The following is a 42591-nucleotide window of genomic DNA, read 5'->3' as shown; positions in this document are numbered from 1 at the left end:
GTGGTGCCCGGCGACGGGCGTACCCCTGCACCCGTCGCCGGGCACCACACCCCGCACCCACCCCCGAAAGAGGTGTAGCGACCCCATGTCCAGAAACGGCACCAGACGAGGCACGCCGCCAAGCGCCGCGCCCACACCCGTCCCCCGAACCACCCGCAGCGGCCACCGACGGCTGCTCGCCGGCCTGCTCGCCGGAATGCTCGTCGCCACCGCCCCGGTCGTCACCCCCGCGGCCGGCGCGGCGCCGGTCGCCGACCCGTCCGCGGCCGCCGCGCGCGTGGCCATGCTCGCCGGGCTCTCCGCCACCATGACCGCCAGCAGCCACAACCAGAACTACGTGCCCGGCAACGCCAACGACGGCAACGCGGACACCTACTGGGAGAGCGCCAACAACGCGTTCCCGCAGTGGATCCAGGCCGACCTCGGCGCCACGGTCAGCGTGGACCGGGTCGTGCTGAAGCTGCCGCCCGCGTCGGCCTGGCAGACCCGCACCCAGACGCTGTCGGTGCTCGGCTCCACCAACGGGTCGTCGTTCACCACCCTGAAGGCGTCCGGCGGCTACACCTTCAACCCGGCCACCGGTAACACCGCGACCGTCACCTTCACGGCGGCCAGCACCCGTTACGTGCGGGTGCAGGTCACCGGCAACACCGGCTGGCCGGCCGCCCAGTTCTCCGAGGTCGAGGTCTACGGCGCAGTCGGCAGCCCCGACACGCAGGCCCCCAGCGTCCCCGGCAACCTGGCGTACACCCAGCCCGCCAGCGGGCAGATCCGGCTCACCTGGTCCGCGTCCACCGACAACGTCGGGGTGACCGGGTACGACGTCTACGCCAACGGCGCGCTGCGCGGCAGCGTCAACGGCTCGACCCTCACGTACACCGACAGTCAGCCGACCAGCGCCACGGTCTCGTACCACGTCCGGGCCAGGGACGCGGCCGGCAACCAGTCGGCGAACAGCAACACCGTGACCCGGACCGGCACCGGCAACCCGCCGGTCGGCACCAACCTGGCGCTCGGCAAGCCGATCACCGCCTCCGGGTACGTGCACACGTTCGTGGCCACCAACGCCAACGACAACAACGTGGCCACCTACTGGGAGGGCAACGGCAACCCGAGCACGCTGACCGTGCAGCTCGGCGCGAACGCCAGCCTCAGCCAGATCGTGGTGAAGCTGAACCCGGACGCGGCCTGGGGTGCGCGTACCCAGAACATCACCGTGCTGGGCCGCGACCAGGGCTCGTCGACCTTCACCACCCTGGTCGGCGCGGCGAACTACACCTTCAACCCGGGCAGCGGCAACACGGTGACCATCCCGGTCTCCGGCGCGGCGGCCGACGTACGGCTCTCGATCGCCTCGAACACCGGCGCCCCGGCCGGCCAGGTGGCCGAGTTCCAGGTCATCGGCACCCCGGCGCCGAACCCGGATCTGACCGTGACCGGCATGTCGTTCACCCCGTCCGCGCCGGTCGAGACGAGCACCATCACGCTCTCGGCCACCGTGCGTAACGCCGGCTCGGCGTCCTCCGGCGCCACCAACGTCAACTTCTACCTGGGCGCCACCCGGGTCGGCACCGCGTCGGTCGGCGGCCTGGCGGCCGGCGCCTCGACCACGGTCACCGCCAACATCGGCACCCGTGACTCGGGCAGCTACCCGCTCAGCGCGAAGGTCGACGAGTCGAACACCGTCGTCGAGCAGGACGACACCAACAACAGCTACACCAACCCCAGCCCGCTGGTGGTCAGCGCGGTCGCCAGCTCCGACCTGGTGGCCTCCGCGGTCGACTGGTCACCGGGCAACCCGCCCCCCGGCAGCACGGTCACGTTCTCCGTGTCGATCCGCAACGCCGGCAACCAGGCGTCCGCGTCCGGCTCGCACGGCATCACCCTGACCGTGCTCAACGAGTCCGGCGCCGTGGTCCGTACCCTGACCGGCTCGTACTCCGGCGTGATCAACGCCGGCGCGACGGTCAGCCCGATCAACCTGGGCACCTGGACCTCCGCGAATGGCAAGTACACCGTCCGGGTGGTGCTCGCCGTCGACGGCAACGAGCTGCCGGTCAAGCAGGCCAACAACACCAGTGACCGCCCGCTCTTCGTCGGGCGTGGCGCCAACCTGGGCTACGACATGTACGAGGCCGAGGACGGCACCACCGGCGGCGGCGCCGGGCAGGTCGGTCCCAACCGGGACATCGGCAACCTCGGCGGCGAGGCGTCCGGACGTCGGGCGGTGACCCTGAACAGCACCGGCTCATACGTCGAGTGGACCACCCGGGCGGCGACCAACACCCTGGTCACCCGCTTCTCCATCCCCGACGCGCCGGGCGGTGGAGGCATCAACTCGACGCTGAACATCTACGTCAACGGCACCCTGCACAAGCCGATCAACCTGACCTCCAAGCACATCTGGCTCTACGGCGCGGAGGCCAGCCCGAGTGACTCGCCCAGCGCCGGCCCGCCTCGCCACCTGTACGACGAGGCGAACGTGATGTTGAACTCGACCATCCCGGCCGGCAGCAGGATCCGTCTGCAGAAGGACCCGGCCAACACCACCACGTACGCGATCGACTTCATCAACCTGGAGCTGGTCGCACCGCGCGCCAACCCCGACCCGGCCCGGTACCGCGTGCCGACCGGCTTCAGCCACCAGGACGTCCAGAACGCGCTGGACGCGGTCCGGATGGACACCACCGGCAACCTGATCGGTGTCTACCTGCCGGCCGGCACCTACGAGACCGCGCAGAAGCTCCAGGTGTACGGCAAGCCGATCACGGTGGTCGGCGCGGGCATGTGGTACACCCGCTTCCAGACGCCCACCGGCCAGCAGAACACCGACGCGGGCTTCCGGGTGGAGTCCTCGGCCAGCGGGTCGACCTTCTCCCACCTGGCCTTCTTCGGCAACTACACCATCCGTCAGGACGGGCCGGGCAAGGTCTGGGGTGAGCTGAAGGACGTCGACAACATGACGCTGGACAGCGTCTGGGTCGAGCACACCGTCTGCGCGTACTGGGGCGTGAGCGTCAGCGGGTTGACCATCCGCAACAGCCGCTTCCGGAACACCTTCGCCGACGGTGTGAACCTGACCAACGGCAGCACCAACAACCTGATCACCAACACCGAGGGGCGGTCGAACGGCGATGACGCGTTCGCTCTCTTCTCGGCCACCGACCAGGGTGCGTCGACCGGCAACAACGGCAACGTCTTCGAGAACCTCTCGGCCACGCTGACCTGGCGGGCGGCCGGGCTGGCGGTCTACGGCGGCTACAACAACATCTTCCGTAACCTGTACATCGCGGACATGTTGACGTACTCCGGGATCACCATCAGCTCGCTGGACTTCGGCTATCCGTTCATCGGGTTCGGCGCCAGCCCACCGACCCAGTTCCAGAACATCTCGCTGATCCGGGCGGGTGGGCACTTCTGGGGATCCCAGACATTCCCCGCGATCTGGGTGTTCTCCGCCTCGAAGGAGTTCCGCGGCATCCGGGTGTCCGACGTGGACATCGTCGATCCGACGTACACCGGCATCATGTTCCAGACCAAGTACAACGGGTCGCAGCCGGAGAACCCGATCACCGACACGGTCTTCACCAACGTCTCGATCAGTGGCGTCCGTAAGAGCGGTGACGCGTTCGACGCGAAGTCCGGCTACGCGATCTGGGCCAACGAGATGCCGGAACCCGGCCAGGGTCCGGCGGTCGGCTCGGTCACCTTCAACAACCTGCGGCTGACCAACAACTACCAGGACATCCGCAACACCACGACGACCTTCACCATCAACCGCAACTGATCTCACCGGTAGCCGATGCCGCCGGGAGGCTCACTCTCCCGGCGGCATCGCGCCGTGCCGACCCGCACCGGCGGCGAACCGGGCCGCGCCGGCCGCCGCGTCGGTGGCCAGCGAATCCATCCCGTACGCCAGTTCGGTCGCCATGGCCTCCGGCTCGGGCGTGCGGGCGCCGGCCAGCACCGACGCCCGGTCGTTGCGCAGGCAGGTCTGCGGATGCCGGGCGATCCCCGCCGCCAGTTCCTCTGCCGCGGCTCGCGCCTGGCCGGGTGGCACCAACCGGTTGACCAACCCCATCGTGTACGCCTCGTCGGCCGGCACCGGCCGGCCGGTGAGGATCAGGTCCATCGCGCGGCTCTCACCGATCAGCCGGGGCAGCCGGACGGTGCCACCGTCGATCAGCGGCACTCCCCAGCGGCGGCAGAAGACCCCGAGCGTCGCGTCGGACTCGGCGACGCGCAGGTCGCACCAGAGCGCCAACTCCAGACCGCCCGCCACCGCGTACCCGGAGATCGCCGCGATCACCGGCTTGCTCAGCGCCATCCGGGTCGGACCCATCGGGCCGTCCCCCTCCGGCTCGACCCGGTTGCCGCTGGGCGTGCCGATCGCCTTGAGGTCGGCGCCGGCACAGAACGTGCCGCCGGCTCCCCAGAGCACGGCCACCGCCGCGTCCGGGTCGGCGTCGAAGGCCCGAAAGGCGTCGGCCAGCGCCCGCGCGGTCGGCCCGTCGACAGCGTTCCGGGCCGCTGGCCGGTCCAGCACCACTGTCGTCACCGGCCCGGCGCGCTCCACCCGTACACCCATCGGCCCAGCATGCCCGCCGGACCGCAGCCGCCGCAGCCCCGCATCCCCCGCAGCCCGGCAGCCCTCGCAGGCGATCATGCGACGCGCCGGGCCCGGGCCGAAAGAGCTGTCGACACGCCGTGCTACAGGTCTGTCACCGCCGACCGGTTTGCGACCGCGTTCGCCGGGAAGTCGGTACGGGTGCGAGCACTGTTGACGAAAGTTGAGCAAGCATCGCGGCTGGACCGAACAGGTGACCGGCTGCAGCGGGCGGTCCTCGCCACGCTGCGTCCCCGGCGACTGCGGGACCTGCTGCACGGAGTGACGCTGGGGCATCCACTGCATCCGGCGATGGTGCAGGTGCCGGTGGGCGCCTGGATCAGCGCCGCGGTGCTGGACCTGATGCCCGGGCAGCGCCGTCCCGCCACCGTGCTGGTCGGTCTGGGCACCGTGAGCGCGCTGCCCGCTGCCGTCGCCGGGCTGAACGACTGGGCGGCGCTCTCCCGGGACCAGCGCCGGGTCGGCCTGGTGCACGCCGCCGCGAACACGGTCGGCGTGACGCTCTATGCCGGCTCGCTGGCGGCGCGGCTCTCCGGCCGCCACGGCGTCGGTCGTACCCTCGGGTTTATCGGGCTTACCGCCGTGAGCCTCGGGGCGTACATCGGTGGCCACCTGGCGTACAAGCAGGGGGCCCAGGTCAACCAGAGCATCTCCGAGCTGCACCGGATGAGCGACGGCTGGCACTCGCTGGCCGAGATGGCGGCGCTCCCGCAACGCACGCTGGTCACCCGGGAGGTGGACGACGTCTCGGTGATCCTCTACCGGCACGGTGACGAGGTCACCGTGATGCTGGAGCGTTGCCCGCACCAGAGCGGGCCGCTCGGCGAGGGCGAGGTACAGGAGATCGACGGACACGCCTGTGTGGTCTGCCCGTGGCACGGCAGCGCCTTCCGCCTGAACGGTGGCGAGGTCGTGCAGGGGCCGTCCGGCAACGACCAGCAGATCCTGCCCACCCGGGTCCAGGACGGCGTGCTGCAGACCCGCCTGCCCTGACAGCCGGCGAACGGATATCCGCCCGCTGCCCGGCCGCCCGCTGCCCGGCCGCCGGCTGCCCGGCGTCCGGCGCTCGGGCCAGGCTGCCGGGGTTGCCACCGCTCATCCGGCGCCGAGCCGCTGAGCGCCGCTCATCCTGCGGCAGGCTGCCGTGCGCCGTTCACCCGGTGCTGGGCTGCTGAGCGCGCCGCTCCTGCGCCGGGCCGCTGAGCGCCGCTCCACCCCTGAGCGGGATTGCGTGCGCGCTGCTCATTTTGCGCCGGGCTGGCGTTTGCGCCGCTGATCCTGCGCGGGCTGCCGCGCGCCGCTTGACTCTGTGTCCGAGACGCAGGGGGCCGGTGCTACTTCCAAGCGCGATACCTCAGAGTCATATTTATACCTGTGAGGTATCGCGCTCTCCGGACCCATGCCGCCAGCCGGGGCGAGTCCGCTGCTGTGCTGCCGCCGGGGTCGCCGCAATGAGCGGGAAGCCGGCGCGGCTGTCGATCGGCGGTGAGCTGAGTCGGAAGCTCAGTGCGGCCCGGTCGACCGGCGAGGAGCTGAGCTGGAAGCCCAGTGCGGCCCGGTTGATCGGCGCTGAGTTGAGCTGGAGGCGCGGTGCGGCCTGTTGGCCGGCGCTGAGTTGAGCTGGAAGCCGGTTGCGGTTGTCGACCGGCGGGAAGTTGAGCTGGAAAGGTGGTGCGGCCTGTCGACCGGGAGCGAGCAGGGCAGGAAGCCCGGCGTGACCGCCAACCGACGGACCTGCGTCCGAGGTCGGCCGCTTGACCGCCCAAACGGCGGCGACCTCGTGCGGACTCACCGGAGGGGCGAGCGCCGGGTCAGCTGCGCCGGTGCCTACCGACCTCCGGTCCGTCCGGCACGGAGTCCAATCCGTGTCCGCCGGCCAGCGGGCCACCGTGTTCGTCGTAGCCGCCCCATCCCTCACCGTCACCCCAGGAGGCGTTCCCCCTCCGGCCCTCGTCGCCGGACCGCCCGGGGGCAGCGGTCGCTGCTCCGCCGCTCGGCCCGGTGGTGATGCCAGGCGCCCGGGTCGTACCGCTGCTGGTCCGGGTCGTACCGCCGGTCCGGGTCGTACCGCTGCTGGTCCGGGCTGCGCTGCCGATGCTTTTGCGCGCGCCGCCGCGGGGCGTGCGGGTGGACGCGGCTGACCGAGGGGACGCGCCGGCGGTGGCCGGGCGGCGGCGCAGTCCGAGCACCGCGCCGATCTGGGCGCCGACGATGCTCGCCACGGCCAGCACGGCGGAGACCGCCAGCGGTCGGTTGACCCGGTCGGTCGCGCCGGCCCGGGCGGCGCCGACCGTCATCGCGGGCGGCTGACCCGTGGACTCCGTACCGGTGGGTGGTGTCGGTGCCACACGTTCCGGCGCGGCCCGCTCGGGTGCCGGTCGGGGGGCCGGCGGCTTGGGCGCGGGTCGGGCGACCAGGCGGCCGGTGGCATGGGAGCGGGCGCCCTGGTCGGTGGCCTCGGCGGGCAGTCGGAGCAGCTGGCCAGGGCGGATCCGGTCCGGGTCGTCGAGCCGGTTCAGCTCGGCCAGCCGTCGGTAGTCGGCGAACTCGTCCAGGTAACGCTCGGCCACATCGCCGAGGTAGTCGCCCCGCGCCACCCGGTACACCGGAGCCGCCTCGTCACTCGCGCCCGCGCGCGAAGGCGCGGCCAGGGCCGACGCGTCGCTGACCGTGGCGCCCGCGACGCGGGGCGCGGCGGTCCCGTGGGCCGTACCCAGCGCCGACGTGGACGCCGGCCCAGCCAGGGTGGCGGCGCCCGGGCCGGCCAGGGTGGCGACGGCCGGTGTGCCCGGGTGGGCGTACGCCGAACCGCCGTAGACGGCGGCGGCGCTGGCGGCGGCCGGGCTGGCGGCGAGGATCAGCGCGACCGAACCGACCAGGGCGGCGGCGGCCTTCTGCTGGCGGCTCATCCCCGGCAGCTTCGGCGCCGGCCGGCGCAGGCTCTGCGCGCCCAACTCGACGAGGACCGAGAAGGCGAACGTGGCCCAGCCGAACCAGCCGGCCAGTGCCAACGCCCGCAGGAAGAGCTGGCCGTCGTCCCGGCTGGTCAGCGCGGTGCCCACCTCGGCGATGGTGGGCAGGTGGTCGGGCAGAGGGTTGCCGGCGAAGGCGAGCAGTGCCACCGGCGCGCCGGCCAGCAGTGTGCAGAGCACGACCAGCGCTCCGAGGCCGGTGAGGATTCGTCCGGTCCGCCGTACGACGGACCGACCCGATGCGGGCATGGCTGCCTTCCTTCCTACGGTTCCGGCGGTGCTGGCGCTCGGGTGATGGCCCGCGCGGTCGCCTCGCCGGTGACGGTGACCGTGCTGGCGAAGCCGAACAGCCCGAGCATCGATCGGCGGTAGGTGATCGTGACGCGTACCCGGACTAGGGTCTCCCCGGCGACCTGCGGGAAGCTCACGGTGTGGCCGGTGGTGCCGGCGGCGGCCAGGTAGTTGGCGACCGCGACGCGGGCCTGCCGCCGGTTGATCCGCGTCGGCCCGCCCTCGATCGCGGTGGCCCGGTCGATGGCCTGACCGCCGGCCCGGGCCGCCTCGGCGGCCAGGTTGTCGGCGCGTTGCAGGGTGCGCAGCTGCCCGGCGCCGTCGAAGGAGAGGCCCACGATGGCCAGTACGCCGGTCATCGCCACCGCCAGGAAGATGCTGACCCGGCCGTGGTCACCGGCGCGTGGACGCCGGGAGGCGATGGCGGTCATCGTCGGCTCCGGTAGCGGTCCAGGGGCGAGGTGAAACTCGCCGTGATCCGGTTGTCAGTCGGCATCCCGGGCACGACGTTCAAGGAGATGTCCTTGAAGGACACCAGGCAGCTGATCTCCACCGTCACCGTGGCGTCCGTACCGACCGGGCTGCGGAAGGCGGCGTTGAAGCTGGTGGCCTTGCCGGCCACCGATCCGGAGAAGGTCGGGTGGAGGTCATTGGCGCAGGCCAGCCCGTGCCAGTCCAGCTGTTTGCGGGCGGCCTCCCGCGCCGCGGTCCGCGCGCTTCTGGCATCCCGGGAGATCGAGGCGGCGCGGGCCGCGTCGTGCGCGGCGGCGTCGATCGCCTCCGCCGCGACCGCGCTACGCCCGGCCACGCCTGCCAGCACCATCAACGCGATGAACGCGGGCGCGAGCACCGCCACCTCGATGGAGACCGAGCCCCGCTCGGCGCTGCGGTTCACGGAGTGGTCACCCGTTCCACTGTCCCGTGCGCGGTCTGCTCCACCGCGAAGTCCACGCCGGGCACCACCGACAGGGACCGGCCGCGCACCGTACAGGTCACCTCGGTCGCGGTGGTCACGCAGCTCGGGTCGGTCTTCCCCCAGCCCACCAGCCAGCCGCCGGTGGCTTTCAGGAAGCGGGTGGCGCTGGCGACCCCGGCGCCGTCCGGGGCGTCGTACAGCCGCTGGGCGTTGACCCCGCTCTGCGCGGCGTTCAACGCCGTGGATCGGGCCAGGAAGACGGCCGCGACCTGGAGCGAGGCGAAGAGCAGCACCAGGATCAGCGGCATGACCACGGCCAGCTCCACCGGGTTGGCTCCCCGCTCCCGGTCACCGGCCGCGAGGTGGCGCCGGGCAGCGGCGACCGCCCGGCACCACCATGGGAACGCGGCTCGGCGCATGTCCGCTACTTCGGGTCCGTGTGGTTCGGGATGGCGTTCATCCAGTCGTTGGCCTTGCCCAGGGCCAGGCCGGTGACGATGGTCGCCACGAAGACCAGACCGAAGATGATCACCGCGGTCGGCACCGGGCTGTCGCCGCGCTCGCCGTCGCGGCGCAGCTCGGCGACGCGCGTCGTCAGCACGAAATGCAGGTAGCTGATGATGGACATGGCGTACTCCTTCTCGGGGTCGGATCAGACACGGGCGATGAACGGGTAGACGACGAAGCCGAGCAGCACGAAAACGAGCAGCGCGCCCGGAATGTCGAGCTTGCTGGTCACCCCCTCGGCGCGGGCGAGGTTGTCGGTGCGGATCTGGTCGCGTAGCGAGTCGGCCCGGCTGCGCAGGGTCTCGTGCACCTGCGCTCCCTCGCTGCCGGAGGAGCGCATGATCGCGCCGACGTCGCCCAGCTCCGGGATGCCGATCTTGTCGGCGAGGTCGCGCAGCTCGTCCCAGGGCGCGTGCATCTGCATCTGGGCGATCCGCAGCGACTCCTGGATCCGGTCGAAGACCCAGCCGTCGCAGACCGCGGCGGCCCGCTCCAGCGACTGCACCGGCCCGTGCGCGGCGGAGAGCTGCAACGCCACCAGATCCAGGTAGGTGCAGACGGCCTGGCGGAACTCGTCCCGGGCGGCGTCGGCCTTGGTGAGCACCGCCCGGTGCGCCAGCAGCCCGCCGATCAGCGCCAGGCCGAGGCTGCCGAGCACCGGTACGACCAACGGCAGCGAAACGCCCAGCACGAACAGCGCCACCCCGAGCAGGGTCGGCGTGGCCAGCCCGACCAGCGCGGAGAGCAGTACCGACAGCGCGTACTGCTCGGAGGTCTGACCGATCAGGGCGAGCTGCCGGTGCGGCGGCCGCAGCCAACGGGCCAGCCCGGTCAGCCAGTCCAGTCGCCGGGAGGCGGGAGCGGCGACCCGGCCGGTGCCGGCCGGCTGGTGCAACCGGCGCAGTGCCGGCCCGAGCGCCGGGGTCGCCGGCACGAGCTCGCGGACCACCAGGAACAGGCCCAGCCCCACGGCCGCTCCACCGCACACCGCGATGGCCAGGTGCCAGTTCACGATCACGCTCACGCGATCACCTCCTGCGGGTCCGGCGCCGGCAGGAACCGGGCCGGCCGCTGCGGCTGGCTCATCGACCGCACCCAGGCCAGCAGGCCGATGAAGGCTGCGCCGAGGGCGGCCATCACCAGTTGACCCACCGGCGTGCCGTACGGCTCGATGTACTCGGTGTTGATCAGCCCGTACGCCAGAGTCGCGAGGGTCATGCCGGTGAGGAAGCGGACCGCGAACCGGGGCTGGGTGCGCTTCGCCTCGATCTCCCGGCGGGTGGCGACCTCCGCCGCCGCCGCGCCGGCGATCGAGCCGAGTACGTCGCCCAGCCGCTCGCCCCGGTCGGTGAGGTGCAGGATCAACGCCGCCACCACCTGGTCGCAGACCGGGTCGCCGATGTCGTCGGCGAACGCCAGCAGCGCGGAGCGGGCCGTCCAGCCGGCCTGCAACCGGGCGGCGAGCAGGCGAACCTCGTCCTCGACGCCAGGTGGCACGGTGCCGATCGTGCCGATGATCGACTGTTGGAGGCCCTGCCCGGTGCCGGAGACGTCCTTGAGTCGGCGGGTCCACTCGCCGACCGCCTCGATCCGGGCGATCGCCCGCTGCTCGGCCTTGCCCACCGCGAACAGCCACGGGGTGCCGGGCACCGCCACCGCCACCAGCAGACCCACCACCGGCAGCCCGGTCAGCAGGAAGGCCAGCGCGCCGGCGGCCAACGCGGTGAGCAGCAGCGCCTGGTAGGCCCGCCGTTCGCCAGGAGTGGCGCCGGAGCCACGCCAGAGTCGGCTCAGGCCAGGTCCGGAGCCCGGGCCGGGGCCGACGGGCCGCCGGGTGCCGATCAGCGCGACCACGGCCAGCAGCAGCCCCGCGACACAGGCGGCGCCGGAGACCACCGCGATCAGTTCCAGGTTGGTCCGCACCAGATCACCGCCGGGCCAGTCGGGTCTGCCGGGGGCGACGCCAGGCGCCGGTGCCGGCCTCGATCCACCGGGTCAGCAGCCGGGCGTCGTACCCCACCCGCAGCAGTTGGTCGCGGACCCGTTCCGGCAGGTGCCGGGGGACCGCGCGGCCGTCCGGGCCGGGCCCGAAGACCGTGGTGGTGGTGATGCGGCCGGCTTCGCCAGCGCCGATCACCTCCTCTACGTGCGACACGAACCGGTGCTTGCGCCCGCCGATCGCGGTCTCGTCCTCGACGGTGACGTAGACGATCAGGTCCAGGGCGTTGCCGGCCATCCGGCGGGCCTGGTCGACGGTCATCTCGCGGCCGTGCGCCAGCGCCAGCTCGACGATCCGTTCGCCGACACCGGCCGACGTGCGGGCGTGGATGGTGCACATCGAGCCCCGGCTGGTGGTCATCGCCTGGAGCATCGGCACGATCTCCCGGGACCGCACCTCACCCACGATGATCCGCAGCACGCCCATCCGCAGTGAGAGTGGGATCAGGTCGGCGATCGTCACCTCACCGGCGGGCCGGCCGTCGAAGCCACGTTCGCCGTGCCCCTCGCGGGCCTCGAAGCTCATCACCGCCCGGTGCCGCTCCCGCCGGCGGGCCGGCAGCAGCTCCCGGCTCTCCTCCAGCAGCACGTACGGCTCGTCGGGCGGGATCTCGTTCATCAGCGCGCGGATGATCGTGGTCTTCCCGGCACCGGCCAGCCCGGCGACCATGATGTTCAGCCCGGCGCGCATCGCCGCGCGGAGGAAGTCGCGCAGCAGTGGGTCGATCATCTCGTCCAGGTCACCCCGGGCGCCGGCCACGTCGTCCAGGCTCACGTCCAGGGTGTTGTGCTTGCGGATCACCGCATACGGGCGGTGGCTGACCAGGAACACCGCGGCCAACCGGCTGCCGTCGGGCAGTTGCAGGTCGAGGGTGGGCTTCACGGTGGACAGGGACCGCTCGGTCGCGCCCGCGCGGCGTGCCGCCGCCTGGAGGATCTCCACCAACTCGGCGTCGCTGTCGGCGATCGGCTCGGCCCAGTCCACCCCGCCGCCGTGCCGGGTGATGCGTACCTGGTCGCAGCCGAGGATGTGCACCTCCTCGATGGTGTCGTCGACCAGCAGGGTCTGCAGCCGGCCCAAGCCGACCAGCTCGGCGGTCACCTGGTCGAGCAGGAGGCGTTCCGCGCCGGCGGCCATCGGTGTGCCGGCCCGGCGGACCGCGTCCGCGTACTCGGCGACCACCGCGACGGCCAGCCGGGCCCGCTCGGTGTCCTCCTCGTCGACGGTGAACTCACGGCCGCGCTGCCAGAGGGTGAGCCGCTCGGTCAGTTCCCGGCGCAACTCCCGGACCACCTGGAAGTCCATGCGGGCGCGGGGTGGCGCCTCCGGCGGCGGGCTGGCCGCGGGTGCCGGCGGGGGCGTCGGCATCGGCACCGAATGGTGTCGGCCGTTCGGCGCGGCCAGCGGCGGCGAGGTGGAGGTGACGCCCGGCGGCTGCTGCCGCGGGTCGACGGAGACCGGTTCAAACCGCATCCGGCACCCCCTGCTGCACGGGCCAGGCCAGCCGGGCGCGCCGTCGCTCCAGCAGCGCGCCGATCGGCACCTCCAGCGCGGCCGCCGCGCGCAGCAGCGGGCGTCCGGCCCGCACCGTTCCGCCCAGGCTGAGCACCTTGGCGGTACGCGCGTCGTGCGGCAGCCGGGCGATCACCGGCAGTTTCAGCGCTCGGCTGATCTCGGCCTGCCCGTGCCCGTCGCCGACGAGCAGCAGCCGGAGGGTGCCCGGTGGCACCCGGTGTTCGGCGAAGTCCCGTTCGATCGCGGTGACGACCGCCCGGGTGCCGGAGAGGTCCGGCAGCTCGGCCCGGGTCACCAGCAGCACCACCGAGGCGGCCCGCAGCACCGGCCACGGCGGGCCGTTGACGTGCAGCCGGCCGCAGTCGACCAGCACGTCGTAGCCGGGGGTGCCGCGGTCGAGCGCGTTGAAGTAGTCGGCGAAGCGCTGCCAGAGCGGGGTGACGCTGCCGGCCTGCGTCGGGTCGACCAGCCCGGGCAGCAGCAGTCGTTCCCGACGGGGCGCGTCGAGGTCGACCAGCTGGGACCAGAAGGCGGTCTCCAGGTTGCCGTCGCGCAGCTCGCCGACGGCCAGCTCGCCGAGGCCGCGGGGCCCGTCCAGCTGACCGCCCAGGTAGCCGGCGAGGATCGACCCGCCGGCCGGGTCGCACTCCGCGAGCACCAGCCGTCGGTGCCACGCCAGCGCGCAGGCCAGCGCCGAGGTGGTCACGCCGGGCGAACCCTTCGCGGACACCAGCGCGATGATCGCCATGCTCAGGCCGCCTCGGTCAGCACGACGGCGACCCGCTCCTGCGCGGCCAGCGCCACCACCGCGGGTACGTCCCGGACGGGGAGTGCCAGGTAGAGCACCTTGTCGTCGTTCGCCGGGCTGACCATGTCGATCACGGTGGCGGAGAAGCGGGTGCCCACGGCGGCCGTGCCGGTGGCGTTGTCGTCCGGGGTGCTGACCAGCAGAACCTTGTCGCCAGGGTGCAGTTCACGCGCCGGCACCTGCGCGGTCTTCAGGCCGAGCGCGATCTGCTGCTGGCCGGGGCCGAGCAGCGGGTCGTCGGTGACCTGCCCCAGCGTGAGCAGGGCGCCCGGGACCAGCGCCACGGCGGCGCGCTTGCCGACCACCTCGTCCAGCCGCCCGGCGGGCACCGGGCGCAGCCCCTGGCCACCGGCGACCTGCACGGCGACCAGGTCGGCGGCGCTGATCTCCCGGCCCACCTCCACCGGCCGGGCCACCGCGAGGTAGCTGCCGGTGGCCCGGACCGAGGTGACCGCGAAGGCCGCGCCCAGCCCACCCAGCGCGATCAGGAGTACGGCCAGACCCAGCAGCCCCGGGCGGACCCGGCGCTGCCGGACGACCTTGGGCGGGCTGACCGGCGCGTCCACCGGTGTCCCGTTGCGCGTCGCGAGACTCACCTGTTCACCACCTGGAGTTCGTTGATCTGGATCGGCACGGTGTCGCTGGTCCGGGTCTGCGGAATCGGCTCGCCCTCGACGTCGTCGTCGGTCCACCACCGCACGGTCCAGTACGTGGTGGCGCCGACCCGGTAGGTGCCGGCCTCCGGGTAGCCGTTGTCGTAGCCGCAGTCCGGGGATGTGCGGCCGGCACGGCGGCCGTTCGGGTCGTACGGGGTGCCGGCGCCCGTGCAGGTGACCTTCTCGCCGTTGCCCATGTCCCAGACGATCCGGTCGACCTTCGCCTCGATGGAGACGGTCAACCCACGGTCGGAGGCGGAGGCGCGCAGCGGGCCGAAGTAGCTGGTGCTCGGTGTCGCCCACATCCAGACGGGCAGGCCGACCAGGCCGGGGCCGACGTTCTTCCGGGGCGCCACCTTGAGCCGCGCGGGCAGCAGCTTGATCGACGCCAGGGCGCGGCGGGCCAGCTCCTCCGGATCGGGCGGCGCGCCGAAGCCGGGCGGCGGCTCGTCCCTCAGCACCGTGACCTGGGCACCCAGCTCGCCGCCGTTGCAGGTCTGCAGATACCACTGCTGACCCTCGGGCGGCTCGACCTCTCCCTCGGTCAGCTTGTAGTAGCACCCGTCGCCGTTGTTGAACCAACCGAGCAGGTCGTCGTAGCAGGCGATGGTCCGCCCGCCCCACTGGCAGACGCCGCCACCTCCGCCGCCGCCGGAGTCACCGCCGCCGCCGTTGTCGCCGCCACCGCCGGGATCGCCCGGTGTGCCGGGTTCGTCGTCCCAGACGCTGCAGTCCGGCTGGTCGAGCGGGCACTCCACCCCCGGGTCGGCGCGCCGGGCGGCGGCGGCCGGCAGCGTCGCGCCGACCACCAGCAGCAGTGCGAGGCCGAGCCCGGTGAGCGCCCGGCGGGGCGTCCCGGCCCGGGCGGTACGGGCCGGGACGCCTCTTCCTCCCCAGGTCAGCACGGCTGGTCCCGGTGCGCGGCGCTGGAGTTGATCAGCCAGCGCCCGTCGGGATAGCGGGTGGCGGTGGCCGTGGCCAGATGTCTGCTGCCCCCGCTGCCCGGGACCACCCGTCTGTCCTTGGCGTAGACCAGCCGGTAGCCGCTCGCGTCCAGGCAGTCCTGGATCTCCACGGTGGCCGGGGTCGAGTCCAGGCTGACCGAGGTCACGGTCGGGTCGGACTTCAGCGTCCCGGTACGCATCGCGCCGTGCTCCTTTGCCTCGCGAATGGACACTCGCACCCGAGTGAGCAGTGGATCGGCGAGGAACCGGGACAGTTCCGGCGCATGCGGATCACTGCGTCGACTCGCCGTACGCGAGGCCGCGAGATAACCGGAGTACGCGTGCAGTGCCGCCTTTTCCGCGGCCCGCCGTTCGACGTCCGAGTCCGCCTGTTGTCCGTCGTTGCGGGCCGGCGCCGGCCGTTCGACGGCCTCCCGCCCGCTGCCGCAGGCGGTGACCGGCACCGCCGCCACGACCGCTACCAGGCAGATTGCTGCTCGCCTGAGCTGCCGTCCGCGCACCGTCGAGCCTCCTCGTGGTCGCCCGGTGCGGCGGCGGATCACCGCCGCCGGGCATGCGGAAGCGCGCCCGGATCAGCACATCCGGAGCCGTTCATTGCGCTTCTGCATTCACCGATACGGATCTTCTACAAATGGATGGTCCTGTGTCGTCCGGTTGTTGCAGTGAGGCTTGCGTCACACCCAAGGGGCGAGCATAGGCTGACGCTCGCCGATGCAACAGAGGCAATTCAACTGAACACTCTCCGTGATGACAGGTGGTGGTGAGGGGTGTCTGCGCCGCGCTCCGGGCAATGGCCGGCCGATACGCCGGCGACGGCCCGCACTGGACGGGCCGAGCGGGTTCGTCGGGGCCCTTCCGCCGGTCCCGAGAGTGGGACAACGCGGCGTCATCCCGGCATCCGCTCGGAGCCGGCGGGGGACCGAGGAACCGCGCCGATCGGTGGGACGGCCGGCCCGGGTCCGGCCCGGGAAGCCGTCGGACGGCCGGCTGTGCAGGTCGCTTTCTGCGCCATCCGCTACACCCAAGCGATCGTTCAGTCACGATCCGTGTTCGCCTTCACGGCCGGCGGCCGGCCCGAAGCGGGGTCGACATGGCGCTGACCGGCCCCTCGGCGGCCGCCCCGGGTCAGGAGAACCCGCCCGATCGGACCCCGATACCCCCGCCCTCGGGTGGCACGACCGAACCCGTCGACCGAGCCGCGAGCGGTGCCCGGCTCCCCACCGTGCTGGCGATCCTGACGGTCAGCCCGCTGCTGCGGTGGGCCGCCCTGCGCTACGGCGTACCGTCGGGCACCGCCAGCCGGACCGGCTGCGACGCCTGCGGCGCGCCGATCGGGCTGACCCGGCCCTGGCCCGCGCTGGGCCCGGTCGGCCGGTGCGGTCGCTGCCGCGCCCCGGTCGGTCCGCCGCCCGGCACGGTCGAACTGGCCGCGCTCGCCGGGCTCGCCGCGGTGGTGCTGCTGGCGCTGGTCGGTCCGTCGGGCGGTGCGCTGCCGGCGCTGGCCTGGTGGCTCGGCTGGACGGTCCCGGCGGTCTTCGTCGACCTGGCCGTGCACCGGCTGCCGGACCGGCTCACCCTGCCGGCGGCGGCCGGGACGTGGCTGCTGCTCGGCGTCGCCGCGCTCGGCGACCCCGAGCCGGGGCCCTGGCTGCGCGCCGTCACCGCCGGCGCGGGACTGGCGGTGCTCTTCGCCGGCAGCACGCTGCTGCTCGGCCGCCGTGGCTTCGGACTGGGCGACGCCAAGCTGGCGCTCAGTGTGGGCGCGCTGCTCGGCTGGTACGGCTGGCCGGTCCTGCTGCTCGGGCTGCTGCTCGCCTTCGGGCTGTCCGCGTTGGTCAGCCTGGGTCTGCTGGCCGCCAGGCGGGCCCGCTGGACCACCCACCTGCCGTTCGGCCCGTTCCTGCTGCTCGGCACCGTCGGCGCCCTCCTGCTGAACACCTGACCGCCCCGGCCGTCCGTCGCCCGCGCCGTCCGCCGCCGTCCGTCGCCCGCGCCGTCCGCCGCCGTCCGTCGCCCGCGCCGTCCGCGCCGTCCGTCGCCTGCGCCGTCCGCCGCCCGCGCCGTCCGGGGTCAGGGGCGGGGCCGGCCCGCCAGATCGGGGACCGTGCGACGGGCGCGGTCGGCCCGGCGGCGTAGCGCCTCGGCCGCCGGGCGGGCCAGCAGCGGGGTGGCCAACGCGGCGACCAGGGCGCCGAGCAGCAACCCGGCGACCACGTCGTGCGGGTAGTGCACACCCACGAAGACCCGGGAGAACGCGGCCAGCACGGCCAGCGGCAGCGCGACCAGTCCGAGTCGGCGGGAGAGCAGCAGCGTCGTGACCGCCAGCGCGCCGGCCAGGGTGGCGTGATTGCTGGGGAACGACCAGTCGCCCGTTGGCGGACAGCTGCCCGCGATGATGGCCCGGCCGAGCGTCCGGCACGGTCGATCCTCGTCCACCACCGTCTTGAGCCATTCGCTGCCGGCGTACGCCAGCAGGGTCGGCACCGGCGCGACCAGGGCGACCGCCCGGTCGTGCGGGCCGCCGGACAGGCGGCTCAGCGCGGCTACCAGCAGCAGCGCGCCGAGCAGCAGGATCACCCCTTCGGTGGCGTGCCCGACGAACCACTGCACCGGTTGCGGGCTGTCGGCGGCGACGTCGATGACGTCGCGGTACCACTCGGCGCTGATTTCCGGAACGTCCATGTTGCCGGTGTCGACCATGCATCACCTCACCAGATGTTCATACCTGGTTCATCTGGGAGACAGGGTAGGAACGCGCCAGGCGGCAGCGCGGGTCCCGAAGGTCGAGGCGGCTCACCGACCTTCGTCCAGGAATCGCACAGCCGGCTCTGCTTGGCTGGTCAGGGACATCGGCACCCCACAGGAGGCATTCGTGCACACCGGTTCGGCCACCGATCAACCGTCGCCGGCCGTCGAGCGCGGGGACGAGGAGACCTGGCGGATCCGGCGTACCGCGGCCGACCTGGACCGGCTCGGCGAGACCGAGTCGATCTTCGCGCTGGGCAACGGGTGGGTCGGTTGGCGTGGTGTCCTCGACGAGGGCGCGCCGTGCGTGATGCCGGGCAGCTACGTCAACGGTTTCCACGAGCGGCGCGAGCTGAGCTATCCCGAGGAGGGGTACGCCTTCCCGCAGGCCAGCGACACCGTCGTCAGTGCGCCGAACGCGGCGCTGATCCGACTCTGGGTCGACGACGAGCCGCTGGACATCCGGACCGGGACGCTGCACACCCACGAACGAATGCTCGACCTGCGCGCCGGGGTGCTGCGCCGGGAGACCGAGTGGGTCTCGCCGGCCGGGCGGCGGGTGCGCATCCGCAGCACCCGGCTGGTGTCCCTGCCCCGCCGTCCGGTCGCCGCCGTCCGGTATGAGGTGGAGGCGCTGGACGGGCCCGTCGAGCTGCGGGTCTGCTCGGACCTGCTGGCCAACGAGCAGGTGCCGGAGCGCTCGGACGACCCCCGGGCAGCCTCGGTGATCACCGATCCGCTGACGTCCGAGACGTACCGCGCGGCCGGCCTCGACGGGGTGCTGGTGCACCGCACCGAGCGCAGCGGCCAGCGCGTCGCGGTGGCGGTCAGCCACCTGCTGGACGCGCCGGGCACGGTGACCGCCACCGGTGACTGCACCCCCGACCGGGTACGGCTCACCGTGGCCGGCCGGCTGCACCCGGGCGAGCGGCTGCGGTTGACCAAGTTCGCCGCGTGCGAGTGCGCGGCGGTCGACGGGACGCCGGCCGGCGAGTTGGCCGACCTGGTCGCCGCCGAGGCGGACGCCGCCCGCGCGGACGGCTTCGACGCCCTCCTCGCCGACCAGCGCGCCGCCCTGGACGCGGCCTGGCAGGCCGCCGACGTGCTGCTCGACGGCGACCGGGAACTCCAGCAGGCGACCCGCTTCGCGATCTTCCACCTGATCCAGGCCGGCCGCCCCGACTCCGACCGGACCATCCCCGCCAAGGGCCTGACCGGCAACGGCTACGACGGGCACGTGCTCTGGGACACCGAGAGCTACGTGCTGCCGGTGCTCACCTACCTGGCTCCGGCGGTGGCCCGCTCGGCGTTGAGCTGGCGGCACGCCCACCTGCCGGAGGCCCGCGAGCGGGCCCGCGAGCTGCGGCTGACCGGCGCCACCTTCCCGTGGCGCACCATCGGCGGCCGGGAGTGCTCCGGCTACTGGCCGGCGGGCACCGCCGCGCTGCACGTCAACGCCGACATCGCCGACGCGGTGCTGCGCTACCTGGCCGCCACCGACGACCAGCGGTTCCTTGCCCAGGCGGGGCTGGAGCTGCTGGTGGAGACCGCCCGGCTCTGGCACGGCTTCGGCCACTGGTCGGACACCGGCGCCTTCCACCTGCACGGGGTGACCGGCCCGGACGAGTACGCGGCGCTGGTCAACGACAACGTCTTCACCAACCTGATGGCCCGGCGCAACCTGCGCGGCGCGGCGGACGCCGCCGAGCGCCACCCCGACCTGGCCGGCCGGCTCGGGGTGGACCCGACCGAGATCGCCGGCTGGCGGGCCGCCGCCGACGCGGTCTTCATCCCGTACGACCGTGCTCGCGGCGTCCACCAGCAGGCGGCCGGGTTCACCGAGCAGCCCGAGTGGGACTTCGCGAACACCGGCGAGGACGACTACCCGCTGCTGCTGCACTACCCGTACCTGGAGCTGTACCGCCGGCAGGTGGTCAAGCAGGCCGACCTGGTGCTGGCCATGCAGCTCCACCCCGGTGAGTTCACCGCCGACGAGAAGGCCCGCAACCTGGCCTACTACGAGGCCCGCACCGTTCGCGACTCGTCGCTGTCGGCAGCACCGCAGGCGGTGCTGGCCGCCGAGGTCGGGCACCTCGACCTGGCGTACGACCTGTTCGCGGAGTCGGTGCTGCAGGACCTGGCCGACCTCGGCGACAAGACCGCGGACGGGCTGCACCTGGCCTCGCTGGCCGGGTCGTGGCTGGCGCTGGTGCAGGGCTTCGGCGGTCTGCGGGACGACCGGGGGGTGCTCTCCTTCGACCCTCGGCTGCCCCGGCGGATCGACCGGCTGGCGTTCAGCCTGCGCTGGCGCGGACATCGGCTGCGGGTCACGCTGACCGCCACCGAGGCGCGCTACGAGCTTCCCGACGCCGGCCCGGACGTCGCGGTCGACCTGTGGCACCACGGTGCGGAGCTCCGGGTCACCGGCGCCGCGCCGGTCATCCGGCCGATGCCGCCGGTGCCCGACCCCGGGCCCGAGCCGCACTCCCCGCCCGGTCGCCGCCCCACCCGCCGCTCGGCCGGCTGACCTGCCGCCACCCGCTGCTCGTGTACGCAGGCGACGGTCAGGTCGGCCCGAGGCCCCCGGCCATCCGTTCGCGGACGGCCTCCAGCGCCTCGAAGGCGTACGCCCAGTTGTGGCACTTGAAACTGCGCAGGCCGTCGATCGCGGTGTGGCAGTCGGCGCAGCGCACACCGGGGATGGCGTCCGGGATCTCGGTGTTGACGTACTTGCGTTCGCCGAGGATGACGGTGGCGATCATGGCCTTGTCGTGCAGGCCGGAGAGCGCCGACGAGACGATGTCGTACCAGGTGATCCGCCGGCCGCACTTCGGGCAGTCCGGCTCGTCGCCGCTGACCCAGAGCGGGGCGCCGATGGTGCGCGCCGGCATGCCGAGCAGCTTCTCCAGTCGCCGGACGTCCGATTCCGGGGTGGTCCACCGGTGCCGGCCCGGCAGCGACGCGGGCGAGTCGTACACGGCGCGGAACAGGTCGTGGTCGACCTGCACGGTCTCCCGCTGACTGGTCATCGGCGTCCCCCTCGACGGTCGGTGCCCCCACCGTCGTCCCTGGTGGGGGCGGGCTACAACCGGATCAACGACACGGCGGGGCGACCAGCCCCCCGCCGCGAGGTCAGGATGCGGCCGCTGCGGAACCGGCCGCACCCCGCCCGCCCGGTTGCCCGCTTTCGCCGTCGGCCGCCGGTCCCGGGTGGTACGACGGACGCAGGGCGTGCCACCGGAAGGAGCGCTGATGGTGAGCCGGCCCGAACGGGTGCTGCGAGGACGGAACGTGCCGCTCAGCGCGTCCTTCCTGGAGCTCTTCTTCGACCTGGCGTTCGTCCTCGCCCTCAGCCAGCTGGCCCAGCATTTCCTCGCCGACCTCACCCTGATGGGGGCGCTGCGGACCGCGCTGCTCCTGACCGGGGTCTGGTGGATCTGGGTGTCCACCACCTGGCTGACCGACTGGTACGACCCGGAGACCCAGGCGATCCGGGGGCTGCTGGTCGGCGCCACGCTGGGCAGCCTGCTGGCCGGGGTCGCGGTCCCGCAGGCGCTGGACGGGCGGGGCCTGCTCTTCGCCGGCTCGTACGTCGCGGTCCATCTCCTCCGGGGCACGGTCACCGCCCTCGCACTGCGCGGCCACCCGCGGCAGAGCCGGGCGCTGCGGGTCCTCTGCTGGTACAGCGTCTCCGCCGTACCGTGGCTGGCCGGCGCGTTCGTGCCGGAATGGCGGGTGCCGCTCTGGCTGCTCGCCCTCGCGATCGATCTCACCGGCCCGCGACTGGGCTGGCCGACGCCCCGGCTGGGTCGGGCCCGGCAGCAGGAGCTGCACCTCGCCGGTGAGCATTTCGCCGAGCGGTACCAGCAGATCATGATCATCGCGCTGGGCGAACTCGTCCTGGTCGCCGGCCTCACGTATACCGGCACCCGCCTCAGCCTCCCGGAGACCGCCGCGTTCCTGCTGGTCTTCACCACCGCCGTGCTGATCGGTCTGCTCTACGTGACGCCCGCCGGCCAGCGCCTGGGCCCGGCCATCGAGAACGCCGAGCCGTCCCGGCTCGGGGTCACCACCGGCTACCTGCACCTGGTGATGATCGCCGGAGTAGTGGCGACCGCGGTCGGGGCCGAACTGAGCATCGCCCACCCCACCGAGATCGGCGGCACGACCGCTGTCGTGGTCATCCTGGGCGGACCCACCCTCTTCCTCGTCGGGCGGATCCTGTTCTCCCTGGCGATCCACCGGAGACTCTCCTGGCCACGGGTGATCGGCCTGTTCATCCTGGTCGGCGCAGCGATCGCCGTGCGCCTGCCGTTGGTCGCGGTCAGCGCGATCGCCGCCGGGGTGCTGATCGTGGTGGCCGTCCTGGACCAGGCGGGCATCTTCACCGGCGCTCGTACCCGAGCCCGTTGACGATCGGTGCCTGGCTCGATGGCCGGCGTCAACTCCACGGCGTGGATCAGGCTGGCGCTACCAGCCGGCCGGCCGCCGACAACCGCCGGACCACCGCCCCGTGTGGCACGGCGTGACTGGTACGACCGGCCACACCGGTGGTGGTGGCGGCGGTGAAGAGCGAGTTGAGCAGCGCTTCCTCGACCGAGTCCAGGACGGCGGCGAAGACCGGGTTGATCTCCCCGTCCGGGATTGGTCGTTGGTCCGGCTGCGCGGTGCTGAACGCGATCGCGTAGTCGCCGCTGCCGTTGCTGTAGGACGCCCCGACCCGGCCCATCGCGAAGACCGCCCGCCGGGCGAGCCGTCCGAGCTGCCGGGCGTCCAGGGGTACGTCGGTGGCGACCACGATCATGCAGGAGTTGCCGGACGGTTCGGTCCGGTCGGCGTCCGGGATCAGCTCACAGACCGGCAGCGGGACGCCGAGGGCGGTGAGCACTCCGCCGAAGTTGGACTGGACGAGGGCGCCGACCGTCCCCGGTCGGTCGGCGACCCGTACCGTCCTCGACGACGTACCGATGCCGCCCTTGAAGCCCAGGGCCGTGGTGCCGGTGCCGGCCCCGACGCAGCCCTCCGCCGGTGGCCCGTCGGACGCCCCGGTGACGGCGGCGAGCACGTGTTCCTCGGTGATCGGCCGGCGGCGGATGTCAGAGAGGTGGCCGTCGTTGGTCTCGCCGACCAGGGGGTTGAACGACAGGCCGTCGGGGCGACGGTCCATCAGGTGACTGAGCAGCGCGTCCGCCGCCCGGAAGACGGACAGCGTGGCGGTCAGGACGATCGGTGACTCCAGTACGCCGAGTTCGTCGACCTGTGTCGAGCCGACGAGCTTCCCGTGGCCGTTGCCGGAGTACACGGCGGCCGACAGGGTCCAGCGTCCGGGGCCGAGCTGACTCGGTACGACCGCGGTGACGCCGGTGTGCAGATCGGCGCCGTCGTCGACGGTGGTGTGCCCGACCAGGACTCCGTCGACGTCGGTGATCGCGTTGTGCCGCCCGGTGGGCAGCGGCCCGACCACGATCCCGAGGTCGCGGGCGCGGCGGCTCAACTGGTCCATGAGGTTCCTGTCGTCGTTGTTGCACTGCGGCGATGCGGGAATCCTCGCGGAACCTGCCCGACAAGAGCACGCCCGGGCTATCCGGGTGGCGACGGCGGCTCGGGTGGACGCCCTCGCGCGCCGGCGGCGTCCGCGACGGCGACCCCGGCCAGGACCGCGGTGGCGGCGAGGGCGGCCACGAGCGGTGGTACGAGAAGCATCACCGGTGCCAGGACGGCCAACGCGAGCAGCCCCAGCGGTCGATCCCGGGAGACCCGGCTGAAGACCGCGTACTCGAAGCGGGCACGCCCGGCCAGAAACAGCGCGGGCCCGCCGAGGATGACGGCGATCCAGGCCATCTTTGCGTGCCCGGTTGGATGGGCGATGACGAGTTCGGCGCCGACCGCGGTGACGACGACGCCGGTCACCATGACCAGATGGGCGTAGAACGCCGACAGGCCGAGGCGGGCCGGATCGGGGGAGCCCCCGATGGCTGCGGCCGACAACTCGCCGGCGCGGTAGATGTAGATCCGCCAGAGCAGCACCGTGGTGGCGATCGACACCAGGAACGCCGCGGTCCGGTCGGTCGCGAAGCCACTGCCGCCAAGGGTCGAAGCGGAGACCAGGATCAACTCGCCGAGCGCGATGATGAAGAACTGTCGGTGGCGCTCGGCCAGGTGCTCGGCCGCGCTCGGCAACTCCGCGGGCGGTGAGCGGCCCAGGCCCGGTGTGCGGTAGCGGAGCTTCCCCGCCAGGTAGTCGATGGCCACCGCCAGCGCCCACAGTGCCTCGCGGGCGGTGCCGTGCACCAGCGCTCCCGCGATCCACGGCACGGCCGATACGCAGAACCAGATGAGTACCCGTAGGGCGCCGCGCTGCAACTCGTGGCCCCGCAGGGCGATGAGAAGGCCGAGGCTGCGACCGACCTGGACCGCGACGTACGCGCCCGCGAAGATCAGGCCCTGCGCGCCGAACACCGCCGGCAGCGCGACAGCCATCACCAGGCTGCCGACCAGGGTCGCGATGACCAGCAGCTGTATCGTCGGCCGCTGCGGGTCGAACCGGTCCGGGACCGTCGCCGTGCTGCACCAGACCCACCACACCGCCAGCAGCAACACCAGCATGTGGAAGGCCCCGCGCCACGTGAGGTCCTGGCTGAGCACCCGCGAGAGTTGGGTGAGCACGTAGACGAACGCCAGGTCGAAGAACAACTCCAGGAACGTCGCCCGTTGCGGATCCTCGGGCTTCCGCAGCAGCCTGCCCGCCCTGCTCGTCGTCATCGGTCGCCCGTCCTGTGGCTCATGCCCGTAATGAGGCATTCGTACCACGTGGCGAGACCGATGAACCCGGATCCGCAGCCGGGGCCGCGTCATCCGGTGCAGGCCGATCAGGTCCTTCACCAGGTCGCCGCCGGATCGATCAGTTCGTCGGCCTGGTCCGAGTATCGGGCTGCCCCCGGCCCTGACAGCTCAGGGAAGGTCGCTGTTGCCGCCCAGGTTGGCGATCATGCGGCGCAGCACGTTGAGGGCCGCCACATAGTCGTCTGTCGCGATGCCCTGGTGCATCTGCTCGTGCGCCCGCGCGTTTCGCTCCTTGGCGCGGAGGCGCCCAGCCTCCCCGGCCTCGGTGAGGGACAGGGTGCCGGCCTGCTCGCTCATCCAACCCCGCGCGACCAGGTCGTCGAAGACCTCCGCGAAATCGATGTTGAGGTCGTCGAAGGGGGCGAGGCGTTCGGCGAGTTCGCTACGACTCCACCTGCCGGGGGCGCCGGCCACGTGGTTGAGCGTCCACCAGTGCGGCTGGGTGAGCTGCTCCACGGCAAGCTCCGCCCGGATGCGTCCGACCACGGCACGGTACGCCTCGCCGCTCCAGTAACCGATGGGCTGCGCGGCCAGCCTCTCGTGGGTGTACTCCGTGATCATGGCCCAGGCTCCTTGTCGGCGACGAGCGAACGCGATCACCGTAGAAGTTCAAGCACCCTTGAGGTCAAGGGAGCGTGCTGGACCGGCGCAGGGCGGCTGGACGAAGGGTCGCCTATCCGGGCGGAAGGCCGAGGAACTGCTCGTTGTCGGCGATGGCGTCCTCCACCGTGCCGCCGACGGCCGGGTCGCGCAGTCGGGCGCGCAGGGCTGGCATGACCCGGTCGGTGTCGAGCCGACGGTGGATGCGGGCCAGATGACCGAGGCAGATCGCCGCGGTGGCCCGGACATCCTCCTCCGGGTGGTCCAGCAGCCCCAGGTAGAAGTCCTGGCACCAGCGCCAGTCCGCGTCGTGCAGGGCCAGCCCGACCATCGAGTCGGTGAGAGCGTCGATGTCACCCGCGGCGAGCGCGGCCGTGGCGCCGTCGTGGCTTGCCGGCGCCGGCTCGTAGTAACTGCGCTGTGTGCTCATTCCTCGTCCTTCGGCGGCGCGGTCGGCCCGGCCCTTCTGGTCTACCAGCAGCCCACTTCCCGACATCGATTCGTGCGGGGTGAAGACGGGGTCGCGGTCCGTGGTGAGGCTGTGGCATGGTGCGGTCGTGGGTGAGACGGGGCGGACGGATCGGGCGGCGGCGGTGCCGGACAAGCTGGATCAGTGGCACGACTTCCGCAAGAGCGTCGCCCTGGTGTCGATGGTGCTGTTCTTCTTCTGCGTGGTCGGCCTCGGCTTCCTGGCCTACCAGCTGGCGATAGTCGGGGACGACGGCACCTTCAGCGGTTGGTCGTTCTTCCGCTTCATGTCGGTAGCGACACCTCTCGGGGTGGCTGCCGTGGCCGGCCTCGGTGTCTACCGAGCGAGCGCCAACGCGGAGTCGAAACGGCGCGGCCGGATCATGGCCCTCGCGCTGCTCGTTGCCGCGGTCCTGCTCGTGGTGACCGGCATCATCGGGGACCGGCTGTCGTGAGCTTCTCCGTCGAGCCCAGCGCCTTGGAGAGCGCCGCTGCCCGCGTCAACGACGCCGCCCTCGACGCCCAGACCGCCAAGGCGTACATGCTCAAGCACACCGACCTGGCCTGGCACGACCAGGGTCTGCTCAACGAAGCGTGGCCCGCACACCAGAAGCTCGTCGACGAGATGACCAAGCGGCTCACCCACCTGATGGAGCTGCTCGGCAAGTCGCGCGACGCGCTCCAGGAGACCGCCGACTACTACCGGCGCACCGACACCGGCAGCGCGGCCCGTCTGGACGCGACCTACCCGACCGTCGACCGCAGCGGCTACGAGCTTCCCCGCGGGCACCCGACGGGTGGGAACCTGCCGTGAGAGAGCCGACGGACCTCCTCGTCGAGCCCAGCGAACCCGATCCCACAATGACCAAGGGCTTCGCCAACCCGATCGGCGTCCTGGACGCGATCTCCATCTCGCACTGGGTCAACCAGATCATCAAGGACTGCGCCGGGTACGACGTCATCGGCACCATCAGCAACGCCCTCGTCGGAGACTGGGAGAGCTTCTACAAGGCGGGCGACGCCTACGGCAACCTCGGCCAGAGCCTGCAGGCCCTCGGTCAGAACGCCAGCCTGACCGCCTCCCACATGGACCAGCAGTGGGACGGGCACGCCGCCGACGCGGCCTTCGTCTACTTCCGTCAGCTCACGAAGGCACTTGTTCAGCAGAACCTCGTCCTCATCGAGATCAAAGAGAAGTACCACGAAGCCGCACGCGCCATCTGGCTGCTGGCCGACATGATCGGCGGCCTGGTCAAGATGATGATCGACAAGGCCATCATCATCGGCGTCAGCGCCGCCGCGGGCACAGCGCTCATCGAGACCGGCGCCGGTGCCGTCGTCGGCTACGGCGTCGCCGCCTGGCAAGCCATCGAACTGGTCAAGAAGGTCAACGACGCGGCGCTGAAGATCCAAGCCGCCGGCACCGCGATCCTCGGCTTCTTCAGCTTCATCAAGACCCTCGCCGAACAGGGCGGTGACCTGTCCAAGGTGCCCCTGCCCGACCAGCCCTACACGAGCCCGGTGCCTGATGACGCAACCTGAACCGCAACCAGAGCAACAGTTCCTCGACCTCACCGAAGGGGATCCGGGCCTGGCCAAGCTCCTCCAGGCCAGCCTCACCCGGCTACGCGACGGAGTCGCCGGCGACGACCTCCAGGAGATGGCCCGCGATGTCCTCGCCGGCCACGGCGACCTGCGCCAGATCGCCGCCAACGACGCGTACGGCGGAGAACTCCTCGACCGCTACCACCGGTTCAGAGACTGGGAACAGAACCTCGACCCGGACGAGCGGCAACGTCTCACCGAGCAGGCGACCGAACTCGCCGCGGACCTGGGCACCGGCACCGGTGCGGCTGGACCGGGCGGGACCCCGCCGGCGTCGTAGGTGAATGGCAGGCTGAGGTCATGATTCGAGGGACGTTGATTGCCGAGAGTCTGCGTCCAGCCACCGACCTCCGGGTGGCGGGGCTCAACATCGTCCGGGTGCGCCGGCAGGACGTGTCGAACTCGGCCTCAGATGACCAGCCGAAGGTGTGGACCCTCCTCGACTTCGAGGCGGCCAACCAGGCAGCCGATGAGATCGGTCGTGCGCTCGCCGAGTCGCTGGCCTCCGACGGCGGCTGGTACGCCGACTTCACCGTTGGCGATGACCGCGTTGTGGTCTTTTCCAACCAGGTCTTCCGCTATCGGAGGGGCGATCGGAAAGGCCGAGCCGAGGCCGTCGAATACGGCAGGACGGTGGGCGTTCCGGAGCACCAGTTGGACTGGGGCGACTGAGCCCGAACGAGCGCACCGCGGCGGCCTCACCTGTCACGCTTGAGTCGGCCCGTCTCCCCGCCCTGGGCGTCGAGGAGCACGAGCACCTCGCCGTCCAGCCCTGCCCGCCACGCCTTGAAGAGCCAGAAACCCACCGGAACGCTGTCACAGCCGATCGCCGTGCTGGGTCCGCTGGTAGCGAGCAGGTCGCCTGCCGGTCCGGCGACCCATCGCCCTCCCTCACCGTTGCAGCCGTCGGAACCCCGCCATGTGCCGTCGTCCCGCAGCTCCACGTACGGCCCTCCGGACCCGAACCTGCCCGGCCGAGCATCAACCGGCACCCATCGACCGAGCAGGGTGTCACGGCGCGCGGGCGTCAGACCCGCCGGCAGTGCGGCGGCCGACGCGAAGGCACGCCGGACCTCGTCGGTGACCACGGGCGGCCCCGCCGGAGAAGGCAGGTTCGGCCCGGGGGTGGGCTTCGCGCCGGGCAGCAGCCGGGCGACGTGCCCGCCCTGGGCGTCGAGCAGGACCCGGCTGTCGCCTTCCACGCGGAAGGCGCTGGCCCGATGCAGCCAGGCCGGATTCATGAGCTCAGGACCGGGGCGGCATTCCTGGGCGTCGTTGTCGGAAACCGAACGTCCGGAGGCGCCGGCGACGAAGAGGCCGTTTACATTGGCCCGCCAGGCCCCCATCAGCGCGCCGCAGTGGTCGAACAACAGCAGGCCGTTGTGCCTGTCGGAAGTGAGCTGCAGGACGTCGCCTGCGCCTTCGTCGACCTCAGTCACCTTCCAGGAACCGATCAGCGCGACAGGCTCCGCCTGCGGCGACACAACCGGTGCAGGTTCCGTAGCGGTGGACTGGGACCCACCCGGAGCCGCCGTCTCCGACCCGCCCCGCTCGCCGCAGCCGGCGAGCAACGCTCCGACCGCGACGACAGCTATCAGGTACCTGCGCCCGCTCATCTTGTCTCCCGTTCCCACGCCCGCCGGGCGGTTGAGCGGCCCGGACCTCAGGTGATGGGACGAGCAACCGCGGTCACCAGTTCCCTGGACCCGGGCATTCCGCAACGCCAATCCGATCGCCTGCCAGCCGGACCAGCCGTGGCCGGACCGGCCGTGGCCGGCCTGCCGAGCGAGGTCACCGACGAGCTCTATACCTCACAGGCATATTTATGACTCTGAGGTATACCGCTCACAACAACCCACCATTCCCGAGGCGACCGGGATCCGCGCCCACAGCCGGGGCCGGCTCGCGCACCATGAAGACGTCCACCGGATCCTCGGTCTCGAGTGTGAATCCGTGCCGCTCGTACAGCCGCCGTGCCGGACTGCCCTGCAGCACGTTCAGCCGGACCAGGGTGCCGTCGCGGTCGCACTGCTCCAACAGCCCGCGCAACACGGCCGCACCGATGCCGCTGCCCTGCAGGTGCGGGGCCAGATAAAAGTGCTCCAGCCAGTACGCGTCCTCGGCCGGCCGCAGCGACACGCAGCCGGCGAACGCGCCGCCCACCTCGATCACGCAGGTGTGCGCTGGCGCGAACCCGTCCCGCAGTCGCTGCCGCACCCGCTTCTCGTCGTACCGCCCGAGCCGCTCCAGATCCGCCCGCAGCACCACGGCCCGCAACTCGGCCACCGCCTCGACATCCGCCTCCGAGGCCGGCCGAATCTCCCAGTCCGCCATGATCGCCAAGCTACCGCGCTGGCCCCTGGCGACGCGGCCGCCGGAGCATGCTGCCCGGCATCCAGCTGGTTCAGCTGCGGGAGGCGGTGCCCGGTTAGGCGGCGGTTTCGGGAACGAGGGCGGTCAGCTCCGCGACCTCGGCGTCGCTCAGCGCGATCCGCGCGGCCGCGAGGTTCTCCCGCAGGTGGGCCAGGCTCGTGGTGCCGGGGATGGGCAGCACCGCCGAAGAGCGGTGCAGCAGCCAGGCCAGCGCGATCTGCTGGGGCGTGGCCGCGTGCCGGGCGGCGATCGGCGCGAGGGCGGCGGCGACCTGGCCGGCGTTGTCCCCGCCGTCGCGCAGGCTGACCGGGTGCCAGGGCGAGAACACCGCTCTGGTCCGCTCCGCGGCCGCAAGTAGGTCCGCACCGGTGCGGTTGCCGATGTTGTACAGGGCGGTCACCGCGGCGATCTCCGCAATCGACCGGGCGAGTTCGAACTGCGCCGCGGTGACGTTGGACAGCCCGATATGCCGGATCCAGCCCTCGTCCTGCAGCTTCCTCAGCTCGCCGACCTGCTCCTCGAACGGGGCGTCGGTCGCGTACCCGCTGTGCAGGTAGTAGAGGTCGAACCGATCCATGCCGAGGCGGCGCAGGCTCAGCATGGCTGACTGCCGCAGGTACTTCGGGTTGCCCACCCATCCCAGGGTCGAGTAGTCGTGGCCGCCCCGGACGAAGCCACCCTTGCTCGCCACCACCAGCCCCGCCGGGTAGGGGTGCAGCGCCTCGCGGATCAGCAGCTCGTTGGTGTGCGGCCCGTAGACATCGGCGGTGTCGATGAAGGTGACGCCCTCCTCCACCACCGCGCGCAGCAGCGCCAGCCCACGCTGGTGGTCGGGGTACGGGCCCCAGACCTGGTCGCCGGTGAGCTGCATCGCCCCGAAGCCGACCCGTCCGACCGGAAGGTCGCCGCCAATGATGATCGTGGGCGGGGTGGACGGGGAGCCGAACGTCATGGTCATCTCGATTCTGGGTCGCCGGCGGCCCCGTCGCCGCCACCTCTGGGCTTCGACGCCATCCTGCGCACGGCCGCGACGTCTTCAAGCGAACTGGGCGCGGGGGCCACCCTGGAGGAGTGACCCGCCGGACCGCGTCCGCATCGGTACTCATGACCATAACTGACTCAACCGGGATGAATGGGTTGAAGCGGTCTACCTGGCGGAAGTTCAAGCGGTCGACGACCAGGTTGGAACGCCCGGGCCTATCCGTGGAAATCGATCGGGCGTTTCGCACTCACGAGCTGCGGCGGTGGGATTCGAACCTGCGGAGGGCGTCAACCCTCACACGCTTTCGAGGTCTGCAACACGACGTCCAACTGGCTGCCGAAGAAGGACCGTCCGCGGGGCGTTGTCGGCCAACTCCTAGGCCAAGCCGCCGACAAGCAGCCCAGCGCTTCTGCTAGCCAAGACCACAGCTAGTTTGTGCCCCGGTTGTGCCCGATGATCTCTGCCCGGCGTTCTCGCAGCTCAGTGGCGGTGCATGGTGGGCCGCCAGGGACTCGAACCCTGAACCTATGGATTAAAAGTCCACAGCTCTGCCATTGAGCTAGCGGCCCGCGCGCTCAGGTTACCGGACGGTGCCCGACGACGACTCTCGGCTTCCGGCCGACCGTCGATGCCTGGGCCGCACCGGCCGCCACCGCCCTCGATCGACACCAGATCGGCGAACTGGCGGTGTCCGGCGTGCTGGATGCCGCGCTGTCGGGGATGTGGAGTGGATCAAGCGAGATCGCGCCGCGGTGCATGGGTGCGTGTGGGTGGGGAACCAGAAGGGGCATGAAGTTGAGCAGCACTCCGGCGGTGGCGGCGTCCGGGGAGGAGATCGGGCCGGACGGCGTACGCGAACCGGGTGGTGAAGTGCACGCCTGGCTGCCCGGCCAGAACCAGACGGTGTGCGGCCTGGCGCTGAGTCGTACCCGGCTGCGTCGGTTCCCGCACGTGCGCTTCGACTACTCGGGTACTGACGTGCTCACCGAGGCCGATGCGGTCGGCTGGATCTGCCCACGTTGCCTGGCGGCGACGGCTGGGCGACGGGGCAAGGAGAAGCACGGCTGGGTCCGGGAGTCTCCCCGCCCCTGATCCACTCGGCATTCGGGAAGTCGGGGTGTCCGGACGGCCGTGACAGCCCGACTTCCAGGAAATCGAGTCGATCAAGCGCCAGGCCGGGCGTCGCCAGGGCACCGGGCAGGCCGCCAGGCCGCCAGGGCACCGCGCCGGGGTCAGGTGCCCGGCTGGAGCGGCGGTTGACGGGCTGCTGGGCGGGTACGGGGTCGGACATGCGGATCGTGGTGGTGGGGGCGAGCGGCAACGTCGGTACGGCGTTGCTGCGGCGGCTGCGCCGGGAGCGGGGTGTGGAGCTGGTCGGGGTGGCCCGGCGGCTGCCCGGTCCGGAGGCTGGCGAGCCGTACGACCAGGTGGAGTGGCACTCCGGTGACATCGGCGCGCCGGGGGCGACCGGGCAGCTCGCCGAGGTGTTCGCCGGCGCGGACGCGGTGGTGCACCTGGCCTGGCAGATTCAGCCCAGTCACGACCAGCGGGTGCTGCGCCGTACCAACGTCGACGGCAGTCGGGCGGTGTTCGACGCGCTGGTCCGGGCGGGGGTGCCGGCGCTGGTGTACGCCTCCTCGGTCGGCACGTACGCGCCCGGCCCGAAGGACCGCCCGGTGAGCGAGCGCTGGCCGGCGACCGGGGTGCCCGGCTCGTCGTACAGCGAGCACAAGGCCGAGGTGGAGGCGCTGCTGGACGGGCTCGAGGGCGATCATCCGGCGCTGCGGGTGGTGCGGTTGCGACCCGGGCTGATCTTTCAGCGGGACGCGGGTGTGGAGATCACCCGTTATTTCCTCGGCCCGCTGGCGCCGGTGCGGCTGCTGCGCTTCGGCCGGATCCCGCTGGTGCCCACCAACCGCCGGCTGCGGATGCAGGCGGTGCACGCCGACGACGTGGCCGACGCGTACGCCAGGGCGGTGCTGGGTGACGCGCGCGGCGCCTTCAATGTCGCCGCGGACCCGGTGCTCACACCGGAGCTGGTGGCCCGGCACTTCCACGGCTGGACGGTGCCCGTCGCCGGGCCGGTGCTGCGGGTGGCGGCGGCGCTGACCTGGCGGGCGCGGCTGCAACCGGTCGACGCGGGCTGGGTCGAGCTGGGCCTGAACGCGCCGCTGATGTCGAGCGAGCGGGCGGAGACCGAGCTGGGCTGGCAACCCAGGATCAGTTCGCTCACCGCGCTCAAGGAGCTTTTCGCCGGGATGGCCGGCGGTGACCACACCACCAGTCCGCCGCTGTCCGGCGCGTCGAACCTGCCCGGACGGCCCGGCGGTCTGCTTCGCGCCCGCGCCGCCGGCCAGGGCAACCCCTACTGAGGTACGCGCTGGTCAGCTCAGTTTCGAGCCGCTCACCGTGGGGTTGCGGGCGCCGAGGAAGAAGATGCCGGGGAAGCCGCGGGTCTCGAACTTGGCGCTCGGATTGCGGCGCAGGGTGGACTTCTCGATCGTCATGGTGCCGGTGCGGTTGTTGCTGACGAAGAAGATCGCGCCGCCACCCTCGTTGGCCTTGTTGTTCTCGATGACGGTGCCGGCGATCCGTACGGTGAACTCGTTGCCGTCGCAGTAGATAGCGCCGCCGCTGCCGCCGCCGGGCGTGCCGGACTTGGCCGGGTTGGCGCCGCTGCCGATCGCCTCGTTGTGGCTGAGCACGCTGTTCAGCACCACCCAGGAGACGCCGATGCTGCTCAGCGCGCCCCCGTTGGAGCAGGAGCCGCCCTGGCCGGCGGAGCCGCCGAAGGTGCTGTCCACCACGTACACCGGCTTGTTCTCGTACTGGCTGAGCACCCGGATGGCCGCACCACCCAGGTCGGGGCCGGTCCGGTCGCAGCGGTTGCGGACGAACCGCGAGTTGACCACCTTGAACCGTCCACCGCGCACGAAGATCGCCCCACCGCCGCCGCCCTCGACCTTGTCCCCGGTCGAGTTGCCGTCGGCGAAGGTCAGGTTCTGCACGGTCAGCTGCGGGTGGTCCTGGTTCTGGCAGTGCGAGGTGGTCCAGCCCTGCGCTTCGTCGCACGTGTTCATGTAGAGGATGCGGCGCCGCCCCTGGCCGCTCAGCGTCACCTTGCCGCCGCCGTCCAGCACCACCTTCGGCCCGTTGGCGTTGCGGACCTTCGCGGTGGCGGCCATCTTGATCGTCACCGGGGCCGGCCCGCAGTTGAAGGTGATGATGCCGCCGGCGGCGACGGCCTTCACCACCGCCGCGGAGGTGCAGCTCTCCGGGGTGCCGGTGCCGATGGTCCGGGTCGGCTTCGAGGTGTTCACCGCCCGAGCCTCGGCCGGCACGGTGGCGTTGCCCTTCGGGTTGCCGGCCACGAGCGCCTTGCCGGCCGGCTTCGGGCTCGCGCTGGCCCCCGGGCCACCGAGGCCGTCCCGGGCCGCCGGCGCAGCGTCCTGTTCGCCGGTGGCCAGCGCCCCCGGCTCGGCCGGCGCGCTGGGCTGCGCGGCGGCCGGAGCCGGAGCCGGGTCGTCGGGCGCGCAGGCGGGCAGGGTCGCCGTGGCGACACCGAGGACGAGCAGGGCGACAAGCGACGTCATGCGCACCCCGTGATGCTAGGAGCCGCGACGGCGCCGGAGCGAATCCGCCATGCCGGTTTAACCCGTGGCTAAGGGTGGGTGAGCACTCAGAAGTCGGCGAGGAGGTACGGCACCCGGGGCGGGAAGATCCCGCGCAACTCGACGGCGGCGTCGGCCGGCACCTCGCCCAAGCCGCGCAACGGCAGCTCGGCCGGATCCAGCACCCCGTACGCGAGGGCGGAGAGTCCGGCGGCGGTGAGCGTGGCGGTCGGGGCCCGACCGCTGGCGCCGCCGGCCAGCTCCAGCGACCCGGTGGTGCCGTCCAGCAGGTGGCTGCCGGCGAGCCACCGGTCACCGGTCAGCTCGATCCGGACCCGGCCCGGCCCGGCGGGCAGCCCGCTCAGCGCGTCCAGCGTCAGCAGCCGGGCCATCGGGGCGGACGACCCCGGCCGGCCCGCCCGCGCCTCGATGTGCACGTCCAGGTCGGTCAGCCACAGCTCCGGCAACTCGTCCGGGGCCACCTGGACGCTGACCCGCTCGACCTGGTCGACGTGCCGGGCGAAGAACTGCAACAGCAGTGTCCGGCCGAGCGGGTCGGCGTACAGCAGTTCGTTGCCGGCCAGCGTGCCGCCGTGGTCGTCGATCCGGTACGTCACCATGCCGATGACCTGGCCGCCCGCCCGTGCGGTGATCAGCCAGTACTCGTCCCGGTCGCGCAGCCCGACCGACCGGTAGTCGGGGAAGACGGCGAAGCCGTGCCGGTCCTGGAGGCAGCGCTCGGTGAACGCGAGCCAGGTGGGGTAGCCGGCGCCGATCCGCTCCCAGCTCACCTCTCCGGGCAGTTCGGCGCGGAGCAGCGAACCCAGGTCGGCCGGTGTGAAGGTGACCGTGCGGGGCTTGGGCAGCCCGACGTAGCCGAACCGGGCGTAGAAACTGGGCCGGAACGGGTAGAGCGCGCTGAGCGGGTGCCCCTCGTCGCGCATCTCGTCGAGGAGTTGGTGCAGCAGCGTCCGGACGTGCCCCTGGCGGCGGGCCAGCGGATGGGTGGCCACCCCGGCGACGCCGGCCATCGGCAGCACCGCTCCGCGCAGGTTCTGCCGCATGGGGATGGCCGTGCAGGCGGCCAGCGTGCTGCCGTCCTCCTCGACGATCAGCGTCCGGTTGCCCTCGTGGTAGGGCAGGTAGTCGCGGAACTCCTCGATCCGGGTGGCGCTGCGCGGCGACGACTCGAAGGCGTACGCGGCCAGCGGGAAGCTGGTGGTGAGACGTTCGTCGGCGGTCACCCGGCGGATGGTCATCCGCCCATTTGAGCCTGCCGTGTTGATCGGAGCAACCGGATTGGCCAGATCCGCCACGCCGGCGCCGGTCAGCCGACGGGCAGGTGCCGCAGGTGCCGGCGGCGGCGCAGTCGGACGTTGGCCACGGCGGCCACGCCGAGGGCCAGCAGGGCGGTGACGGCGAGCCCGTGCAGCACTCCTCGGGCGAGGTAACCCTGGTCGGTGTGGTCCACCGCCCAGGTGGCGATCTCCCGGGTCGACCAGAACGGCGTCAACTTCGCCCCCGAGCCGGCCGGGTCGATCAGCATCTGCACCGTCACCACGGTGAGCAGCAGCAGCGTCCCTTCCAGCTCGCGCGGCAGCAGCGCACCGATCAGCATCCCGAACGGCGCCGCCACCCCGACCGAACAGAGCAGCGCCGCGGCGAGGCCGCCGTACCGCAGGTTCGCGCCGTCGACCATGGGGAGCAGGAAGAACGGTACGGAGATGACGAGCCCCACCATCCAGAGGCCGAGCATCCGACCGAGGTAGAGGTGGTGCGGGCGGTAGCCGGCCAGCCGCAGCCTCGGCTCCAGCTCGCGGGCCGCGGTGGTGGCGAAGAGCGCCGCCGTGCTCACCGCCCAGCCCACGCCGAGCAGCAGCGAGCGGACCGACTGTCCCAGGTAGGCGTCCCGCCGGATCAGGTAGAAGGTCAACGGCATCAACAACAACAGCAGGAGTACGCCCCGACGCCGCAGCAGCTCCCGCAGGGTCATCTCGGCGACGGTGACGAGCCGGTTCACGGGTGGCCTCCCTGGACGCCGGGCGCGCGACGCCCGGTCTGTTGTGCCGGGGTCAGGTCGAGCACGGTGTCCACCCGGTCGAGCTGGTTGAGCAGGTGGGTCACCACGACGATCGCCGTGCCGGCGTCCCGCAGTCGGCCGAGCTGGTCCCAGAAGTTGACATAGGTGCCCTGGTCGAAGCCCTGGTACGGCTCGTCGAGCAGCAGCACGTCCGGCTGGCTGAGGGTGGACATGGTCAGGTTGAGCTTCTGCCGGGTGCCGCCGGACAGGTGCCGGGCCTGCTCGTCCCCACCGGCCTCCCAGCCGAGCTGTCGGGCTGCCGCCCGACCGGCGCGGCGGGCTGGCCCCCGGGCCACGCCCTGGCCGGCCCCGACCAGCACGAAGTGCTCGTCGACGAGCAGGAAGTCCGCGGTGCCGCCGGACTGCGGGCAGTAGCCGAGCTGCCCGGAGACGGTCACGTCACCGGCGTCGGGTGAGATCAGGCCGGCACAGATCCGCAGGAACGTGCTCTTGCCGCAGCCGTTCGCGCCGATGACGGCGGCGATCTGTCCGGCCCGGACGGTCAGCGTCGCGTCGTGCAGCACCGTCCGCCGCCCGTACCGCTTGGTGATGCCCCGGGCGTGCAGCCGGACCGGCCCGGGGCGCGGTCCGGGCGCGGTGCCGATGCTCTCCACGATCGCGCCCGCGTACTGCTGGGGTGGCCCGAAGACGACCCAGGGGTCGCCGCCGCCCTCGCGCAGGTGTGTGGCGGCCTCAGCGACCACGTGCCGGGCGGCGTCCGCCGCGACCCGGCGCTGGTGCAGCTCGGCCGCGAGCGTACGCAGCCAATCGTCGACGTTCACCGGGCGACCCCTCTCGTGACGATGTCGTTCACCGGCCCGACGAAGGTGAGCCAGGCGCGGCCGCCCCCGCGGAGCGCCGCGTGACCGTCGTCGGTGAGCCGGTAGTACTTGCGGGCCGGCCCGGCGGCGCCCTCCCGCCACTGCGCGGTCACCAGGCCCGTCTTCTGTAGACGGAGCAGCACGGGATAGAGGGTGCCGCCCTGGATGGGCCCGATGCCCGCCGCGTCGAGCGCCTGGGCGAGCTGGTAGCCGTAGGACTCGCGCTCGGCCAGCAGGGCCAGGACGCAGATGTCGAGCACCCCCCGTAGCCACTGCCCGCGCCGGTCGGAATCCACCCGCCGGACACTAGCGGCGCAATCTAGATGGCACAACTATCTACCGGATCGGCGGAACTCGTCACGGCCCGTTCCGCGGACCGCCGCGAGGGTCGGGCGAGGTCAGCGGGCGACGACGTCGGAGACGACGACGGTGACGTTGTCCGGTGCGCCGGCGTGGTGGGCGAGCTTCACCAGTTGCTCGCCGCACTGCTGGCGGTCGGTGTACATGCCCAGCGTCGCGCCGATGGCCTCGTCCTCGACGTAGTCGGAGAGCCCGTCGCTGCACAGCAGCAGCCGGTCGCCGGGGACCACGGTGAGCACGCCGACCGCCGGTGGGGTGTCGGCGCCCTGCACGGCCCGGGTCACCAGGGACCGCTGCGGGTGGTGCCGGGCCTGCTCGGGGGAGAGCGAGCCCTGATCGACCAGTGACTGGACGAAGGTGTCGTCCCGGGTGAGCTGGGTCAGCTCCCCGTCGCGCAGCAGGTAGCAGCGTGAGTCGCCGACCTGGGCCAGCACCAGCGTCTCGCCGGCCAGCAGCGCCGCGGTGAGGGTGGTGCCCATCCCTTCGCGGGTCGGGTCGACGGTGATGGCGGCGTGGATGCGCTGGTTGGCGGTGCTGACCACGGCGCGCAGGGCGTCGGCGGCCTCGTCGGGGTCGGTGGGCGGGGCCAGCTCGTCCAGGATCCGGATCACGATCTCGCTCGCCACCTCACCCGCGGGCAGCCCACCCATGCCGTCGGCGACTGCGATCAGGCGGTCACCGGCGAGGGCGGAGTCCTCGTTGTTGGTCCGGATCAGGCCGATGTCGTTGAGGATGACCGAGCGGAGGATCAGCGTCATGGGGTCAAGCTTGCCAAGAACACCCCGCCTTCGTCTCTACGCACTACTACGAAGGTCGAGAAATGATGCCGATGTCCGCGCTCGGGCCTCCCGGGCGGTGGCTCAGCGGCGTGGATAACGCAGCAGGAGGCTGGCGGCGACCTCCTCGTCGCCCACCGCCGTGTAGCTGTGCGGCACGTCGGAGACCCAGCGGAGGTGACCGCCGGCCGGGGCGGTCAGCGGCGCGTCGGCCGGGCCGGCGCGCAGCACTCCGGCGAAGACGGTGACGTGCTCGGTGACCCCCGGCTGGTGGGCGGGGGAGAGTTGCCCCGGCCCGGGCGCGACGCGCATCCGGTAGAGCTCGTAGGTCGCGTCGGCCTCGGTGAACACCTCCAGCAGGGTGGCGCTGACCGCGGTGCCGTGCACGGTGGGCGCGGCGGCCGGCTCGGCCAGCACGGCGGTCAGTGGCACGCCGAGCTGCGCGGTGACCGCCCAGAGCGTCTCCAGGGTGGGGTTGCGGGTGCCGTGCTCCAGGCCGGAGAGGGTGGCCTTTCCGATGCCGGCGAGTCGGGCGAGTGTGGACAGCGAGATCCCCCGCTCCTCGCGCAGGGCGCGGACCCGGCGGCCGACGACGGCGGGATCCACGTCGGGGCCCGGACGGCGGGCTGGTGGTGGGTGCGGCACCGGGCTATCGTGCTACACGCCGTCGTTCCGTAAACGGAACAGTGGGAGGGTTGGGATGGTCGGACGGGCGCAACCGGTGCTGGCCGGGGTGGTGACCGCCCTGGTCGGCTTCGCCAGCTCGTTCACGGTCGTGCTGGCCGGGCTCCGGGCGGCCGGCGCGTCGGACGCGCAGGCGGCCTCCGGCCTGCTCGCCCTCTGCGTGGCGTCCGGGCTGGCCGCCGCCTGGCTCGGCCTGCGGCATCGGATACCGATGAGCGTCGCCTGGTCCACGCCGGGCGCCGCGCTGCTGGTGGCGACCGGGCCACCGCCGGGCGGGTGGCCGGTCGCGGTGGGCGCCTTCCTCGTCTCCGGCCTGCTGATCGTGGCGGCCGGCCTGTTTCCGCCACTTGGTCGGGCGGTGGCCGCCATTCCCAAGCCGGTGGCCGGCGCGATGCTCGCCGGGGTGCTGCTGCCGCTGTGCACCGCGCCGGTCCGCGCGCTGGTCGAGCTGCCCACGGTGGCCGGCCCGGTGGTGGTCGGCTGGCTGCTGCTGCACCGGTACGCCCGCCGTTGGGCGGTGCCCGGCGCGCTGCTGGTGGCGGTGGTGGCGATCGCGCTGACCGCGCCGCCGGCCGGCCTGACCGTCGCCGCGCTGACCCCGTCGGTGGCGCTGATCGCACCGGCCTGGAACGCGTCCGCGCTGGTCGGGCTCGCGCTTCCGCTGTTCCTGGTCACCATGGCCGCGCAGAACGTGCCCGGCATGGCGGTGCTGGTCGGGTACGGCTACCGCCCGCCGTTCGGCGCCGCGCTGCGGGCCACCGGGCTGGCCAGCCTGCTGGCCGCCCCGGCCGGCGGGCATGCGGTGAACCTCGCGGCGATCACCGCCGCGCTGGCCGCCGGCCCCGACGCGCACCCGGAGCCGGAGCGCCGGTGGGTCGCCTCGGTCACCGCCGGCGTCGGCCTGGCCGTGCTCGGGCTGGGCGCCGGCGTCGCCACCGCGCTGGTCGCGGTCGCCCCGCCGATCCTCATCGAGGCGGTCGCCGGGCTGGCGCTGCTGGGCGCGCTGGCCACCGCGCTCGCCTCGGCGGTGGCCGATCCGGCGACCCGGGAGGCCGCCGTGGTCACCTTCGTGGTGACCGCCTCCGGGGTGACGCTGATCGGTGTGGGCGGCGCGTTCTGGGGTCTGGTCGCCGGCTGCCTGATGCTGCTGCTCTTCCGCCGCGCAGGGGATCAGGCCGGAACTCACTCCTCGGCGGGCAGGTCGGCCACGCCGACCGCGAGCCGCACCCGGCCGTCCGAGACGGCGGCGATCCGGTCGGCCGGGACGTACACCGCGCCGGCGTCGACCAACTCGGTGGAGACCTTCAGGTAGCCGCCGTGCAACAGCCGGGCGGCCAGGTCGGCCGGCACCTCGGGCTCCTCGACCGCCGTGGCCTCGATCAGCTCGTCCAGACTGCTGCCCGGATCGGCGGTCGGCGCCTGGACGGTCACCGCGTTCGGGTCACCCCGCTGAACGAGATCAACCGTGCCGACCTCGGTGCCGGCGGGGTCGATCACCGGCATCCCGGTGGTGATCCGCGAGATGGTCGCCTGCTGCTCGTCCTGCTGGTCCATCCCACCGCGGTTCCCGGGGCGGTACGCCGCTAAACGCCGTCACCAACCGGCCCGCCGCTCAGCCAGCCCGGCGGCGGCGCGCGGCGGCGATCGGTTCGGAGAGCGTGATGACTCTGCGGCATATTTATGCCGCAGAGTCATCAGCGTCGAAAGCGGTACCGCCTCCAGAGCTCGGAGCGGCCGTGGCAGCGGCACTCAGCTGTTCGGGAGGGTCCAGCCACCCGGTGGGCGCGGGGACAGCTCGCGCCAGGTGTCCGGGCCGTCGAGCAGCGCCCGGACCGTCTCCTCGGCCTCGTCCGCACTGCCGTACTCGTAGAACCGGGAGATGCCCTCGGCGCCGCCGGCCCGCTGCTCGACGTGCCACCGGTCGGCGTCCACCCGGAGGAAGACGTCCCGTCGGGCCAGCCGCCCCCATTTCCCGTTCCACCAGTGCTTCCGCTGCTCCATGGGCGGACTCTATCGAACACACGTACGAGAAGGTGCGGCCCCTGCGGGAATCCCACAGGGGCCGATGTGCATCCGTCGGTCAGCGCGGCGCCGGCGGCTCCGTGCGGCGGCCCAGCACGTCGTCCAGCGCCCCGCGCTGCTGGCCAGGGGTGGTGTGGCCGGCGGAGACCAGCGCGTCGCGGATCTCGGTGAGCAGCTTGATCTCCTCGCTCGGCGCCGAGGGCGGCGGCTCCTCGCCCCGCTGGCGCCGCTCAGCCAGCTTGTTCATCGGAAACACCACGAAGAAGTAGAGCACCGCCGCGGTGAGCACGAACGTGATCAGGGCGTTGAGGAACCCCGCCCAGTCCATGAAATTGCCCTTGCTGAGCTCCCACTGGCCAGCGAACTGGTCCTCCCCGCCACCGACCAGCTTGATGATCGGCTTGAGGAACGAGTTCGTGAGAGCGGTGACCACGCCCGTGAAGGCGGCGCCGATGACGACACCGACCGCCAGATCGATGACGTTGCCGCGCATGATGAAGTCTTTGAAGCCCTTGAGCATTCGTACTCCCGAGGTGTCCGGTTTTCCGTCCGGCACAACCTATGCCCCTCCGGCGGGCTCCAGAAAAGCGCTGGCTTCGATCGCTGCCCGGCCCGGGTCGCCGGCCCGGATCGCCTCGACCAGCCGGGTGTGGTCGACGTAGCGCTCCGGCGTGAGCGCGTCCCCCATCGCCTGGGCGACGGTGCTGCGCAGCGCGGTGCCGACCGAGGCGTACAGCTCGGCCAGCATGGCGTTGTGCGCGGCGGCGACCACCGCGGTGTGCAGCGCCGCGTCCGCCTCGACGAACGCGTCCACCCGGCCGCCGCGCCAGGCCGCCTCGCGCTCGGCGAGCGCGCCGTCGAGCGATGCCAGGTCCTCCGGGGTACGTCGCAGCGCGGCCAATCGGGCGGCCTCCACCTCGAAGGCGCGCCGCACCTCGATCACCTCGGTCATCCGGTCGTCGCCGAGGCGGCGGGCCACCACCGGCGCCAACTCGTCGGTGGACACCACGTACGTGCCGGAGCCCTGCCGGCACTCCAGCACTCCGGCGTGCACCAGGGCGCGGACCGCCTCGCGGACGGTGTTGCGCCCGACGCCCAGCGCGGCGACCAGCTGTGGCTCGGTGGGGATGCGCCCGCCGACCGGCCACTCGCCGCCCAGGATCCGGGCCCGGAGTTGCTCGATGGTCTGCCGGACCCGGTGGCCGCGGGGCGGCACGGGCGGCGCGGAGGAGGAATCGACCGACGGTGGCACTGGTTACATCACCGGTCCCAAATTCATCCCATGATTGTAGGTTAGAGGTCATGACCCCGCCACCGACCGCCGCTCCGGCGCCTCCCGCCCCCGCCCTCGCCGCCGACCCCGCC

The 42591-nt window shown here is 72.4% G+C and carries 45 protein-coding genes, 1 tRNA gene and 2 pseudogenes; 14 read left to right on the top strand and 34 right to left on the bottom strand.

What is annotated here, in order from left to right; all coding sequences use genetic code 11:
* Positions 1–85: 85 nt before the first annotated feature.
* Positions 86–3787 (top strand): discoidin domain-containing protein, encoded by a 3702-nt coding sequence (locus tag EAD89_RS11470; RefSeq protein WP_121675674.1) that lies wholly within the window; start codon positions 86–88, stop codon positions 3785–3787.
* A gap of 30 nt (positions 3788–3817) precedes the next feature.
* On the opposite strand, the gene EAD89_RS11465 is transcribed toward EAD89_RS11470, so the two are convergent.
* The gene (locus EAD89_RS11465) at positions 3818–4588 is read right to left on the bottom strand and encodes a crotonase/enoyl-CoA hydratase family protein (protein WP_121675673.1); all 771 of its coding nucleotides are present in this window, start codon (positions 4586–4588) and stop codon (positions 3818–3820) included.
* Positions 4589–4768: 180 nt separating this feature from the next.
* Between EAD89_RS11465 and EAD89_RS11460 the strand changes: the two genes are divergently transcribed.
* Positions 4769–5620, top strand: a complete 852-nt coding sequence (locus tag EAD89_RS11460) for a Rieske 2Fe-2S domain-containing protein (RefSeq protein ID WP_121675672.1) — start codon at positions 4769–4771, stop codon at positions 5618–5620.
* 458 nt (positions 5621–6078) lie between these two features.
* On the top strand, positions 6079–6246 hold the full coding sequence (locus EAD89_RS30445; protein WP_158610731.1) for a hypothetical protein: 168 nt from the start codon (positions 6079–6081) through the stop codon (positions 6244–6246).
* Positions 6247–6786: 540 nt separating this feature from the next.
* Here the strand turns inward: EAD89_RS30445 and EAD89_RS11455 are convergent.
* From EAD89_RS11455 to EAD89_RS11400, 12 genes and pseudogenes are all read right to left on the bottom strand, one after another.
* Positions 6787–7848 (bottom strand): annotated as a pseudogene (locus tag EAD89_RS11455) (LysM peptidoglycan-binding domain-containing protein); the annotation flags it as partial.
* 14 nt (positions 7849–7862) lie between these two features.
* Positions 7863–8321 carry a pilus assembly protein TadG-related protein gene (locus tag EAD89_RS11450; protein ID WP_121653692.1) on the bottom strand — a complete coding sequence of 153 codons (459 nt, stop codon included), beginning with the start codon at positions 8319–8321 and terminating at the stop codon, positions 7863–7865.
* The gene (locus tag EAD89_RS11445) at positions 8318–8785 is read right to left on the bottom strand and encodes a TadE/TadG family type IV pilus assembly protein (protein ID WP_121653693.1); all 468 of its coding nucleotides are present in this window, start codon (positions 8783–8785) and stop codon (positions 8318–8320) included. Before EAD89_RS11445 ends, EAD89_RS11450 begins: the two co-directional genes overlap by 4 nt.
* The gene (locus EAD89_RS11440; protein ID WP_121653694.1) at positions 8782–9225 is read right to left on the bottom strand and encodes a TadE/TadG family type IV pilus assembly protein; all 444 of its coding nucleotides are present in this window, start codon (positions 9223–9225) and stop codon (positions 8782–8784) included. The genes EAD89_RS11445 and EAD89_RS11440 overlap by 4 nt, the downstream gene beginning before the upstream one ends.
* Positions 9226–9230: 5 nt before the next feature.
* Positions 9231–9434 (bottom strand): hypothetical protein, encoded by a 204-nt coding sequence (locus EAD89_RS11435; protein WP_121675671.1) that lies wholly within the window; start codon positions 9432–9434, stop codon positions 9231–9233.
* 24 nt (positions 9435–9458) lie between these two features.
* The gene (locus EAD89_RS11430; RefSeq protein WP_121675676.1) at positions 9459–10328 is read right to left on the bottom strand and encodes a type II secretion system F family protein; all 870 of its coding nucleotides are present in this window, start codon (positions 10326–10328) and stop codon (positions 9459–9461) included.
* Between the two features lie 5 nt (positions 10329–10333).
* On the bottom strand, positions 10334–11236 hold the full coding sequence (locus EAD89_RS11425) for a type II secretion system F family protein (protein WP_121675670.1): 903 nt from the start codon (positions 11234–11236) through the stop codon (positions 10334–10336).
* 4 nt (positions 11237–11240) lie between these two features.
* Positions 11241–12785 (bottom strand): CpaF family protein, encoded by a 1545-nt coding sequence (locus EAD89_RS11420; protein ID WP_121675669.1) that lies wholly within the window; start codon positions 12783–12785, stop codon positions 11241–11243.
* Positions 12775–13575 carry a ParA family protein gene (locus EAD89_RS11415; RefSeq protein WP_121675668.1) on the bottom strand — a complete coding sequence of 267 codons (801 nt, stop codon included), beginning with the start codon at positions 13573–13575 and terminating at the stop codon, positions 12775–12777. The genes EAD89_RS11420 and EAD89_RS11415 overlap by 11 nt, the downstream gene beginning before the upstream one ends.
* A gap of 2 nt (positions 13576–13577) precedes the next feature.
* Positions 13578–14231, bottom strand: a complete 654-nt coding sequence (locus EAD89_RS11410) for an SAF domain-containing protein (RefSeq protein WP_121653699.1) — start codon at positions 14229–14231, stop codon at positions 13578–13580.
* Entirely contained in the window at positions 14228–15196 is a 969-nt protein-coding gene (locus EAD89_RS11405; RefSeq protein WP_121675667.1) for a hypothetical protein, read from the bottom strand. The genes EAD89_RS11410 and EAD89_RS11405 overlap by 4 nt, the downstream gene beginning before the upstream one ends.
* Positions 15190–15756 carry a hypothetical protein gene (locus tag EAD89_RS11400; protein ID WP_121653701.1) on the bottom strand — a complete coding sequence of 189 codons (567 nt, stop codon included), beginning with the start codon at positions 15754–15756 and terminating at the stop codon, positions 15190–15192. The genes EAD89_RS11405 and EAD89_RS11400 overlap by 7 nt, the downstream gene beginning before the upstream one ends.
* A gap of 722 nt (positions 15757–16478) precedes the next feature.
* Here EAD89_RS11400 and EAD89_RS11395 point away from each other — a divergent pair.
* Positions 16479–17198 carry an A24 family peptidase gene (locus EAD89_RS11395; RefSeq protein ID WP_233578511.1) on the top strand — a complete coding sequence of 240 codons (720 nt, stop codon included), beginning with the start codon at positions 16479–16481 and terminating at the stop codon, positions 17196–17198.
* Between the two features lie 128 nt (positions 17199–17326).
* Here the strand turns inward: EAD89_RS11395 and EAD89_RS11390 are convergent, their stop codons facing one another.
* A complete protein-coding gene (locus EAD89_RS11390; RefSeq protein WP_121675665.1) occupies positions 17327–17956 on the bottom strand; it encodes a phosphatase PAP2 family protein in 630 nt (209 codons plus the stop codon).
* A gap of 172 nt (positions 17957–18128) precedes the next feature.
* On the opposite strand from EAD89_RS11390, the gene EAD89_RS11385 reads away from it, so the two are divergent.
* On the top strand, positions 18129–20528 hold the full coding sequence (locus EAD89_RS11385) for a glycoside hydrolase family 65 protein (protein ID WP_121675664.1): 2400 nt from the start codon (positions 18129–18131) through the stop codon (positions 20526–20528).
* Between the two features lie 37 nt (positions 20529–20565).
* On the opposite strand, the gene EAD89_RS11380 is transcribed toward EAD89_RS11385, so the two are convergent.
* The gene (locus tag EAD89_RS11380) at positions 20566–21030 is read right to left on the bottom strand and encodes a hypothetical protein (RefSeq protein WP_121656793.1); all 465 of its coding nucleotides are present in this window, start codon (positions 21028–21030) and stop codon (positions 20566–20568) included.
* A 223-nt stretch (positions 21031–21253) separates the two neighbouring features.
* On the opposite strand from EAD89_RS11380, the gene EAD89_RS11375 reads away from it, so the two are divergent.
* Positions 21254–22414: a low temperature requirement protein A gene (locus EAD89_RS11375; protein ID WP_121675663.1), complete on the top strand. Its 1161-nt coding sequence runs from the start codon at positions 21254–21256 to the stop codon at positions 22412–22414.
* Between the two features lie 46 nt (positions 22415–22460).
* On the opposite strand, the gene EAD89_RS11370 is transcribed toward EAD89_RS11375, so the two are convergent.
* From EAD89_RS11370 to EAD89_RS11355, 4 genes are all read right to left on the bottom strand, one after another.
* A complete protein-coding gene (locus EAD89_RS11370; protein WP_121675662.1) occupies positions 22461–23504 on the bottom strand; it encodes a P1 family peptidase in 1044 nt (347 codons plus the stop codon).
* 77 nt (positions 23505–23581) lie between these two features.
* Positions 23582–24763: a low temperature requirement protein A gene (locus EAD89_RS11365; protein ID WP_121675661.1), complete on the bottom strand. Its 1182-nt coding sequence runs from the start codon at positions 24761–24763 to the stop codon at positions 23582–23584.
* A 189-nt stretch (positions 24764–24952) separates the two neighbouring features.
* The gene (locus EAD89_RS11360; RefSeq protein ID WP_121675660.1) at positions 24953–25405 is read right to left on the bottom strand and encodes a MarR family transcriptional regulator; all 453 of its coding nucleotides are present in this window, start codon (positions 25403–25405) and stop codon (positions 24953–24955) included.
* Positions 25406–25517: 112 nt separating this feature from the next.
* Positions 25518–25874 (bottom strand): hypothetical protein, encoded by a 357-nt coding sequence (locus tag EAD89_RS11355; RefSeq protein ID WP_158610730.1) that lies wholly within the window; start codon positions 25872–25874, stop codon positions 25518–25520.
* A gap of 127 nt (positions 25875–26001) precedes the next feature.
* Between EAD89_RS11355 and EAD89_RS11350 the strand changes: the two genes are divergently transcribed.
* The 5 genes from EAD89_RS11350 to EAD89_RS11330 are packed head-to-tail and all read left to right on the top strand — an operon-like array spanning position 26002 to position 28189.
* Positions 26002–26367, top strand: coding sequence for a hypothetical protein (locus tag EAD89_RS11350; RefSeq protein ID WP_233578509.1), 366 nt, complete (start codon positions 26002–26004; stop codon positions 26365–26367).
* Positions 26364–26726 carry a type VII secretion target gene (locus EAD89_RS11345; RefSeq protein ID WP_121675658.1) on the top strand — a complete coding sequence of 121 codons (363 nt, stop codon included), beginning with the start codon at positions 26364–26366 and terminating at the stop codon, positions 26724–26726. Before EAD89_RS11350 ends, EAD89_RS11345 begins: the two co-directional genes overlap by 4 nt.
* Positions 26723–27454, top strand: coding sequence for a hypothetical protein (locus EAD89_RS11340; protein WP_147458791.1), 732 nt, complete (start codon positions 26723–26725; stop codon positions 27452–27454). The genes EAD89_RS11345 and EAD89_RS11340 overlap by 4 nt, the downstream gene beginning before the upstream one ends.
* A complete protein-coding gene (locus tag EAD89_RS11335) occupies positions 27441–27797 on the top strand; it encodes a hypothetical protein (RefSeq protein WP_121675656.1) in 357 nt (118 codons plus the stop codon). Before EAD89_RS11340 ends, EAD89_RS11335 begins: the two co-directional genes overlap by 14 nt.
* Before the next feature lie 20 nt (positions 27798–27817).
* On the top strand, positions 27818–28189 hold the full coding sequence (locus EAD89_RS11330) for a hypothetical protein (RefSeq protein WP_121656784.1): 372 nt from the start codon (positions 27818–27820) through the stop codon (positions 28187–28189).
* 26 nt (positions 28190–28215) lie between these two features.
* Here EAD89_RS11330 and EAD89_RS11325 read toward each other — a convergent pair whose 3' ends face one another.
* The 4 genes from EAD89_RS11325 to EAD89_RS11310 form a co-directional block, all read right to left on the bottom strand.
* Positions 28216–28956, bottom strand: coding sequence for a hypothetical protein (locus EAD89_RS11325; protein WP_158610729.1), 741 nt, complete (start codon positions 28954–28956; stop codon positions 28216–28218).
* Positions 28957–29362: 406 nt separating this feature from the next.
* The gene (locus EAD89_RS11320) at positions 29363–29851 is read right to left on the bottom strand and encodes a GNAT family N-acetyltransferase (RefSeq protein WP_121675654.1); all 489 of its coding nucleotides are present in this window, start codon (positions 29849–29851) and stop codon (positions 29363–29365) included.
* A gap of 94 nt (positions 29852–29945) precedes the next feature.
* Positions 29946–30848, bottom strand: a complete 903-nt coding sequence (locus EAD89_RS11315; RefSeq protein ID WP_199733479.1) for an aldo/keto reductase — start codon at positions 30846–30848, stop codon at positions 29946–29948.
* A gap of 518 nt (positions 30849–31366) precedes the next feature.
* Positions 31367–31441 (bottom strand) — tRNA-Lys (locus tag EAD89_RS11310).
* 220 nt (positions 31442–31661) lie between these two features.
* On the opposite strand from EAD89_RS11310, the gene EAD89_RS11305 reads away from it, so the two are divergent.
* A complete protein-coding gene (locus tag EAD89_RS11305) occupies positions 31662–31964 on the top strand; it encodes a hypothetical protein (protein WP_121656779.1) in 303 nt (100 codons plus the stop codon).
* A gap of 197 nt (positions 31965–32161) precedes the next feature.
* Positions 32162–33244, top strand: a complete 1083-nt coding sequence (locus EAD89_RS11300) for an NAD-dependent epimerase/dehydratase family protein (protein WP_121675653.1) — start codon at positions 32162–32164, stop codon at positions 33242–33244.
* Positions 33245–33256: 12 nt separating this feature from the next.
* Here EAD89_RS11300 and EAD89_RS11295 read toward each other — a convergent pair whose 3' ends face one another.
* The 7 genes from EAD89_RS11295 to EAD89_RS11265 all read right to left on the bottom strand — a co-directional run bounded on the left by EAD89_RS11295 (position 33257) and on the right by EAD89_RS11265 (position 39165).
* Entirely contained in the window at positions 33257–34465 is a 1209-nt protein-coding gene (locus EAD89_RS11295) for a hypothetical protein (protein ID WP_121675652.1), read from the bottom strand.
* Between the two features lie 86 nt (positions 34466–34551).
* Positions 34552–35742: an enhanced intracellular survival protein Eis gene (eis, locus tag EAD89_RS11290; RefSeq protein ID WP_121675651.1), complete on the bottom strand. Its 1191-nt coding sequence runs from the start codon at positions 35740–35742 to the stop codon at positions 34552–34554.
* A gap of 68 nt (positions 35743–35810) precedes the next feature.
* Positions 35811–36503: a hypothetical protein gene (locus EAD89_RS11285; protein ID WP_121657270.1), complete on the bottom strand. Its 693-nt coding sequence runs from the start codon at positions 36501–36503 to the stop codon at positions 35811–35813.
* Positions 36500–37345 (bottom strand): ATP-binding cassette domain-containing protein, encoded by an 846-nt coding sequence (locus EAD89_RS11280; RefSeq protein WP_121675650.1) that lies wholly within the window; start codon positions 37343–37345, stop codon positions 36500–36502. Before EAD89_RS11280 ends, EAD89_RS11285 begins: the two co-directional genes overlap by 4 nt.
* Complete coding sequence (locus EAD89_RS11275) at positions 37342–37680, bottom strand: PadR family transcriptional regulator (RefSeq protein WP_121657272.1); 339 nt, start codon at positions 37678–37680, stop codon at positions 37342–37344. The genes EAD89_RS11280 and EAD89_RS11275 overlap by 4 nt, the downstream gene beginning before the upstream one ends.
* 102 nt (positions 37681–37782) lie before the next feature.
* Complete coding sequence (locus EAD89_RS11270; RefSeq protein ID WP_121657273.1) at positions 37783–38502, bottom strand: PP2C family serine/threonine-protein phosphatase; 720 nt, start codon at positions 38500–38502, stop codon at positions 37783–37785.
* A gap of 102 nt (positions 38503–38604) precedes the next feature.
* Positions 38605–39165 carry a helix-turn-helix domain-containing protein gene (locus tag EAD89_RS11265; RefSeq protein ID WP_233578503.1) on the bottom strand — a complete coding sequence of 187 codons (561 nt, stop codon included), beginning with the start codon at positions 39163–39165 and terminating at the stop codon, positions 38605–38607.
* 55 nt (positions 39166–39220) lie between these two features.
* Between EAD89_RS11265 and EAD89_RS11260 the strand changes: the two are divergent.
* Positions 39221–40366: pseudogene (locus EAD89_RS11260) on the top strand (benzoate/H(+) symporter BenE family transporter); the annotation flags it as partial.
* 20 nt (positions 40367–40386) lie between these two features.
* On the opposite strand, the gene EAD89_RS11255 reads toward EAD89_RS11260, so the two are convergent.
* The 4 genes from EAD89_RS11255 to EAD89_RS11240 form a co-directional block, all read right to left on the bottom strand.
* On the bottom strand, positions 40387–40758 hold the full coding sequence (locus EAD89_RS11255; protein ID WP_121657275.1) for a hypothetical protein: 372 nt from the start codon (positions 40756–40758) through the stop codon (positions 40387–40389).
* Positions 40759–40953: 195 nt separating this feature from the next.
* A complete protein-coding gene (locus tag EAD89_RS11250) occupies positions 40954–41205 on the bottom strand; it encodes a hypothetical protein (protein WP_089018164.1) in 252 nt (83 codons plus the stop codon).
* Between the two features lie 79 nt (positions 41206–41284).
* A complete protein-coding gene (gene mscL / locus EAD89_RS11245) occupies positions 41285–41746 on the bottom strand; it encodes a large conductance mechanosensitive channel protein MscL (RefSeq protein ID WP_121657276.1) in 462 nt (153 codons plus the stop codon).
* 39 nt (positions 41747–41785) lie between these two features.
* Positions 41786–42478 carry a FadR/GntR family transcriptional regulator gene (locus EAD89_RS11240; RefSeq protein ID WP_121657277.1) on the bottom strand — a complete coding sequence of 231 codons (693 nt, stop codon included), beginning with the start codon at positions 42476–42478 and terminating at the stop codon, positions 41786–41788.
* Between the last annotated feature and the right edge of the window lie 113 nt (positions 42479–42591).

The sequence above is a fragment of the Micromonospora sp. BL4 genome (assembly GCF_003667505.1).
In the GTDB taxonomy this organism is placed as follows: Bacteria; Actinomycetota; Actinomycetes; order Mycobacteriales; family Micromonosporaceae; genus Micromonospora.
This window is presented reverse-complemented; position numbering and strand designations above follow the sequence as displayed.

Bases quoted from the DNA above. Each gene is read 5' to 3' on its own strand.
- EAD89_RS11380 (WP_121656793.1), bottom strand. From the start codon at position 21,030: ATGACCAGTCAGCGGGAGACCGTGCAGGTCGACCACGACCTGTTCCGC.
- EAD89_RS11305 (WP_121656779.1), top strand. From the start codon at position 31,662: ATGAAGTTGAGCAGCACTCCGGCGGTGGCGGCGTCCGGGGAGGAGATC.
- EAD89_RS11320 (WP_121675654.1), bottom strand. From the start codon at position 29,851: ATGGCGGACTGGGAGATTCGGCCGGCCTCGGAGGCGGATGTCGAGGCG.
- EAD89_RS11360 (WP_121675660.1), bottom strand. From the start codon at position 25,405: ATGATCACGGAGTACACCCACGAGAGGCTGGCCGCGCAGCCCATCGGT.
- EAD89_RS11440 (WP_121653694.1), bottom strand. From the start codon at position 9,225: ATGCGCCGAGCCGCGTTCCCATGGTGGTGCCGGGCGGTCGCCGCTGCC.
- EAD89_RS11370 (WP_121675662.1), bottom strand. From the start codon at position 23,504: ATGGACCAGTTGAGCCGCCGCGCCCGCGACCTCGGGATCGTGGTCGGG.
- EAD89_RS11330 (WP_121656784.1), top strand. From the start codon at position 27,818: ATGATTCGAGGGACGTTGATTGCCGAGAGTCTGCGTCCAGCCACCGAC.
- EAD89_RS11270 (WP_121657273.1), bottom strand. From the start codon at position 38,502: ATGACGCTGATCCTCCGCTCGGTCATCCTCAACGACATCGGCCTGATC.
- EAD89_RS11450 (WP_121653692.1), bottom strand. From the start codon at position 8,321: ATGACCGCCATCGCCTCCCGGCGTCCACGCGCCGGTGACCACGGCCGG.
- EAD89_RS11295 (WP_121675652.1), bottom strand. From the start codon at position 34,465: ATGACGTCGCTTGTCGCCCTGCTCGTCCTCGGTGTCGCCACGGCGACC.
- EAD89_RS11315 (WP_199733479.1), bottom strand. From the start codon at position 30,848: ATGACCATGACGTTCGGCTCCCCGTCCACCCCGCCCACGATCATCATT.
- EAD89_RS11435 (WP_121675671.1), bottom strand. From the start codon at position 9,434: ATGTCCATCATCAGCTACCTGCATTTCGTGCTGACGACGCGCGTCGCC.
- EAD89_RS11390 (WP_121675665.1), bottom strand. From the start codon at position 17,956: ATGGTCGACACCGGCAACATGGACGTTCCGGAAATCAGCGCCGAGTGG.
- EAD89_RS11420 (WP_121675669.1), bottom strand. From the start codon at position 12,785: ATGCGGTTTGAACCGGTCTCCGTCGACCCGCGGCAGCAGCCGCCGGGC.
- EAD89_RS11375 (WP_121675663.1), top strand. From the start codon at position 21,254: ATGGTGAGCCGGCCCGAACGGGTGCTGCGAGGACGGAACGTGCCGCTC.
- EAD89_RS11255 (WP_121657275.1), bottom strand. From the start codon at position 40,758: ATGGACCAGCAGGACGAGCAGCAGGCGACCATCTCGCGGATCACCACC.
- EAD89_RS11335 (WP_121675656.1), top strand. From the start codon at position 27,441: ATGACGCAACCTGAACCGCAACCAGAGCAACAGTTCCTCGACCTCACC.
- EAD89_RS30445 (WP_158610731.1), top strand. From the start codon at position 6,079: ATGAGCGGGAAGCCGGCGCGGCTGTCGATCGGCGGTGAGCTGAGTCGG.
- EAD89_RS11365 (WP_121675661.1), bottom strand. From the start codon at position 24,763: ATGACGACGAGCAGGGCGGGCAGGCTGCTGCGGAAGCCCGAGGATCCG.
- EAD89_RS11465 (WP_121675673.1), bottom strand. From the start codon at position 4,588: ATGGGTGTACGGGTGGAGCGCGCCGGGCCGGTGACGACAGTGGTGCTG.
- EAD89_RS11415 (WP_121675668.1), bottom strand. From the start codon at position 13,575: ATGGCGATCATCGCGCTGGTGTCCGCGAAGGGTTCGCCCGGCGTGACC.
- eis (WP_121675651.1), bottom strand. From the start codon at position 35,742: ATGACCATCCGCCGGGTGACCGCCGACGAACGTCTCACCACCAGCTTC.
- EAD89_RS11355 (WP_158610730.1), bottom strand. From the start codon at position 25,874: ATGAGCACACAGCGCAGTTACTACGAGCCGGCGCCGGCAAGCCACGAC.
- EAD89_RS11470 (WP_121675674.1), top strand. From the start codon at position 86: ATGTCCAGAAACGGCACCAGACGAGGCACGCCGCCAAGCGCCGCGCCC.
- EAD89_RS11300 (WP_121675653.1), top strand. From the start codon at position 32,162: ATGCGGATCGTGGTGGTGGGGGCGAGCGGCAACGTCGGTACGGCGTTG.
- mscL (WP_121657276.1), bottom strand. From the start codon at position 41,746: ATGCTCAAGGGCTTCAAAGACTTCATCATGCGCGGCAACGTCATCGAT.
- EAD89_RS11250 (WP_089018164.1), bottom strand. From the start codon at position 41,205: ATGGAGCAGCGGAAGCACTGGTGGAACGGGAAATGGGGGCGGCTGGCC.